This window comes from Devosia sp. J2-20, assembly GCF_055808475.1.
On the sequence record NZ_CM147870.1, the window covers coordinates 1,037,361 to 1,093,322 of the forward strand.

At 62.1% G+C, this 55,962-nt stretch carries 54 protein-coding genes, 1 other RNA gene, 3 pseudogenes and 1 other annotated feature (2 of these 59 running past the window's edge); of the genes and pseudogenes, 27 read left to right on the forward strand and 31 right to left on the reverse strand.

Annotated elements, in window-relative coordinates:
- Positions 1-370, forward strand: the 3' portion of a protein-coding gene (locus AC0L37_RS05035; protein WP_269369085.1) for a hypothetical protein. Its footprint begins 23 nt before the window's first position; the window shows 370 of its 393 coding nt (coding positions 24-393); the start codon falls outside the window, past its left edge; it ends in the stop codon at positions 368-370.
- A complete protein-coding gene (locus AC0L37_RS05040; protein ID WP_282221809.1) occupies positions 367-1,227 on the forward strand; it encodes a hypothetical protein in 861 nt (286 codons plus the stop codon). The genes AC0L37_RS05035 and AC0L37_RS05040 overlap by 4 nt, the downstream gene beginning before the upstream one ends.
- A gap of 24 nt (positions 1,228-1,251) precedes the next feature.
- Here AC0L37_RS05040 and AC0L37_RS05045 read toward each other — a convergent pair whose 3' ends face one another.
- The 4 genes and pseudogenes from AC0L37_RS05045 to AC0L37_RS05060 all read right to left on the reverse strand — a co-directional run bounded on the left by AC0L37_RS05045 (position 1,252) and on the right by AC0L37_RS05060 (position 5,884).
- Positions 1,252-2,868, reverse strand: coding sequence for a heavy metal translocating P-type ATPase (locus AC0L37_RS05045; RefSeq protein WP_473314505.1), 1,617 nt, complete (start codon positions 2,866-2,868; stop codon positions 1,252-1,254).
- Positions 2,869-3,233: 365 nt separating this feature from the next.
- Positions 3,234-3,607: pseudogene (locus AC0L37_RS05050) on the reverse strand (hypothetical protein).
- Between the two features lie 102 nt (positions 3,608-3,709).
- Positions 3,710-4,735 carry an FUSC family protein gene (locus AC0L37_RS05055; RefSeq protein ID WP_269369087.1) on the reverse strand — a complete coding sequence of 342 codons (1,026 nt, stop codon included), beginning with the start codon at positions 4,733-4,735 and terminating at the stop codon, positions 3,710-3,712.
- 69 nt (positions 4,736-4,804) lie between these two features.
- Complete coding sequence (locus tag AC0L37_RS05060; RefSeq protein WP_282221807.1) at positions 4,805-5,884, reverse strand: HlyD family secretion protein; 1,080 nt, start codon at positions 5,882-5,884, stop codon at positions 4,805-4,807.
- A gap of 111 nt (positions 5,885-5,995) precedes the next feature.
- On the opposite strand from AC0L37_RS05060, the gene AC0L37_RS05065 reads away from it, so the two are divergent.
- Both AC0L37_RS05065 and AC0L37_RS05070 read left to right on the forward strand, forming a co-directional pair.
- Positions 5,996-6,481: a MarR family winged helix-turn-helix transcriptional regulator gene (locus AC0L37_RS05065; RefSeq protein ID WP_282221806.1), complete on the forward strand. Its 486-nt coding sequence runs from the start codon at positions 5,996-5,998 to the stop codon at positions 6,479-6,481.
- Between the two features lie 188 nt (positions 6,482-6,669).
- The gene (locus AC0L37_RS05070; RefSeq protein ID WP_137152574.1) at positions 6,670-6,882 is read left to right on the forward strand and encodes a cold-shock protein; all 213 of its coding nucleotides are present in this window, start codon (positions 6,670-6,672) and stop codon (positions 6,880-6,882) included.
- 185 nt (positions 6,883-7,067) lie between these two features.
- Here the strand turns inward: AC0L37_RS05070 and AC0L37_RS05075 are convergent, their stop codons facing one another.
- The 3 genes from AC0L37_RS05075 to AC0L37_RS05085 form a co-directional block, all read right to left on the reverse strand.
- Entirely contained in the window at positions 7,068-7,730 is a 663-nt protein-coding gene (locus AC0L37_RS05075) for an SH3 domain-containing protein (RefSeq protein ID WP_473314508.1), read from the reverse strand.
- A 241-nt stretch (positions 7,731-7,971) separates the two neighbouring features.
- On the reverse strand, positions 7,972-8,304 hold the full coding sequence (locus AC0L37_RS05080) for an acyl-CoA thioesterase (protein WP_269369451.1): 333 nt from the start codon (positions 8,302-8,304) through the stop codon (positions 7,972-7,974).
- A gap of 59 nt (positions 8,305-8,363) precedes the next feature.
- Positions 8,364-8,963, reverse strand: a complete 600-nt coding sequence (locus AC0L37_RS05085) for a thymidine kinase (protein WP_212657342.1) — start codon at positions 8,961-8,963, stop codon at positions 8,364-8,366.
- A gap of 110 nt (positions 8,964-9,073) precedes the next feature.
- Between AC0L37_RS05085 and AC0L37_RS05090 the strand changes: the two genes are divergently transcribed.
- The 3 genes from AC0L37_RS05090 (at position 9,074) to AC0L37_RS05100 (ending at position 10,577) form a co-directional block, all read left to right on the forward strand.
- Positions 9,074-9,523 (forward strand): GNAT family N-acetyltransferase, encoded by a 450-nt coding sequence (locus AC0L37_RS05090; RefSeq protein ID WP_282221804.1) that lies wholly within the window; start codon positions 9,074-9,076, stop codon positions 9,521-9,523.
- Between the two features lie 260 nt (positions 9,524-9,783).
- Positions 9,784-10,176, forward strand: coding sequence for a DUF2147 domain-containing protein (locus AC0L37_RS05095; RefSeq protein ID WP_282221803.1), 393 nt, complete (start codon positions 9,784-9,786; stop codon positions 10,174-10,176).
- A complete protein-coding gene (locus tag AC0L37_RS05100; protein WP_269369092.1) occupies positions 10,173-10,577 on the forward strand; it encodes a DUF2147 domain-containing protein in 405 nt (134 codons plus the stop codon). Before AC0L37_RS05095 ends, AC0L37_RS05100 begins: the two co-directional genes overlap by 4 nt.
- A 6-nt stretch (positions 10,578-10,583) precedes the next feature.
- On the opposite strand, the gene AC0L37_RS05105 is transcribed toward AC0L37_RS05100, so the two are convergent.
- The 5 genes from AC0L37_RS05105 to AC0L37_RS05125 form a co-directional block, all read right to left on the reverse strand.
- Positions 10,584-11,498: a DMT family transporter gene (locus AC0L37_RS05105; RefSeq protein ID WP_212657346.1), complete on the reverse strand. Its 915-nt coding sequence runs from the start codon at positions 11,496-11,498 to the stop codon at positions 10,584-10,586.
- A 199-nt stretch (positions 11,499-11,697) separates the two neighbouring features.
- Positions 11,698-12,930 carry an aminotransferase class V-fold PLP-dependent enzyme gene (locus AC0L37_RS05110; protein WP_282221802.1) on the reverse strand — a complete coding sequence of 411 codons (1,233 nt, stop codon included), beginning with the start codon at positions 12,928-12,930 and terminating at the stop codon, positions 11,698-11,700.
- Positions 12,931-13,121: 191 nt separating this feature from the next.
- On the reverse strand, positions 13,122-13,766 hold the full coding sequence (locus AC0L37_RS05115) for a Spy/CpxP family protein refolding chaperone (RefSeq protein WP_282221801.1): 645 nt from the start codon (positions 13,764-13,766) through the stop codon (positions 13,122-13,124).
- A gap of 127 nt (positions 13,767-13,893) precedes the next feature.
- Entirely contained in the window at positions 13,894-16,041 is a 2,148-nt protein-coding gene (locus AC0L37_RS05120; protein WP_282221800.1) for a heavy metal translocating P-type ATPase, read from the reverse strand.
- A gap of 156 nt (positions 16,042-16,197) precedes the next feature.
- The gene (locus AC0L37_RS05125) at positions 16,198-16,677 is read right to left on the reverse strand and encodes a DUF992 domain-containing protein (RefSeq protein WP_212657350.1); all 480 of its coding nucleotides are present in this window, start codon (positions 16,675-16,677) and stop codon (positions 16,198-16,200) included.
- A 76-nt stretch (positions 16,678-16,753) separates the two neighbouring features.
- Here AC0L37_RS05125 and AC0L37_RS05130 point away from each other — a divergent pair, with 76 nt between their 5' ends.
- Positions 16,754-17,170: a MerR family transcriptional regulator gene (locus tag AC0L37_RS05130; RefSeq protein WP_282221799.1), complete on the forward strand. Its 417-nt coding sequence runs from the start codon at positions 16,754-16,756 to the stop codon at positions 17,168-17,170.
- A 3-nt stretch (positions 17,171-17,173) separates the two neighbouring features.
- On the opposite strand, the gene AC0L37_RS05135 is transcribed toward AC0L37_RS05130, so the two are convergent.
- The 4 genes from AC0L37_RS05135 to AC0L37_RS05150 form a co-directional block, all read right to left on the reverse strand.
- Complete coding sequence (locus tag AC0L37_RS05135) at positions 17,174-17,860, reverse strand: class I SAM-dependent methyltransferase (protein ID WP_282221798.1); 687 nt, start codon at positions 17,858-17,860, stop codon at positions 17,174-17,176.
- 120 nt (positions 17,861-17,980) lie between these two features.
- Complete coding sequence (locus tag AC0L37_RS05140) at positions 17,981-19,045, reverse strand: quaternary amine ABC transporter ATP-binding protein (protein WP_212657353.1); 1,065 nt, start codon at positions 19,043-19,045, stop codon at positions 17,981-17,983.
- Complete coding sequence (locus AC0L37_RS05145) at positions 19,046-19,915, reverse strand: ABC transporter permease (RefSeq protein ID WP_212657354.1); 870 nt, start codon at positions 19,913-19,915, stop codon at positions 19,046-19,048.
- Positions 19,916-20,043: 128 nt separating this feature from the next.
- Positions 20,044-21,063 (reverse strand): ABC transporter substrate-binding protein, encoded by a 1,020-nt coding sequence (locus AC0L37_RS05150; protein WP_212657355.1) that lies wholly within the window; start codon positions 21,061-21,063, stop codon positions 20,044-20,046.
- Between the two features lie 453 nt (positions 21,064-21,516).
- Positions 21,517-21,572 (forward strand) — a sequence feature (sul1 is cis-regulatory element that is thought to sense ions involved in sulfur or methionine metabolism; They are found in Alphaproteobacteria).
- 72 nt (positions 21,573-21,644) lie between these two features.
- On the opposite strand from AC0L37_RS05150, the gene AC0L37_RS05155 reads away from it, so the two are divergent.
- Complete coding sequence (locus AC0L37_RS05155) at positions 21,645-23,129, forward strand: SulP family inorganic anion transporter (RefSeq protein WP_269369105.1); 1,485 nt, start codon at positions 21,645-21,647, stop codon at positions 23,127-23,129.
- Between the two features lie 54 nt (positions 23,130-23,183).
- On the opposite strand, the gene AC0L37_RS05160 is transcribed toward AC0L37_RS05155, so the two are convergent.
- The 3 genes from AC0L37_RS05160 to AC0L37_RS05170 form a co-directional block, all read right to left on the reverse strand.
- Entirely contained in the window at positions 23,184-24,419 is a 1,236-nt protein-coding gene (locus AC0L37_RS05160; RefSeq protein WP_282221797.1) for a glycosyltransferase, read from the reverse strand.
- Between the two features lie 80 nt (positions 24,420-24,499).
- Positions 24,500-24,928 carry a CBS domain-containing protein gene (locus AC0L37_RS05165; protein ID WP_212657358.1) on the reverse strand — a complete coding sequence of 143 codons (429 nt, stop codon included), beginning with the start codon at positions 24,926-24,928 and terminating at the stop codon, positions 24,500-24,502.
- 134 nt (positions 24,929-25,062) lie between these two features.
- The gene (locus tag AC0L37_RS05170; RefSeq protein WP_212657359.1) at positions 25,063-25,362 is read right to left on the reverse strand and encodes a hypothetical protein; all 300 of its coding nucleotides are present in this window, start codon (positions 25,360-25,362) and stop codon (positions 25,063-25,065) included.
- Positions 25,363-25,510: 148 nt separating this feature from the next.
- Here AC0L37_RS05170 and AC0L37_RS05175 point away from each other — a divergent pair, with 148 nt between their 5' ends.
- Both AC0L37_RS05175 and AC0L37_RS05180 read left to right on the forward strand, forming a co-directional pair.
- Positions 25,511-25,927, forward strand: a complete 417-nt coding sequence (locus AC0L37_RS05175; protein WP_269369109.1) for a DUF4864 domain-containing protein — start codon at positions 25,511-25,513, stop codon at positions 25,925-25,927.
- Between the two features lie 68 nt (positions 25,928-25,995).
- Positions 25,996-27,198, forward strand: coding sequence for a pyridoxal phosphate-dependent aminotransferase (locus AC0L37_RS05180; protein WP_282221796.1), 1,203 nt, complete (start codon positions 25,996-25,998; stop codon positions 27,196-27,198).
- A gap of 15 nt (positions 27,199-27,213) precedes the next feature.
- On the opposite strand, the gene AC0L37_RS05185 is transcribed toward AC0L37_RS05180, so the two are convergent.
- The gene (locus tag AC0L37_RS05185) at positions 27,214-28,014 is read right to left on the reverse strand and encodes a hypothetical protein (RefSeq protein WP_282221795.1); all 801 of its coding nucleotides are present in this window, start codon (positions 28,012-28,014) and stop codon (positions 27,214-27,216) included.
- A 20-nt stretch (positions 28,015-28,034) separates the two neighbouring features.
- Entirely contained in the window at positions 28,035-28,331 is a 297-nt protein-coding gene (locus AC0L37_RS05190) for a hypothetical protein (protein WP_282221794.1), read from the reverse strand.
- Between AC0L37_RS05190 and AC0L37_RS05195 the strand changes: the two genes are divergently transcribed.
- On the forward strand, positions 28,321-28,587 hold the full coding sequence (locus AC0L37_RS05195) for a hypothetical protein (RefSeq protein ID WP_212657363.1): 267 nt from the start codon (positions 28,321-28,323) through the stop codon (positions 28,585-28,587). The two genes, AC0L37_RS05190 and AC0L37_RS05195, sit on opposite strands and share 11 nt — an antisense overlap.
- Before the next feature lie 366 nt (positions 28,588-28,953).
- Here AC0L37_RS05195 and AC0L37_RS05200 read toward each other — a convergent pair whose 3' ends face one another.
- The 5 genes and pseudogenes from AC0L37_RS05200 to greA form a co-directional block, all read right to left on the reverse strand.
- The gene (locus AC0L37_RS05200; RefSeq protein ID WP_212657364.1) at positions 28,954-29,121 is read right to left on the reverse strand and encodes a Thivi_2564 family membrane protein; all 168 of its coding nucleotides are present in this window, start codon (positions 29,119-29,121) and stop codon (positions 28,954-28,956) included.
- Between the two features lie 657 nt (positions 29,122-29,778).
- Entirely contained in the window at positions 29,779-30,483 is a 705-nt protein-coding gene (locus tag AC0L37_RS05205) for an HAD family hydrolase (RefSeq protein WP_282221793.1), read from the reverse strand.
- Between the two features lie 10 nt (positions 30,484-30,493).
- Positions 30,494-31,387 carry a LysR family transcriptional regulator gene (locus AC0L37_RS05210; protein WP_212657366.1) on the reverse strand — a complete coding sequence of 298 codons (894 nt, stop codon included), beginning with the start codon at positions 31,385-31,387 and terminating at the stop codon, positions 30,494-30,496.
- 36 nt (positions 31,388-31,423) lie between these two features.
- Positions 31,424-32,374, reverse strand: coding sequence for a thioredoxin-disulfide reductase (gene trxB / locus AC0L37_RS05215; RefSeq protein WP_212657367.1), 951 nt, complete (start codon positions 32,372-32,374; stop codon positions 31,424-31,426).
- 156 nt (positions 32,375-32,530) lie between these two features.
- Positions 32,531-33,005: pseudogene (gene greA / locus AC0L37_RS05220) on the reverse strand (transcription elongation factor GreA).
- Positions 33,006-33,156: 151 nt separating this feature from the next.
- On the opposite strand from greA, the gene AC0L37_RS05225 reads away from it, so the two are divergent.
- The 3 genes from AC0L37_RS05225 to AC0L37_RS05235 all read left to right on the forward strand — a co-directional run bounded on the left by AC0L37_RS05225 (position 33,157) and on the right by AC0L37_RS05235 (position 37,304).
- Complete coding sequence (locus AC0L37_RS05225) at positions 33,157-34,338, forward strand: PQQ-dependent sugar dehydrogenase (RefSeq protein ID WP_282221792.1); 1,182 nt, start codon at positions 33,157-33,159, stop codon at positions 34,336-34,338.
- A 96-nt stretch (positions 34,339-34,434) separates the two neighbouring features.
- Complete coding sequence (locus AC0L37_RS05230) at positions 34,435-36,618, forward strand: FdhF/YdeP family oxidoreductase (RefSeq protein ID WP_473314520.1); 2,184 nt, start codon at positions 34,435-34,437, stop codon at positions 36,616-36,618.
- Entirely contained in the window at positions 36,615-37,304 is a 690-nt protein-coding gene (locus tag AC0L37_RS05235) for a DUF2461 domain-containing protein (protein WP_212657369.1), read from the forward strand. Before AC0L37_RS05230 ends, AC0L37_RS05235 begins: the two co-directional genes overlap by 4 nt.
- 3 nt (positions 37,305-37,307) lie before the next feature.
- Here the strand turns inward: AC0L37_RS05235 and AC0L37_RS05240 are convergent, their stop codons facing one another.
- From AC0L37_RS05240 to AC0L37_RS05250, 3 genes are all read right to left on the reverse strand, one after another.
- Positions 37,308-38,201 carry a TolB family protein gene (locus AC0L37_RS05240; RefSeq protein WP_282221790.1) on the reverse strand — a complete coding sequence of 298 codons (894 nt, stop codon included), beginning with the start codon at positions 38,199-38,201 and terminating at the stop codon, positions 37,308-37,310.
- 109 nt (positions 38,202-38,310) lie between these two features.
- Positions 38,311-39,639, reverse strand: a complete 1,329-nt coding sequence (locus AC0L37_RS05245; protein WP_282221789.1) for a M16 family metallopeptidase — start codon at positions 39,637-39,639, stop codon at positions 38,311-38,313.
- Between the two features lie 4 nt (positions 39,640-39,643).
- The gene (locus AC0L37_RS05250; protein ID WP_282221788.1) at positions 39,644-41,011 is read right to left on the reverse strand and encodes a M16 family metallopeptidase; all 1,368 of its coding nucleotides are present in this window, start codon (positions 41,009-41,011) and stop codon (positions 39,644-39,646) included.
- Between the two features lie 180 nt (positions 41,012-41,191).
- On the opposite strand from AC0L37_RS05250, the gene ettA reads away from it, so the two are divergent.
- The 3 genes from ettA to AC0L37_RS05265 all read left to right on the forward strand — a co-directional run bounded on the left by ettA (position 41,192) and on the right by AC0L37_RS05265 (position 44,096).
- Positions 41,192-42,847 (forward strand): energy-dependent translational throttle protein EttA, encoded by a 1,656-nt coding sequence (gene ettA, locus AC0L37_RS05255; RefSeq protein WP_212657373.1) that lies wholly within the window; start codon positions 41,192-41,194, stop codon positions 42,845-42,847.
- Positions 42,848-42,909: 62 nt separating this feature from the next.
- A complete protein-coding gene (locus tag AC0L37_RS05260) occupies positions 42,910-43,227 on the forward strand; it encodes a hypothetical protein (protein ID WP_269369121.1) in 318 nt (105 codons plus the stop codon).
- Positions 43,227-44,096 (forward strand): alpha/beta fold hydrolase, encoded by an 870-nt coding sequence (locus AC0L37_RS05265; RefSeq protein WP_282221787.1) that lies wholly within the window; start codon positions 43,227-43,229, stop codon positions 44,094-44,096. Before AC0L37_RS05260 ends, AC0L37_RS05265 begins: the two co-directional genes overlap by 1 nt.
- 123 nt (positions 44,097-44,219) lie before the next feature.
- Here AC0L37_RS05265 and AC0L37_RS05270 read toward each other — a convergent pair whose 3' ends face one another.
- Both AC0L37_RS05270 and AC0L37_RS05275 read right to left on the reverse strand, forming a co-directional pair.
- Positions 44,220-44,669, reverse strand: a complete 450-nt coding sequence (locus AC0L37_RS05270) for a host attachment protein (RefSeq protein WP_212657376.1) — start codon at positions 44,667-44,669, stop codon at positions 44,220-44,222.
- 171 nt (positions 44,670-44,840) lie between these two features.
- Positions 44,841-45,743, reverse strand: a complete 903-nt coding sequence (locus AC0L37_RS05275; RefSeq protein WP_269369127.1) for a hydrogen peroxide-inducible genes activator — start codon at positions 45,741-45,743, stop codon at positions 44,841-44,843.
- A 104-nt stretch (positions 45,744-45,847) separates the two neighbouring features.
- Here AC0L37_RS05275 and katG point away from each other — a divergent pair, with 104 nt between their 5' ends.
- From katG to AC0L37_RS05320, 9 genes and pseudogenes are all read left to right on the forward strand, one after another.
- Positions 45,848-48,055, forward strand: a complete 2,208-nt coding sequence (katG, locus tag AC0L37_RS05280) for a catalase/peroxidase HPI (protein ID WP_212657378.1) — start codon at positions 45,848-45,850, stop codon at positions 48,053-48,055.
- 198 nt (positions 48,056-48,253) lie between these two features.
- A complete protein-coding gene (locus tag AC0L37_RS05285; RefSeq protein ID WP_212657379.1) occupies positions 48,254-49,384 on the forward strand; it encodes a DUF2336 domain-containing protein in 1,131 nt (376 codons plus the stop codon).
- A 150-nt stretch (positions 49,385-49,534) separates the two neighbouring features.
- Positions 49,535-50,485, forward strand: coding sequence for an ArsR/SmtB family transcription factor (locus AC0L37_RS05290; RefSeq protein ID WP_212657380.1), 951 nt, complete (start codon positions 49,535-49,537; stop codon positions 50,483-50,485).
- A 14-nt stretch (positions 50,486-50,499) separates the two neighbouring features.
- Positions 50,500-51,399 carry a methylenetetrahydrofolate reductase [NAD(P)H] gene (metF, locus tag AC0L37_RS05295; protein ID WP_212657381.1) on the forward strand — a complete coding sequence of 300 codons (900 nt, stop codon included), beginning with the start codon at positions 50,500-50,502 and terminating at the stop codon, positions 51,397-51,399.
- Between the two features lie 188 nt (positions 51,400-51,587).
- Positions 51,588-52,352, forward strand: coding sequence for a hypothetical protein (locus tag AC0L37_RS05300; protein ID WP_282221786.1), 765 nt, complete (start codon positions 51,588-51,590; stop codon positions 52,350-52,352).
- An 89-nt stretch (positions 52,353-52,441) separates the two neighbouring features.
- Entirely contained in the window at positions 52,442-53,221 is a 780-nt protein-coding gene (locus tag AC0L37_RS05305) for a TerB family tellurite resistance protein (protein ID WP_282221785.1), read from the forward strand.
- A gap of 46 nt (positions 53,222-53,267) precedes the next feature.
- Positions 53,268-53,659: RNase P RNA component class A (gene rnpB, locus AC0L37_RS05310), an RNA gene on the forward strand.
- A 146-nt stretch (positions 53,660-53,805) separates the two neighbouring features.
- Positions 53,806-54,905, forward strand: a pseudogene (gene nspC / locus AC0L37_RS05315) (carboxynorspermidine decarboxylase).
- 44 nt (positions 54,906-54,949) lie between these two features.
- Positions 54,950-55,962 carry the 5' portion of a saccharopine dehydrogenase family protein gene (locus AC0L37_RS05320; protein ID WP_282221784.1) on the forward strand. 268 nt of this gene lie beyond the right edge of the window, so the window shows 1,013 of its 1,281 coding nt (coding positions 1-1,013); the start codon lies at positions 54,950-54,952; its stop codon lies off the right edge, out of view.

Consider the following 55,962-nt stretch of genomic DNA (forward strand, 5'->3'; position numbering starts at 1 on the left):
GAAATCTGACAATTACGCGGATCGAATTGGCAAGATATTGCCTGCAGAGCTGACGGCAACCTATCTGCCGCTGCGCGTGCTGGCGGAGACGATGAGTGTCTCTGCATATTACCTGTTTTCTCTGGCGCTGATCCTCGCGGCTTTCTTCTTTTTCCTGGCGCCGCACCTCATCAAACTCGCCACGCTTAGAAACCGGACACTTTATTGTCTGACGTTTCTCGTCTGGGTCGTCGCCATCGATACCGAAAGGCTGGTTCTGGAGGTGTTTCAGGCACCTGTCGGCAACGTCAGTAACCTGATGTTCCTGGTATCTGGTCTGGGAGCCGTGTGGAGTTTTGCGGTGCCATACATGATGGAGGAGCGGTCATGAAACCGTCGATGATGTTGGTGGCAATACTAATCGCTTTACTGGCTAGCCTGCAGCCTAGTTTTGCGCGGTGCACAGGTCCCGAAGACTACAGGCAAGCCGAAGTTCTAAGGGAAACTGCGTTCCTGCGAACAGGGTTTGGTACGCTTGCGCTCCGGTACTACTCGGATCGTGTGTTGTCATTGCAAGGTGGCGGGTGTTTCGACGTCTCCAAGTTCAGATTCAGCGGCTTGCGGTTTGAGTTAAATTCAACTGCTCATGACGGGCCAGCCTATTTTGCTGCCGCCGTGACGCGCACATTTCCAAGCAAGAGCACAGATGATGGTGGACACGAGCTGAAGGTTCGGCGCAACGCCAGCAGCGCCGACCGTTCAGATAAGTGGCTTCGGGTCACCGATGGGGAAGAGCAGACAGAGGCAGGCATCCAGCTGAACGGGAGTGAGTTCAGCGTCTTGCGGTCATCCTGGGATGCAGTGGTGCTCGACGAGGTTTCCGACTTGCGCGAAGCGGATCTGACGGACCTTCCCGGGGTCGGTTCGTGGCATGCGGTGTTGGGTGTGCTTGATGGGCGACGCTCTGCCCAAGTGAACATCCCCGTGGTGGCAAACACCCGGATCGGCATAAACGAGCTGATCAGGGATATTGATAGTCTGGTGGGTGAGCAGGGAGGACCGACATACACCAAGGTCTATCTGCACAAATTTCTGACATCGCCGCATCCCAGCCTGAATACGCCAATCCTGCAGCCGGGCATCGCCGAGTGCATGTATATTACGTTCGGCATTGGCGGGCTGCCTGACATGAGCCTATCTGACAGTCTGACGACCATAGTATTGAAGCTGGACGACGTGGATTGCTAGCTGGCGGATCCGCTGGGCGCTCATCTAACGCAGTGCCCTGAGCGCATTGAGGATGACGGCGACGTCGATGACCTCCTGCAGCAGCGCGCCTTGCACGGGTGGCAGATAGCCCAGGGCGGCGGCAATCATGGCTGCAAGGGACAGGCCCAGGCCGACAACAACGCTTTCAAGCGCGATGCGGCGGGTGCGTTTGGCGATGGTGACGGCCTTGGCCAGCGGGGCCAGGGCGTCGACCAGCAGGACGATGCCAGCGGCTTCAGAAGAGGCGGCGGCGCCGCGGGCACCCATGGCGACGCCCACATCGGCAAGGGCCAGAGCGGGCGCGTCATTGATGCCGTCGCCGACCATCATAACCTTGGCATTATTGGCTTTTTCGCGCCGCAGAATGGCGACCTTGTCTTCGGGGTGCAGACCGCCGACGGAAAGATCAACGCCAAGATCGGTGCCGACGGCCTGGGCGATGTCGTCGCGATCGCCCGAAGCCAGAATGATGCGGGTGAGACCGGCAGCGCGCAGGGCGTCAAGGGATTGGCGCGCGTCGGGGCGAATGCGGTCCTGCAGGACAATCAGGCCAAAGGGTCGGCCATCCACAGCAATGGCAACGGTCATGGCATCAATGGGCAGATCGGTGGTCAGCGGGTCAAAGCTACCGCCGGTCAACTGGGCGATGACATAGCTGCGGCTGCCCACGGCTGTGGTGCGATCGTCGATCTGACCGTGCAGACCTTCGCCGGCGGTTTCAACGGCATTGGTGGGCGGCGAAAGGGTGAGTTTGCGGGCGGCGGCAGCCTGTAGCAGAGCGGCGGCGACGACGTGGCCGGAGGCCTGATCGAGGCTGGCGGCGCGGCGCAGCACATCGTCCTGGGTGATGCCGGGCATGGGGCGGATTTCGGTGACTTCGGCCTGCCCGCCGGTGAGGGTGCCGGTCTTGTCGAGCACGGCGGTACGCACATCGGCCAGCGCTTCGAGCATGCCGCCATTCTTGACCAGGACGCCGATGCGGGCGGTGCGCGACATGCCGGAAATGATGGCGACGGGTACGGCCAGGATGAGCGGGCAGGGCGTGGCAACAACCAGCACGGCAAGGGCACGGAGATGGTCGCCGCTAAAGGCCCAGGCCGCGCCGGCCAGGGTAACGGTGAGCAGCAAGAAGCCCATGGCATATCGGTCGGCCATGCGGGCCATGGGCGCCTTGCTGGACTGGGCTGCCTCAACCAAGCGGACAATACCGGCATAGGTGCTTTCGGCCGCGGGGCGGCTGGCAACCAGATCAAAGGGCGCGCCGATCAGGGTCGAGCCGCTGAGGGCTTCCGCGCCATCGGCCAGGTGGACGGGAATGGATTCGCCGGTGAGCGCGGACATGTCGAGTTCGGCCTGTTCGGCGGCGACATGACCATCCACCGGCAGGACTTCGCCGTGGCGGATCAGCAGCCGATCGCCGGGACTGATGGCGGTGATGTCGACTTCATGCAGCCTGGTGCCGTCATAGCGCATGGCGGTGCGGGCAACGCGACCGAGCAGGGCGGTCATTTCCTGGCGGGCGCGGCCAGCAGCAAAGGTTTCGAGCAACTGGCCGCCCGAATACATCAGCGCAACCACATTGCCGGCCAGCGGCTCGCCAAAGACCAGGGCCGCAGACATGGACAGGGCCGCCACGACATCGAGGCCGACATCGCCGCGGCGTAGCGTGATGATGATCTGCCAGAGCAGACCTGCCAGAACAGGGGCTGTGCCCAGGGTCCATGCAAGGTCGGCAATGGTGCCAAAGCCGGTAAACCAGAGCGCGGTGCCGATGCTCAGTCCCGTCAGCGCGATGGCGAGCAGAACGGTGTCATAATGCTGGCGGAGCAGATGTGTCAGACGCGAAATGGGTCCATCTCCTGTGGCGCGGACGGGCGTTATCGGAGCAGACTAGCATGGTGGTGAAGCGCGTTATGTGACTTGAATCAAGCAAGGCGCACAGGGCGACAAGATGCGGGCAATGTGCCCGCATCGCAGTTGGGGCGTCAGTGACGCGCGGGCATCCAGACGATCCAGGCGAAGATCAGTACGCCCAGGAAGGTGACCATGGAACTGGCGGCAACGATGGGCTCAACCGCGGGATTGCCCGAGAGCAGCAGATAGAGCGAGATGCCCATGACGATGACGCCGGCAGTGTAGATGAAGAACTGGATTACAGGCAGGCGACCGACCGCCTTGGCCGGGTTCAGGGCAAAATAGCCGCCGAACAGGGCGCTGGTGACCCAGCCGAGCAGGTTGATATGGGCGTGGGCGCCGGCAACGGCATGATTGCCGCTGATCGACATGTGCAGGCCCAGTGCAATGCCGGCAATCAGAAACACGATCGCGGCGCGGAAAAATACTCGGATATGCGTGGCATTTGGTCCCCCCAAAGCTGCGGGTGCGCCCGTGTCCCTCACGGATGCTGGCCCGTTGCGTTGGCGAGATTATGCCTCAATTTCCCTTGTGACCAGCGGGTTGCTCATGCGGCTGGAACCGCCTTGCGGCGGGGTGCCAGGAACAGGGTTTCGAGCAGGGCCAGCAGGCAGATTGCGATCACTGCGGCGGTGGTGCTGAGCACGACGCGCTGAATAATTACCTCGAAGGCGTCGCGATTGGTGAAGCTGGACATCACGATGATGGCGGTGACCGAGCAGGCGAACTGATAGGTGACTGCCGAGCGCGCGCCATCGAACATCCTGGCGGTGAAGTAGAGCGTCATCAGGGTCATGGCGGCAACCAGCATGGGCCAGTGCGGCATGAAGCGATAGGCAAGCAGAATGACGATGGCCACGGCGGCGCCGATCAGCGTGGCCGAGATGCGGGCGACGGCTTCGCGACGGCGCATGGTGTGGTCGGTCTGGCCGAGCACATAGGCCACCATGACGGGCATGATGATCAGATTGGTGTCGGCGGTGGCATAGCAATAGAGCAGGACCGGGGCAAAGATGGCGGTGCGCAAGGCCAGATCCAGCAGGGGCCTGTCGGTCTGGTGCGGATCGGTCAGCGGCACATGGATATGGGTGGTGTGCGGCGGAAAGATCAGATTCAGCACGATGATGATGACTGCCAGCATGGCGCCGGACATGGCCATGCTGTCGCGCATGGCGATGAGCATCTGATCGCTGGTGACGGCGGCAATCGACAGCATGGCGGGGATCAGGATGACGATGACGCCGCCCAGACTGCCGCGAAACACCATCAGGGCCAGACCCAGCGCGCTGAAGGCGATGAACATGGCGGTGAACAGCAAGGGCTCGCCCACCGTTGCGGCGGCCAGCCAGCTGATGATCCAGGCCAGGACCGGAATGATCAATGGCAGGGCTGCGCGCTTGAGGTCAAAGGCGCCGCGCTGGCCCGAGAGCAGGGCCAGGGCAAAGGCGGCGGGCAGCATGGGCACGGACACACCCATGGGTTCGGCCAGCACCACGGCCAGGCCGACGCCGAGCGCGGTGCGCACGGCGAAATTGGGATCCTGACGGCGATCTACCTTGGTGAGCTGTTCCATTGGCGGTGCCTCAGTTCAGGCCAGCAAGCCAAGATTTGACCTGCATCAGGCCCTTGGCAATGGTGGCGGTCAGCCCCGTCGTGCCATCGGCATAGATGGTGATGCTGGCTTCCGAGCCGAGGCGCAGATTGGTGGGCAGTGTTTCGTCATCAAGGGTGATGCGCACGGGGATCTTGCGGGCAGGGGGAACCAGCGGGTATCGTTGCTGGACTGGGCCAGCCCGCCGACGCTGTTGCGACCGGCACTGATACCCCAGGCGATGGATTCGACCTTGCCGTCGAAGATCCGGCCGGGGGCCGCTTCGAAGATCACCTGGACGGGATCGCCGGGCTCGACATTGACCAGTTGGTTCTCGCGGAAATCGCCGATCAGCGCCTGGGTGCTGGGATCGATGAAGGTCATGGCTGCCTGACCGGCAGCAGCGAACTGGCCGGTGGCCAGCGAAAGATTGGTGATGTAGCCATCCACGGGGGCCAGCACGGTGGTGTTGTCGAGCGCGAAGCGGGCCTTTTCGACGGCGGCGGTGGCGCTGCGCAGTTGCGGGTTGGCTTCGCCGGATGGGCCAGCCTGCGCCTTGGCGCGGGCAAGATCGGCCTGGGCTGCATTGATGGCGGCCTGGGCGCTGTCGTAATCGGCATTGGCCTGATCGAACTTGGCGCTGGCAATGGTGCCCTTGGCGAACAGCTCGATGGCGCGGTCGCGGGCCTGGGTGGCGCTGGTGGCCTGCACCTTGATGCGCTCAAGCTGGGCCTCGGCAGCGGCCACCGCTGCATCGGTGGCGCCAAGGCTCTGCAGCACCTGGTCATGCTGAGCCTGGGCCTGGGCCAGATCCATCTGGAAGGTGGTGTCATCAATGGTGAAGAGGGGCTGGCCGGCGTCGACACGGGCATTGTCCTGCACCAGAACGGCGCTGACCGGGCCGGAAATGCGGGGCGAGATCTGGGTGACCAGCGCGGTGATGGAGGCGCCGCTGGCAAAAGGGGTGCTGCGGTCGGCCATGGGATACCAGATGGCCAGGCCTGCCAGAATCGCCACCACGACCAGACCGGCCCGGGCCGCAGGATTGCCGGTTCTGGCGGTCGGCTGGGCCGGGGTCGGGGCTTGCTCGGGCAGGGCGGGAACGGTTGGTTCGGCGGTCATATCGGTCATCGGGGCGCCTGTGCAGAATGAATTGGTTGGCCGCATATAGCGCTGTTGATATAACTCTACAATAGAGCTATATGGTTTTAGAGCGAAAAATTCGTGAGCTGGAGAGACAGCGTGACCGAGCAACGGGCGACCGAGACGAGCACCAGTGACCTGATGCAGAAGCTGCTGCTGGAAGTGCAGCGTTTCGACCGCATGACGGCGGACGAAATCGGCATCAATGCCACTGACCTGCTGTGTCTGGTGTGGGTGGAGCGGGCCGAGCAGCCGGTTTCGGCCAAGGCGCTGTCGGGTTTTTTGGGGATTTCCACCGGCTCGACCACGGCGCTGATCGATCGGCTAGAAAAGCGCAAGCTGCTCAAGCGGGCGCGACACCCCACCGATCGCCGCGGCATTACCCTGAAGCCCGGTCCGGCGGTGGCGCGGCCTGAGATCGTGGCGGTGCGTGCGCAATACCGCAATCTGATGACGCAGGCCTGGTCCGGGTTTAGCGAGGCCGAGTTGCTGGTGGTGCAGCGCTTCCTGCTGGCAACCATCGCGGCGATGGGCGAACAGATTGGCGCCGATACTGTGCCGTCTGCAAGGGCGCAAGATGAATGAGCCTTGCCAAGGCCACAGTTTCCTGTGATAAAGCCATACGTTTTCAGCCTAAGTCGGCTGCCCTGATACCGGTTCTGCCGGTCGTGGCTACCCTCTCTCTCGTGCGAACGTGCTATCCGGCCGGCATGCTGCCACCGGACAACTGCTCGTCCGCATGCGACACGAGCCTACTATCAGGATACAAATCTATGTCCACCATCACCGGTACCGTCAAGTTCTTCAACGCAACCAAGGGCTTCGGCTTTATTTCGCCTGAAGATGGCGGCAAGGACGCCTTCGTTCACGTTTCCGCTGTTCAGCGTTCGGGCCTGCAGGGCCTGTATGAAAACGACAAGGTGACCTACGAGCTCGAAACCGGCCGTGACGGCAAGGTCTCGGCTACGAACCTGACCCTGCTCTAGTTCTTACTAGACAGTCCCGAAGGCTACCGTGATGTTGAAAACACGGTAGCCTTTGGTTTGTCTGGAAGCAGAAACGCCGCCCTTGGGGGCGGCGTTTTGCGTTTGAAGGGGCTTTTCAGACTGCCGCCCAAACAAAAGGCGCCCACCGGAGTGGACGCCCTTGCTGCATGGGATGTTGGAGGCGCTTAGCGGATACGCACCGAGACGATGTAATCATCGAAGTCACCCAGCGAGGAGGCGCTGGTGGCATAGGTGCGGCAGTTGCGATAGCTGGTGTCAGAACATACCTGAACACTCAGACCATCGGGGTTCTCGATTGAGGAGATGCGGTCGGCCCAGCTGCCCAGATTGCGGCTGCCCTGGCCTTCTTCGAGGCAGAAGCTCTGACCGCGATAGCGGCTGTATTCAAAAAAGCAGACTTCGCCATAGGTTGGTTCGACCACTACGGGGGGACGTTCAGGGCGCTGTGGCGTCTGGCTGCCGCCAACACCGAAATTGACGGACGGGCCATCGGGGCCGATCTGGAAGCCGAACGAAATGCCGGGCTGGGTCGGATTGACCGTGCCGCCGCTGCCGGTGGTCAGGTAGTTAGCCGAAACCCAGCCATCGGGGCCGGATTTTTCAATGTAGCACCACGAGCCACGGCACTGCTGCACATCGACGCGTTCGCCGCGGCGTGCGGTATCGACAACGCTGTAATTTGTACCAGGACCGGAGCGGACGTTGACATTGGTGGTCACCGTACCGGGCGCGGCATTGGCGGCGGGCAGGAAGACCACAAGGGCTGTCGTCGCGACGGCGACACCAGTGGCAATATTGAGCAGCATCTTGCGTGTATGTCGGTTCATTTCGGTGCCTCCGCAGTGCGCCCCACCGGTTCCCGTCATCGGGTTAACGCAGGCGGGCGCCACATTAGTATTTGCTTAAGAAACGGTGGGGGGAAGATAAAAGTTCCCCGCCGGGTGAATTCGTCGAATCCGTGTCGGGACTTAGCGCTGTTGCCAAGGCACGACCCGACCCGGCCGATGGACCCTAATGACCACAGGCTAGCTGAACGCTGGCTGAACGGAATTTACGTCTTGGTAAGACTTAGCTGTCGATCGGGCGCTTGCTGCCGTCTTCGCCCAGCGAGACATAGACAAAGCGACCATCGGTGACCTTGACCCGCTCATCGAGGCGATTGCGGCGGGCCCAGGCTTCAATCCCCACTGTGATGGAAGTAGTGCCGACGCGCTCAATGGTGGTGTAGACGCACAGCACATCGCCGACCTTGACCGGGGCGATGAAGGTCATGCCTTCGACCGCAACTGTGACAACGCGGCCCTTGGAGCGTTCAACCGCTGCGATGGCGCCGGCAATATCCATCTGGCTCATCACCCAACCGCCGAAAATGTCACCGGCCGGATTGGTATCGCCGGGCATGGCCAGGGTGCGGATGGTCAGGGCGCCAAGGGGCTCCTCATTCGAAGCGGTCAGGCTGGTCACGTCGCAGGTCCTTTCGCTGGCCAACGGCCGATGGCCTCTTCCCAATGCTTGCGGCACAGCGAGATATAGACCGATTTTTCGATGGAGACCTGATCGCCCTGATCCAGAACGCGGCCGTCTGCGCTTTGACGCGCGACCATGGTGGCCTTGGCGCCGCATTCGCAGATGGTGCGAATTTCCCGCAAGACGTCGGCAATGGCAAGCAATTGCAGGGAGCCGGGGAACAGCTTGCCCTGAAAATCGGTGCGCAGGCCAAAGCACATGACGGGGATCTTCAGCCGGTCGCTGACGCGGGCGAGTTGCCAGACCTGATCGGCGGTGAGGAACTGGGCCTCATCGACAAAGACGCAATCGACCTTGCCCACCTCAAGCTGCTCGCGAATGTCCTGATAAAGGTCGTCTTCTGCCGAATAGAGTTCGGCTGGCTCGGAAATGCCGATGCGCGAAGAAATCAGACCAATGCCGTTCTCGACGTAGAGCGAGGAGGTATAGAGCAGCGGTCGCATGCCGCGCTCGCGGTAGTTGTACGCCGCCTGCAGCAGCAAGGTGGACTTGCCGGCATTCATTGCGGCATAGGAGAAATACAGCTTGGCCATTGCGGGCAGGGTTCTCGCAGGTTGCGGCGTTGTCTGCCTAGGCAATAGACTGTGGCCGCGTGCGCTAGAAGCGCCGAGGCCAAACATCAACAGTTCATTGCGAGGCGAGAATGCCCGAAATCTCTATTCGCCCCGCGCAGGCGCGCGACGCCGAGGCGCTCAAAGATCTGCTGCACCGGTCCTGGCGTACGCATTGGGGCCCCCATGTCAGCGCCCCATCAAGAGAGCGGTTCGAACGCGAACTGCCAGCGAATGACTATGTGGATGAGTTCGTGTCGCACATGCAGGTGGCGGTGCGTGGTCATGACATCGTTGGCATGTACCATCTCGAAGGCGATTATCTGCACGCCATCCATGTCGCTGCCGATCAGATCGGCAGCGGGGTAGGCCGAGTGATGATGGCAGCAGCCGAGGAGGGCGGCGCCCGCCGGCTCGAGGTGCGGGCTTTCAACGCGCGCGCGCGTCAGTTTTATGCTGCGCGTGGCTGGCAGGAGGTCGATCGGGCGGACGCAACGGAGATGGGCACTCCCGTCGTTACCATCAACATGGCGCGGCCCTAGGCAAAAAAAGGCCGCCACAGGGGCGGCCCAAACCGATCTGATCGGCACAGAGAGCTGGGGTTGGCGGCCGCGCTCTCCAAAAGGCCGGGCGCGACGTTGGGGAACGTGGGGCGCGGCACGTCCGGGCCTATGGGGATAGAGCCGGGACACTTGTCAGGCTATTGGGCACGCATGACGGGCGTATGACGGCCATGTTCAGCTGGGGTTCAGCCGGGCAAAACCATTATGGGGACAGACCCATGGAATTGAGGAGATCAATTATGGTGCGAAACATGCTCGGCATTGCGGCCAGCCTGATGATGTTGGCCAGTAGCGCGGGGGCGGCCCATGCATCGCCCAATGGCGTGTGGGAGCTGGAGTCGCGCGATACCCGTATCCAGCTGGCGCTGTGTGGAGACGGCACGCAGCTCTGTGGCACCTTGGTCTGGTTGTCTGATGTCGACTATAACGAGCAGTACAAACCGTTTCTCAATGCCCCGGTGGCCAATGGGATCAAGCAGACAAGCCCCAATCGCTGGAAGGGCGCCATGCAGTTGTTCGGTTACAAGATGACGGGCACGATCACCCAGCGCAGCGAAACGCAGATGACCTTGCAGGGCTGTGCATTCCTGGTGGTCTGCAAGAGCTACGAAATGTTCAAGTACAGCGAATGATGACAGCTCGGGGGTTTCGTCGCCTTGCGGCAATCGGTGTTGCCAGTCTGCTCAGTGTCCCGGCGGCGCTGGCGGCCTCGCCAGTGGGCATCTGGGAAATCGAGATGCGGGATTCCCGCTATAGCGTGGAATTGTGCGGGGCAGCGGGCACTGCGTTGTGCGGCACGCTGATCTGGCTGGGGAATGGGGCCGACAGTCCGGACAATCTGCCCTATCTCAATACGTTGATGATCGACCACGCGCCGCAGACGGGCCCCAACACATGGAAGGGCGACCTGCATATTTACGGGCAGTCGGCAGCCGGGACGATCACCCAGGTCAGCGAAGATCAGATCACGCTGCGTGGCTGCGTGTTCGGCATTATCTGCAAGACCTACCAGATGTACCGGATGGCCGATTAGCGCCGGTTAGTTGGTATTGCGCGGGATGTGCATGCGGCGGCGCTCCCAGAGCGGGGGCAGGGCCTCCACTGCCAGAATGGCGGCAAAGATCAGCGCGGCACCGGCATAACCGATGACCGGCAGGCGCTCGCCCAGGATCAGCGCACCGCCCAGTGCGGCAAACAGGCTCTCGGCAGACAGGATGATGGCGGCATTGGCGGGTGGCACATATTGCTGGCCGATTGCCTGGAAGGTGAAGGCCACAGCCGTTGAGAGAATGCCGGTATAGACCAGTTCCATCCACCCGGCCTGGATGTCGGCGAGATTGGGCTGCTCGAATACAAAGGCCAATGCCACCCCAATGCATCCGGCGATCAGGAAACTGATGGCGGACACGAAAATGGGCAGGCCGGTCGCACGGGCGGTCAGCCCGAGCAGGATCACGTGAAGGGCCCAGAATACTGCACCAATCACCATCAGGCCATCGCCGCCATTGAAGCTGTCCAGGCCACCGCCATTGAGGAAATAGATGCCCAGCAATGCCATGGGCACGCAGACATAGATGATGGCGTGGGGGCGGGTGCGGAACAGCACAAAGCCCAGAAAGGGCACGAAGAAAACATAGAGCCCGGTGAGGAAGCCCGCATTGGTGACGGTGGTGTAGATCAGCCCGACCTGCTGGAGCGCCGAGCCCAGGAAGAACACCAGGCTGACGCCGATGATCAGCCACCAGTGTTGTGCATTGAGCGGTTCAACGCGCTTGCTGCGACCGCGTTCAAACAGCAGCGCCACGGGCAGCACAGCCAGGCCGCCAATGATGTAGCGCAGACCCGAAAAGGTCAGCGGCCCCATGGAATCCATGGCTGATTTCTGGGCGATGAATGCCAGACCCCACAAAATGGTGCAGGTGAGCAGGAACAGGGTGGCGACGGGGCGGGACATGGGTTGGCTTTGTGTCTGGAGTTCTTGAAGGTCAGGTGGCCCCTCGCTTGTAGCGAGTGGCGGCAGTGAACGGATCGGTTTGGGCCTGGGGTTCACCGCCTCCGGCCTTCCCCGTCAAGGGGAAGGTTCTGTCTGGCGGGAGCAGGCGATCAAGCCCGTTTCGGCCCGTTTGGAGGCCGGTGATGGCAGATGGGTTTTGCTATTTCAGCTCAGCGTCAAGGGCGGTGATGAGCTGATTGATTTCGGCGGGGGTGGTGTAGTGCGTGAAGGAGAGACGCAGCACGCCGTGATTGGGTTCGATGCCAAGGGCCTGCATCAGACGCCAGGCATAGAAGTGACCACCACCGGCCATGACGCCGTGATTGGCCAGGCGGGCCGCGACGGCGGCGCCGGGTTCATCAAGCAGCAGGGCGATGGTGGGAGCGCGCAGTTCCGGATCGGCGGGGCCGATGATGCGCACCGTGTTTTTCTGGCGCAGGTAATCGAGCAGCGGGGCAGACAGGGCGACTTCCTGGGCGCGCATGGCGGCATGGGCGCGGCGGAAGGCGTTGTCGCCGGGCACGCTGTTGCCGGCAATCTCGGCGACGGTTTCGAGGTAATCGGCAATGCCCGAAGATGCGGCGATCTGGGCATGGTCAGGACCCGCCGGAGTCAGGCGATAGCGTGGCTTGGCGTCATTGAAGAAGTGGCCCTGATTGGGCAGCGCCATGGCCAGTTCGGGCCGAACGGCCATGATGCCCTGATGGGGGCCGAAAACCTTGTAGGCGGAGAAGAAATAGATATCGACGCCGAGCGCGGCCAGATCGGGCAGACCGTGGGGGGCATAGCTAACGCCATCAATGATGGTGCGCGCGCCAACGGCCTTGGCGCGGGCGGCGATCTCGGCCACCGGGTTGATTTCGCCGACGACATTGGAGCAGTGCGGCGCGGCGACGAAGCGGACTTTGGCGTCGAGCAGGGCATCAAGTGCGTCCAGCGAGAGGCGACCGGTCTGGCTGTCGACGGCCCATTCGCGCACTTCAATGCCCAGGCTGGCCAGTTTGCGCCAGGCGCCGGTATTGGCCTCGTGATCCTGATTGGTGACGATGATGGCGTCGCCGGACTGGAGATGCTCGCCGAAGGCCTTGCCCAGCACATAGGTGTTGATCGAGGAAGATGGGCCGAAATGGATCCAGTCGCTCGAGACATTGAGCGCCTGGGCGATGCGCTCGAAGCTGAGATCCATGGCTGCGCCAGCGGCCTGGGAGGCCGGGTAAAAGCCATAGGGCTGCAGCTTGGTGGCGCGATAATAGTGATCGAGCTTGGTCAGCACAGCCTGGGCGGTATAGGAGCCGCCGGCGTTCTCGAAAAAGGCCTGCCCCTGCAGGGACGGTTCGGAAAAAGCGGGGAACTGCGCGCGAATGCGGGCCGGGTCGAGAGGCAGGGAGGTCATGAGGCTGATCCAGTCGGAGTGTCCCCGATTGGTAGAGCAAGGTTTGACAAAAGCAAACCCCGGCTGTTGAGAGCCGGGGTTCGTCCACCGCTCGGGGCGCGAGGGTGGAAAGGTGCGGTGTCCGATTGCATGGCAGCTGGACATCGCGAGGCCGGCTGCACCCGCCCGAAGTGGGGCGCAGCCGATTTGGCTTAGCCGCCGTTGCGCTGGCCGCGATCACCGCCGCCGTGGCGCTGACCCTGTTCGTGCTGGCCGCCCTTGCCCATCTGGCCTTTACCCATGCCACCACGCTCGCCGCGCTGTGGGGCCAGTTCGGCCTTCTGCTCATCGGTGAGGCTGTCGAAGAAGGCGGTCATGGAAGGCTGGACAGATTCAAGCGCTGCCAGCTGAGCCGACTGGGCGGCTATGCGGTTCTGCATCATTTCGGACATGTCGGGACGCTCGGCAGTTTCGCCAGTGGCAGGGGCTGCGGGGCGCAGGCCCTCGACGGCTGTCGAGAAGCTGGCAGCTGCAGCGAGCGCTTCGGTCTTGAAGGTATCAAACAGCGCCTGCTGCTCGGGGGTCATGTCGATTGCGTGGCTGAGACGGACCAGGGCGATCTCGACGCCTTCGGCACCGTGCTCAAAGCCAATCATGCCGCCGGGACCGCGCTGGCCACCCTGGCGCTGACCATCACGCTGGCGCAACTGGGCCATGTCGCCCTTGCCCTGAGCCTGCTCGGTCGCAGCAGGGGCTGCTGGTGCAGCAGCAGTCTGGGCGAAGGATGGTGCGATGGCCGAGAGGCCAACAGCGGCAGTCATCAGGGCAACGATGGCAGTGGTCTGGAGATTCTTCATAATGAGGTTTTCCTTTGCATGGGACCCGGAACGTTGTCCGGTGTGAAAGGAACCTAGCTTCTGTCACCTCTTCGGTAGATTGCGGCCATATGAACAGTTGGTCACCTTGGTAAGGTGGCCGCATTGATCAGCGGGGGCGCCAGCCGAGCAGGCGCATGGCGTTGAGGGTCACAAGGACAGTGGCGCCGGTATCGGCCAGGATGGCGGGCCACAGACCGGTAATGCCGGCAATTGTGGTGATGAGGAAGACCACCTTGAGCCCCAGCGCCACCGAAATGTTCTGCCAGATATTGGTCATGGTGGCGCGCGACAGGCCGATCATGTCGGCAATGTCGGTGACCCGGCCATGCAGGATGGCGGCGTCAGCGGTTTCCAGCGCAACGTCGGTGCCGCCGCCCATGGCAATGCCGATATCGGCAGCCGCCAGAGCCGGAGCATCGTTGATGCCATCGCCAATCTTGGCGACGATCTGACCGCTGGCCTGAAGGTCACGGACGATGGTCTGCTTGTCCTGCGGCATCAGATCGGCGCGTACAGTGATGCCCAGATCAGCACCGATGGCCGCGGCAGTACGGGCGTTGTCGCCGGTCAACATGATGACGTCAACATTGATCTGTTTGAGGGCGTCCAAGCCCGTCCTGGCATCTGCGCGTGGCTCGTCGCGCATGGCGATGACGCCAGCGATTTCATTACCGGCCAGCAGGACGGAGACGGTTTTCCCGGCGTCGGTATAGCGGTTGATCAGCGTGTCCAGTTCGGGCGTGAAAGCGACGCGCTGGGCCGCCGCGACGGCTGAACCGAGGAAAATTTCCTCGCCGCCAACACGGGCGGATAGCCCCTTGCCGGGAATGGCGTGGGCAGCAGCACTGGGGGGCACGGGAACGCCGTCAGCCTTGGCGCGCGCAAGGATGGCCAGCGCCAACGGATGGTTGGAGCCGGTTTCGAGCGCCGCGGCGAGCGAGAGGATTTTGGGCAGTGGGCGGGCGACGGGGTGGATATCGGTGACCTGGGGTTTGCCCTGGGTCAGGGTGCCCGTCTTGTCGAGGGCAACGGTGGTGATGGTGTGCAGGCGTTCGAGCACGGCGCCGCCCTTGAGCAGCAGGCCACGGCGGGCACCGGCCGACAGCGCGGCGGCGATGGCTGCCGGGGTCGAGATTACCAGCGCGCAGGGGCAGCCGATAAGCAGGATGGCCAGACCCTTATAGACCCATTCGCTCCAGGACTGTCCCAGCACCAATGGCGGGAGGGTGGCGACCAGTGCGCCAACGACCAGTACGCCGGGGGTGTAATAGCGCGAGAAGTCGTCGATGAAGCGGGCGGTGGGGGCTTTGGACTCCTGGGCCTCCTCGACCAGCTGGACAACGCGGGCAATGGTATTGTCGCTGGCCGTGGCGGTGACGCGGATGTGCAGAACGGCATCGGTATTGATGGTGCCGGCAAATACCGCGTCGCCGGGCTGCTTGGTTTTGGGGACGCTCTCGCCCGTGACGGGGGCCTCATCGATGGCGCTCTGGCCCTGGGTGATGGTGCCGTCGGCGGGGATGCGATCGCCGGGGCGGACCATGATGATGGCGTTGAGCGCCAGACTGGCGGCGGCCACTTCGGTGGTGCTGTCGCCATCCACCAGCAGGGCCGTCTTGGGGACCAGATCAGCCAGTCCCTTGATCGAGGCGCGGGCGCGGCTGGCGGCGACGCCTTCGAGCACTTCGCCAATCAGGAAGAGCAGTACCACCATGGCGGCTTCTTCGGTGGCGCCGATAATCACCGCCCCGATGGCGGCGATGGTCATCAGTGTTTCGATGGAGAAGGGACTGCCGGTCATGGCGCCGGCAATGGCGCGGCGACCGACCGGGATCAGGCCGACCAGCAGTGCGAGCAGAAATGCCTCGTGCCCAATATCGGGAACGACCATGCCCACCAGCCAGGCGGCGAGCATGGCAATGCCGCAGGTCAGGGCCAGAATGGCCTTGGGGGTCTTCCACCATGGGCCGTCGCCGAGCTCGAAATGGTCATGGCCGCGGGGGTGGTCGTGACCAGATGCATCGCTGGCGGCGGTCGCGCCATCGGGCGCCAGGGAATAGCCAAGCGGCTTGATGGCCCGCTGGATGGCGGCAAAGGGAACGTCGTCATGGGTGACGTTGAGCGTGCCAGCGGTATAGCTGGCGCCGACTTCGGAAACGCCGGGGACGCGACTGACGGCGTTTTCGATCTTGGTGGCACAGGCGCCGCAATCCATACCGCCCACGCGGTATCTGGTTCTGGTTGCCTGTGTCATGTCGTGTCCTTTCAGTCTGTTGATAGGGACAAGCTAGCTTCTATAGCCACTAGAGGAGCAAGGCCAAAAGAACAGGTATTTGGCGTCTGAATGCAAGAGCGCGCCGCCCCTTGAGGAGCGGCGCGCTGGGATTGGTTGCAGCGGCAATGCGGGAGGCTATTCGGTCGGCGTGCGCAGCTGGAAACCGGTAATGCCTACAGCAACATTGATGCCGGTCTGGCCCTGTACGCTGAGGGGCTGCAGCATGAAGCCATCGTTGGAGCCGCCAACCAGCACATTGGCACCGGCGCCCAGCCCGAGCGACACCTCGGCGCTGGCGCCGACATACTGGCCCGCCAGCGAGCCGGATGAATAGGCGTCGGTGCTCGGCGCCAGTACCAGCCACTGGATGACCGATTCCTCGGTAAAGCCGACGTCGAGGCCGACCTTGTTGACCTTGCCGTAATAAACATCGACCGGTTCGGCGGCTTCGGAATCATAGAAGCTGCAGACGGCATCCTTTGAGGAGCCGATGATCAGGCCAATGCCACCTTCGACGGTGCATTCAAGACGGCCGATCTCGACCTTTTCCTGAGCGTGGGCGGCTGTCGAGAACAGGGCCGTGGCGGCGAGTGCTGTTGCAGTAATCAGTTTCATGTGGGTACTCCTTGGTGAACCCAACTCGGTGGGCGGCGCACAGGTTCCCCATTGGCCGCATGACAGGAGTAGCGACATGGCATTTCCCATTGGCGAGCTTTCGCGACAGACCGCTGTGAAGGTGCCCACAATTCGCTATTACGAGCAGATCGGACTGCTGCCCGAAGCACCGCGCAGCGAAGGCAATCGGCGGCTCTATGGGCAGGCAGAGGTGGAGCGGCTGCGGTTTATCCGACATTCGCGTGAACTGGGTTTTGAGATCGAGGACATACGCGAACTGCTCAGCATGGCCGCGCAACCGCAATCGTCGTGCCATCAGGTCGACAGCATCGCCAATAACCATCTGGCAGAAATCGATCGCCGCATTGTCAGCCTGACCAAGCTCAAGACCGAGCTGAGCCGGATGATCGATGAGTGCGGGCATGGCCGGGTATGCGATTGCCGGATCATCGAAGCGCTGGCCGATCACAGCCAGTGTCTGACCGACCATTAAGGCTCAGGCGTAGGCGACCCAGCCGCGAAAGCTCAGCCCGACATAGAACAGGGTGACATCGGAAAAGCCGGCCTGACGCAGCATGGCCTCATCGTCCTCAGGCGAGAGGATGGAAAGCTTGGTGGCGAAGGTCTGTTTGGCGTCTTCCAGATTGGCCGGCGCCTTGCCGCCAAAGGCCAGGTGTCGGGCGATCCATTGCGAGCGCGCCGGCTCGGTCTGGGCAAAGCTGATATGGGCGACAATCAGGGGCGCGCCCGGCACCAACCGGCTGCGCATCGCCTGCAGTGTGGCGAGGCGCTGATCGCGCGGCACAAAGTGCAGGGTGAGCAGGCATACCGCGCCGTCGAAGGGGCCGGGCGGCGCTGTGTCGATATAGCCCTTGTGCAGCTGGATGCGGGCGGCATGCGGTTGGGTGATCTGCTCCGCCAGCCGCACCATATCGGCCGAAGGATCAACGCCGTCAAAAGTCCAGCCGGCGTGATCATTGCCCAGGGCCTTGAGCTCCAGGCCGCCGCCGGCGCCCAGGACGAGCACACGCCCCTTGGCAGGAACGCGCTCGGCCAGCAGCATGGACGTCATGCGGTGCAGCCCGTCAAAGCCCGGCACCTGTCGCGGCGGGCCTTCGACATAGGTTCGCGCGTGTGTTGCACCAAAGGCTGTGGTGGCGTTATGGAGGATTTCGGGTTTCATGTAACTTTATTTGTTACATATTGTGTGTGCCTGTCAAGGCCAGCGTGGCGATGCGGCCACGCACGAAAAAAGGCAGCGCTCGAAAGCGCCGCCTGAAAAACTTCTGGATGTCGAAAGGCGCTACTGGGCCGCGACTTCGCCGACCGGGGCAGGGGTGTGACGCGCCAGGGCGCGGATAACCTGCTTGGCGGTGATTGAGCCGATCTGCACGCCGTTCTCGTCCTGAACGCCGACCCATTCATGTTCGGCGAACAGCGGGAGCACGTCCTCGCAACGGGCGTCGCGGGGAACCAGCACGTCGCAAGGCTCGCCGGGGCCCTTGGTCATGATCGAGCGCACATGGATGGCGCGCGCCTTGTTCACTTCGCGCACGAACTCTTCGATGTGCTCATTGGCGGGACGCAGCACGATGTCTTCGGGCTTGCCTTCCTGCTGCAGGGCGCCGTCCTTGAGAACGGCGATACGATCACCGATCTTGAGGGCCTCGTCGAAATCGTGGGTGATGAACAGGATGGTCTTGCCCAGTGATTTCTGCAGTTCGATGAGCTGATCCTGCATGCCCGAACGAATGAGCGGATCAAGCGCCGAGAAAGCCTCGTCCATCAGGATGATGTCGGTATCCATGGCGAGCGCACGGGCCAGGCCGACACGCTGCTGCTGGCCACCCGAGAGCTGGCGCGGCTGGCTCTGCTCATAGCCGGCCAGACCAACGGTTTCGATCCACTTGGAAGCCGTGGCGAGACGTTCTTCCTTGCCGACGCCGCGGACCTCAAGGCCATAGGCGACATTGTCGATGACCGAGCGGTGCGGCAGCAGGCCGAACTTCTGGAACACCATGGCAATCTGGGTGCGGCGGAAAGTGCGCAGCTCGTCCAGATTCATCTTCATCACGTCGACGCCATTGACGATGATCTCGCCCGCCGTGGGGTCGATCAGCCGGTTGACGTGGCGGATAAGGGTCGACTTGCCGGAACCCGACAGGCCCATGACCACGAAGATCTGGCCCTTGGCGACGTCGAGCGAGACATTGTCGAGACCGACAACGTGGTTGGTCTCGGCCTGCACTTCGGACTTGGATTTGCCGGACTGCAGCAGGGCGAGCGCCGTTTGGGGATCGTCACCAAAGATCTTGGTGACGCCGCGCATGGCGATAGCGAGTTCGGGTGTGTTGGTTGCTTCAGACATCTAGCGCGCCTCCGCCAGGCCGATACGGGCCTGCAATTGTTTGCCGAATGCCTGAGTGACACGGTCAAAGATGATGGCCAGAGCCACAATGCCCAGACCAGCGAACAGGCCGCGGCTGACTTCAAGACGACCAATGCCCTGTAGCACCTGATAGCCAAGGCCACCGGCACCAATCATGGAGGCGATCACCACCATGGACAGTGCCATCATCGTGGTCTGGTTCACGCCGGCCAGAATGGTGGGCAAGGCGAGCGGGATCTGCACGCCGAACAGACGCTGGCTTGGATTGGTACCAAAGGCGCGGCTGGCTTCCATGACGGCCGGATCAACCGAGCGCAGGCCCAGATCGGTCAGGCGCACCAGAGGCGGGGAGGCATAGACGATGGTGGCGATCAGCGCCGGGATCTTGCCGGGGCCAAAGATCATCACCGTCGGGATGAGATAGACGAAGCTGGGCAGCGTCTGCATCAGATCGAGCAGCGGCGTGATGGATTTGCGCACGTTGAGCGAGCGGGACATCCAGACACCCACGGGGATGGCGATGACGATGGCGGTCAGCGTGGCCGCGATCATCAGGGCCATGGTGGCCATGGCATCTTCCCAAAGCTCCATGACGCCCAGGAACATCAGGGCGAAGAAGACCACGGTTGGCAGCTGCCAGCGGCGCGTGGCGAGCCAGGCGATACCCACCAGAATCACCGTGATCAGCCACCATGGAGTGGCCAGCAGCAGGTTTTCAATGGACTTGAGCAACATCAGCAGCGGGTAGGCCGCGGCCTCGAATTCATCGCCCCAATTGCGCACGACCCAGTTCAGGGCGTCGTCAATCGAGCGGCGGAGCGGCTTGGTATTTACGATTTCTGGGAACACGGCTTTTCTCTCTCGTGTGGAGGAACGGCGCGGGATGCCGGAAGGCGTAATGGACGCGTTCGGGCATCACGCGGAAAACGGCCGGGTCGTAACCCAGCCGTCAAATTACGTGATCTTAGCGAAACCTACTAGAGGCTTGCGTTGACCTTCTCGGCGACTTCAGCCGGAACCCACTTGGTCCACACGTCCTGCTTGGTACGCAGGAAGTTTTCGGCAGTTGCCTCGGCGTCAGCCTGGTTCTCATCACCATACACCAGCAGCTCGCTGATTTCGGCGTTGGTCAGGCCGGTCTTGGAGAAGTACTCGGCAATGGCCGGTGCTTCTTCAGGCAGCCAGGCGGCAGCGCCGATGACGGCAGGCGACGATGGATAAGCGGTCTTGCCAGCTGGCTTGTCGCAATCCGCGTCGGTGTTGCAGGCATAGATGTCCTTGTCGGCAGGACCCATGTCGAGCATCACAGCGTCATACTTGCCCAGGATCGATGTTGGACCCCAGTAGTAGAACAGGATGGGTTCTTCGCGCGTGAAAGCACGGGCGATCGAGGCATCCAGTGCGCCGCCCGAACCGGGCGAGAACAGGTTCCAGGTGTCTTCCATCTCGTAGGCTTCAAACAGGGCCGAGGTCGAGATCTCGCAAGCCCAGCCTGGAGGGCAGGAATAGAGGCGGCCCTTGCTGGGCTCTTCTGGATCCTGGAAAATCTCCGGGTGATCAACCACGTCCTGCACGGTCACGAGCTCGGGGTGAGCTTCCTGCGTGTAGCCGGGGATGAACCAGCCTTCGACAGTGCCGTCGGTGATGGCCAGGGACAGTTCAACGACGACGCCGTCTTCCTTGCCCTTGTTCCAAGGCTCTTCCATGGCGCTGGTCCACAGCTCCGGCGCAACAGCCGGGGTGCCGCGAGTCATCATGGAAGAAGAGGTTGGGACGGTATCGCCAGTGACGATCTCGACGTTACAGCCGAAGCCTTCTTCGAGAATGGTGGCGTGAATGTGGGCCAAGGCAGCCGCGGACGGCCAGGTCATCTCGGCGATATCGATCGTGCGATCCGTGTCGCAAGCGACAGCATCCTGAGCAAAAGCAGGCGAAGAAGCGGCAGCCATGAGGGCAACAGCAATCGCGGCGGCAGCGCCACCGGTTTTCAGCATCATGTGGATATTCTCCATGTTATAGGCGTTGCCCAACGATAACGACCCAGTAGATGGGTGTCAAATTCGCAGTTACTTTGTATGCTGCTGTAATATCCAAGAAAATTTGGCAATCAGTCTGTTGATTTGCACTGTCTTACGTCTGTGTTGGTGTGATTTTGTCGTGCTTGCTGATGTATTTGGTCTGAACGGGGATTGCGCGGAAGAAAAAGAATTCTCAAAACTGCCGCAAGGTGTGAAATTCGCCGGAATCCCGGATGATTGCGGCAGGTTTGTGCTGCGCGATCTGCGACGGGCTAGACTTGGCAGGTGACTTGGCAGGTGACTGGCGGGCCTCTTGGCGCTCCAAGAGGCGGTGAAGCGTGTTGCCGATGCATCACATGCCCGCAAAGGCTGCCACATTGTTGCCACGGACTTGCGAGTCGGCGCGAGACTGTGCAAAAAGCCCGCAGTCAATTTGGACCCGGTGCAACTCCGGGTGGCTCTTCCGGCCGCCAATCCGCCGGACATACCAGTAACTACGCTCACCCCGACAGCGAGCCCGCAACAGGGCTTTGCCGTATAGAGACGTCTGGACCGTATATATGACATTTATCGAATCGTTTCGCCGTGACTGGCTCTCCAACATCCGCGGTGATGTGCTGGCCGGCATCGTCGTTGCCCTGGCACTGATCCCCGAAGCCATCGGCTTTTCTCTTATTGCCGGCGTCGACCCCAAGGTGGGGCTGTATGCCTCGTTCTCGATTGCCATGATCATTTCGATCACCGGTGGTCGTCCTGCCATGATCTCGGCGGCTACTGCCGCCACTGCCGTGCTGATGGTCAGCCTGGTGCGTGACCACGGTCTGCAATACCTGCTGGCCGCCACCATTCTGGCTGGCGTCATCCAGGTGCTGGCCGGCTATGCGCGGGTTGGCTACATCATGCGCTTCGTATCGCGCTCGGTGCTGACCGGCTTCGTGAACGCGCTGGCGATCCTGATTTTCATGGCGCAATTGCCCGAGATCGTGGGGATGCCATGGGAGACCTATGCGATGATCGCGCTGGGTCTGGCGATCATCTATCTGTTCCCGCGCATCAACAAGACCATCCCCTCGCCACTGGTGTGCATCATCGTGCTGACCATTCTGGCAGTGCTGCTCAAGATCGATGTGCGCTCGGTGGGTGATCTGGGTGAACTACCCTCGACGCTGCCGACCTTCCTGATCCCCGATGTGCCGTATAATCTCGACACGCTGATGATCATCCTGCCCTATTCGATCGGCGTCGCCGCCGTGGGTCTGCTGGAAAGCCTGCTGACCGCTTCGATCGTTGATCAGATGACCGACACCAAGAGCGACAAGAACCGCGAGTCGGTTGGTCAGGGCATTGCCAACTTCTTCACCGGCTTCCTTGGCGGCATGGCCGGTTGCGCCATGATCGGCCAGTCGGTGATCAATGTGCGTTCAGGCGGCCGCGGTCGGTTGTCGACCTTCACGGCCGGTGCGTTCCTGCTGTTCCTGCTCATGGTGCTGGGCGACTGGGTCGGGATCATTCCGATGCCGGCGCTGGTGGCAATCATGATCATGGTGTCGATCGGTACGTTCAGCTGGACCTCGCTGAACGATATGCGCAAGCATCCCCGGCGTTCGAGCCTGGTGATGGTGGCCACGGTGGTGACCGTCGTGGGCACCCATAATCTGGCGCTGGGCGTTGGCGTAGGCGTGCTGCTCTCGGGCATCTTCTTTGCCTGGAAGGTCTCGCAGATCTTCCGCGTGTCGTCGGAGCTGACCGCTGATGGTCGCGAGCGTGACTATGTGATCGAAGGCCAGGTGTTCTTCGCCTCGGCCGAGGATTTCCTCGACGCGATGGACTTCAAGGAAGATCTGGACCGCGTGCGGATCGACGTCACCAAGGCCCATATCTGGGATCTGACAGGCGTCAATGCCGTCGATACCGCCGTGCTCAAGTTCCGCCGCGAAGGCGTGGAAGTGGAACTGGTCGGCATGAACGATGCCAGCGCCACGATCATGGACAATCTGGCCCAGCATGATGAGCCAAACGCCATGGAAAAGGTGCTGGGCCACTAGGCCCGCATCTCACCTGTCGCGCCGTTTTCGGGTCCCGCTCTGGCGGGGCCCGTTTTATTTGGCGGATGCCAGCGTTTCGAGCCGCGCGATAGCGTTGGCCATGCCGGTTTCGGCGCGGATGCGGGCGCCGAGGGCTGCCGCATTGTGGCGCATGGCTGGTGCGTCCATGGCCTGAAGAGCCGATGCGACATGTTCGGCGGTCAGGCGTTTGCGGTCGAGGGGTGGCGGGCTGACGCCGAGATTGTGGAGGCGGCGGGCCCAGAAGGGTTGATCGCCGAAAAAGGGGCAGATGGTGGTGGGCTTTCCGGCGCGCAGGGCCGCTGCCGTGGTGCCTGCGCCGCCGTGGTGCATGGTGGCGCTGACATGGGCAAAGAGCCGGTCATGCGGGGCGGCATCGAGAATGTGGATGTGGTCGGGTGCCATTGAGGCGCTGAGCGCGCCGCCACCGGTGGCGAGCAGACCTCGCTTGCCGGCGCGGGCCAGACCGTCGATTATCGCCTTGGTAAAGCGTTCGGGATCGATGCCGGGCATGCTGCCAAAGCCGACATAGACGGGCGCGTCGCCAGCAGCGAGGAAACGCTGCAGGGCATCGGGCATAACCCAGTCGGGCGTATCGAGAAACCAGTAGCCCGAAACCAGCACGTCATCGCCCCAATCGGCAGGCTTGGGCACCACGCTGGGGCTATAGGCATAAAGGGTGGCATCGGGCCCTTTGTGCTCGGTCTTGGCGGGCAGGCCCAGAACGTCCTGTCGCCATTGGCGCTGCAGCTTGCCGAACAGCACATTGGCACTTTTGGTGGCCAGCAGGTGGCTGGCCCAGTTGAGCGGCCCCAGATTGGCCACCGGAATGAGCGGGCTGGGCCAGGCGGCTGTGGGCGTGAAACCGGGCAGGGGGCAGGCCAGTACGCAGGGCACGCCGAGCTTTTCGGCCATGTGCGGCGAGGCCATGGATTTGGGATGGTGGATAATCAGATCGGGGCCAAAATCGGCAATCGCCTGACCTTCAACTTCGAGCACCTGCCTGACCAATGGCCCAACTTGGCGCAGCAGATTGATGCTGCCCGAAATGGCCTTGCCACCCAAGGCATGCTTGCCGGCCCTGGAATCAATCAGGGCGAGGAATTCGGCGGGCAACGAAACAAAGGGAATGCCCAGTTCGGCCGCCATGGCGGAAAACTGGTCGGGCGCAACCAGTTGAACAAGGTGGCCACGCCCCTGCAGCGCCAGCGCCAGGGCGCAATAGGGCTGGACATCACCGCGGCTGCCCAAGGTCTGGATGGTGATACGCATATTGGCTCCGTCACATCCGCCGGCCTGTCTGTCGGTGGGTGACATATAAGCCCTTGTCGCGCGCTGCCAATGGCCCTGGGCTAGCTGGCGATGTACTCGCGCAACTCGGCCGCCTCGCGCTCGGCCTCTTCGATCTTGTGTTTGACAACGTCGCCAATCGAGATGATGCCGATCAACTGGTCGTTTTCAATCACCGGCATATGACGGATGCGGCGCTGGGTCATGCGCTCCATGACCTCGGCGATCGGCGTGGCGGCCGTGCAGGTCACCACACCGCGCGTCATGCAGTCCATGATCGGCAGCGCCATGGCGTGGGCCGGATTGCCACCCAGACGGCGCACGATATCGCGTTCGGAGAGAATGCCGGCAATGGCGCCTGCGGTGCCGGTGATGACCACTGCGCCGATATTGTTGGCGTTGAGCAGAGCCACGGCATCGGCCAGGGTGCCGGTTTCAGAAAGGGTATGCACCTGCGCACCCTTGGTTTGAAGGATAGTGTCGACAAGCATCGTTCGGTCCTCCTGTAATCAAAGTCTGGACCTGTGCGGGGCGCGGGGCAATAGGCGCTTGGTCTAAACACCTGACAAAAGAAAAGGGCCAGCGCGAGGCTGGCCCAGTCGTCAAGGTCGGGAGAAATTGGAGGTCAGCCCTCGTTGTGGCCGGGGGACCAGTAGCGCCGCACGGGCTTGCGCGCCGGGGCGTGGGCCGGGAGGGTGCCGCGCAAGGCAAATCGCGCGACTTCAAACAGCATGGCAAGGACAAGCAAGGTCAGCGGGATCATGAAAACCATGACCTGGGTATCGGGCTGGGTGGCCAGTGAGGCGGCATTTGCCGGTGAAACGCCAGCCAGAACCGCAGCAAGTGTACCGCCGGCAATCATGGCCGCCGAGACGATGGCGTAGAGGCTGAAACTTTTTAGCTTGGGAGACGTAGCTTTTTGCATGGGATCAACGTCGTTCCTTGTCTTCGCAGTGGGCCTAATAGGCCATGTGAATGCGGTTCGAGTTTGTGTCGAATGGGGTCAGGCGCGTACCATTTGAAGGCAGAAGTGTGGCAATGCAGGCTGTCGACCCCCACAAGAGGAGGCTTTAATGCGTATCTCAGTGGCTTTGGTTTTAGTGCTGGCATCGCTGATGCCCAGCGTGGCGCAAGATGACCGGGTGCCCTGGCAAAGCACGGTAACCGGGCAGATCGAGGCGTTTCGCGCCGAAGACGGTGCGGCCGCATTGGCGCTGGCGGGTGAAGGTTTTCGGGAGCAGTTTGAAGGCCAACCAGAGGCGTTCTATGCCGCCATTGTGCTCAGCGGGTATCAGCCTGTGGTGCAGTCGCGCTCGCACAGCTTTGGCAAATTTACCCGGGTCAGCGAGACAGTGGTGGCGCAGGTGGTGCTGCTGGTCGGGCCCGATCAGGGGCTTTATGAGGCGCTCTATCAGCTGAGCAATGAGCCCGGTGAGGGCTGGCGCGTGCTTGGTGTCGCGCTGCGCAAACAGCCGGGCATCGGAATCTAGCGCATCGGCTTGCCGCCGCGGCGGACAGCCCCTATCACTGCGTCCGGGTTTTCCGGGAGGCGATAGAAATGGGTTTCTTGTCCGACGCACTGGCACGTGTGGCACCATCGGCAACGGTGGCGATCAGCCAGAAGGCGCGTACCATGGCCCAGGAAGGGCGCGACATCATCGCGCTCTCGGCCGGGGAGCCGGATTTCGACACGCCCCAGCATGTGCGCGATGCCGCAACGGCCGCGATGAACGCAGGCAAGACGCGCTACACCAATGTCGATGGCATCCCTGAACTCAAGGAAGCGGTTGCGGCCAAGTTCCGGCGTGATAACGGGCTTGATGTGACCGCAGCGGATTGCTTCGTGTCCTCGGGTGGCAAGCAGATCATCTTCAATGCGATGCTGGCCACGCTCAATCCGGGCGATGAGGTCGTGGTGCCGGTGCCCTATTGGGTGAGCTATCCCGAAATCGTTCGGCTATGCGGCGCCGAACCAGTGTTTGCAGTGGCGGATGCCTCGACTGGGTTCAAGCTGTCGCCTGAGGCGCTGGAGGCGGCGATCACGCCCCAGACGAAATGGCTGATCCTGAACACGCCGTCCAATCCCACCGGGGCCGCCTATAGCGCGGCGGAACTCAAGGCTTTGGCTGCGGTGCTGTTGCGGCACCCGCATGTGCATATTCTGACTGACGATATCTATGAAGTGCTGGTCTATGATGGCGGCAGTTTCGCCACCATTGCGCAGGTGGAGCCCAAGCTGCAGCCGCGCACACTGACCATGAACGGGGTCTCGAAATCACACGCCATGACCGGCTGGCGTATCGGCTATTGCACGGGGCCCAAGCCATTGCTGGCGGCCATGACCAAGCTGCAGAGCCAGTCGACCACCAATCCGAGTTCGATCTCGCAATGGGCGGCAGTGGAGGCCCTGAACGGACCCCAGGGTTTTCTGGCCGAATGGCGCGACGTGTTTCAGGCACGGCGCGATCTGGTGGTGGCCGGGCTTAACGCCAATACCGGGCTCAACTGCCTGACGCCGGCGGGCGCTTTCTATGTCTTCCCCTCGTGTCAGCGCCTTTTGGGCAAGACCAGTGCGGGTGGGGCGGTGCTGGGCACGGACGAGGATTTCGTCATGGCCCTGCTCGAAGAGACTGGCGTAGCGCTGGTGCATGGCACCGCCTTTGGCTTGCCGGGGCATTTCCGGCTGAGTTATGCCGCGAGTAATGCCGAACTGGAAGAGGCGGTCAAACGCATCCAGCAGTTCTGCGCGGGGATCCACTGACCAACCGGCTAGCCCCTATTTGGAGCCCATGAAACTGAGGAAGCCGGTGGCTGAGCCACCCGCTTCGGCGAACATCTGGGTCAGCTTGGAGGTGGATTCGTAGCTGGCGACAGCGGCCTGATAGAAATCATCGCTCCAGCCGGCGGCCTGGCGCTCCTCGACACTCATTGAGGAGAACATCGAGATGATGTTCTGGCTGAAGGCGGTTGGGTCGCTGGAATTGGCGGCATTCTGGAACCCGGCCAACAGCGCCGCGCCGCTCTTGTCGCGCAGAATGGAGGCAGCCTCGTCGGTTTCGGCTGTGGTGAACTTGCTGTCGGTGTTCAGGGCGATGGCGGACAGTGTGCGGCTGGGAAAGCCGGACATGTCGATATAGCTGCCCATTGTGGTTTTGCTGTTGAAGGTGGGCGCCTTGCCCGCCGCGATGGCATCGGCATAGAGCGCGTCGAGTGACTGCCGCGCGCTGCTGGCGACATCGGCGATGTCCTGCTGCTGCATGGCCTGGCCCGTATTGACCAGCGCCAGATAGAGCTGCACCGGATCCTGATCGTCGGTATCGGGCAGGGATTTGGGATCGCTCTGGAGCTGCTTGAGCCCCTCGGTAATGGCGGCGCGACCGGCCAACCAGTCTGCGCCAGCTTTCTCTTCGGACCCAAGGCTATCGAGATATTGCGCAGCCGCTTTGTACAGCGCGGTGAAATTGCCGGTGACCTGTGCCACGCCGGCCGGGCCAGACATGGCGTTTTCGAAGCGGCGCTGCATTTCAAGCCCGGCGGCGGCCTGGGCATCTGCATCGAAGCTGTCATCGCTGGCCATGGCGAACAGCTCGCGCTGGTTCAGGCCCGACAGGTCGATGGCCAGCTTGCCCTCTTCGAGGGGGAGGTGCGTTCGGCCTCTTCAAGCAGACTGGCCAGCCTGGCGTGGGTGTCGGCCAGCACGGTGGCGAAGTCCTTGGTCGCCAGGGCGGCCTGGGCGGCGCTAGAGAGGGTTATGGCGGTGGCGGCCTGCTCGGTAACGTTGGGCACTACAGACGCGCTGGTGGCTGCCGCGTAGGCGCTGCTGGCCGCATTGGACTGGCTGGTGGCCAGGTTGAGATAGCTGGTGCTGGGATAGGGGGCGCTGATGGCAACCATTCTGGGCTCCTGCAATCGGTATGCGGAACACCATGCAATCCACGTGCCGAAGAAAAGGCAATTGAATCAATTGCCTTTTGACAGCCATCGGCGCCAGGGCGGCAGAAACTGCCGGTTGGCGGGCAATAATGTCTGGAATGAAAAGGCCCCGCCCGAGGGGAGGGCAGGGCCCGACGGTCATCAGCCGAAGCGTCTGACCTTGGAGGTGCGGCACCACCACGATTGCCGCAATTCTTGTGGGCTCAATATCGGCTAGCGGGCCTTGCCGCACAAACGCGCAATGGGAAGTGCTGCCATGCAGATTGACGGACGGACCAAGGGGGTGCACGGGACAAAAAAGGGCCCCAACCGAAGTTGGGGCCAATGATAGGGCCGAAGCCAAATCTGAAGTAGGGCCCTGCGCAAGGGAGGAGGATATGCGCCGGACCAGTGAACTAAGCTGCGGGAGGAGGATGCAGCTTTCGTTCGTGTCGCCTAAACGCGGGTCCGAGGGAGGAGGATACGGAGCGGCGTCGCCAGCGACAGGTACACATATAGATTTTGACCGACTGGTCAGCAATGCATAGGTCAGCATGTCTGCCATGCATTCTGCACAGCGACATGTTGTCAATCGCCGGGCGGCCTAGAACACGGCCAGATATTTGAGCAGCGAGATAATGCCGATCACGATCACCACGATCTGCAGGATCTGCCGCAGGCGAGCCTCGATAGGCAGGCGCTGGACGAGCCAGAGAATAAGAACGATCACCAGGAAGGTGATCAGAATGCCGACAAGAACAGATGTGCCCACGATAATCTCCAAAGCAGCGCTTGGTGCGCGAGCAGTAACGTGGCTGTGAACGCTTCGGTTGCATGGCGAGGCCGTGCCGGGCGCTGGATGCATTGGGCAATGCCGGGCGCACGGCAAAAAAAGCCCCGTCCGAAGACGGGGCCGATGATAGGGCCGAAGCCAAATCGAAAGTGGGGCAGAGGCAAGGGAGGAGGATATGCGCTCTGCCAGTGAACCTTGATCGAGGGAGGAGGATACGATCTCGGTCCGGTGTCGCGATACTTGTTCCGAGGGAGGAGGATACGGAACGCGCCTCAGCGACGCCCTCCTTATGAACTCTACTGGATTGGTCGGCAATCCAGTCTGCGTCATGTCTGCCATGCAGTTTTGCACAGGCTGGGCAAAAAATGTGGCCCCGCTCGAGGGGAGAGCGGAGCCACATGTTTGCGGAAACGAATTCCCGCAAGGAGGGAACGCACGGGGCGCAAGGGAGGAGGAGAAGCGCCCGCGGTGCTGGGATCGATATAGGGGGATGGCGGCTGCTCAACAATCAGGCAGAGCGTATATTAGCTATGCATTGGCTGCATATTGATATGGAAAAATCCAACCGAATCAATGCGAAAGCCCGCTTCCCTGTGGCGGATCTGAGGGCGCGCTTTGTAAGCAGTGGCGCGCTTTTTAAGGCGTTTGCAGGTTCTCAATGGTTTCGGCAAGCGTGCCGAGATGCTCGATCCGGGCGTAGCGCGGCTGGTCGCGCGGCTCTTCCGCGCGCTCGTAGGACCAGATCAGATCATGGGGCACATAGATGGCAAAGGCACCCGCAGCGAGAGCGGGCAGGATGTCGGAGCGCAGCGAATTGCCGACCATGACCGTGTGCTCGGGCCCCTCGGTGTGTTGGGCAAAAATTCGCGCATAGGTCTTGGGGCTCTTGTCCGAGACGATTTCGATGGCAGCGAAATAGTCGGCCAGACCGGAAGCTGCCAGCTTGCGCTCCTGATCGAACAGATCGCCCTTGGTCACCAGGATCAGCCGGTGGGTGCGGTGGACCTGTTCAAGTGCGGCATCGACATAGGGCAGGGTTTGAACGGGATAGCTGAGCAGTTCGCGACCCGCGGCCAGAATTTCGGCGATGACCGAACCAGGCACACGATGATCGGTCACCTGCAGCGCCGTCTCGATCATGGACAGCGTATAGCCCTTGGCGCCAAAGCCGTAGTGCTGCAGATCGCGGCTGACCGAGGCGATCAGGCGGTCGTTGAGGTCAGGCGCATCGGTGTAGTCGCGCAGCAGATCGGCAAAGCGCTGTTCGGTCAGCCGAAAATACTGCTCGTTCTGCCAGAGCGTATCGTCGGCATCGAGCGCGATGGTGGTAATGCGCGCCATGGCAGGCTGGCTAGAAGCTCCACTCGCGGGCCTTGGCGACAAGGAAGTCGCGGAAGACGCCGACGCGCTTGGAGTTCTTCAGGGCCGGGGGATAGACGAAGAACGCCTCATAGGCTGGCAGTTCGGTCTCGGCCAGCACCTGCACCAGTCCGTCTTCCTCTTCGGTGACGTAGTCGGGCAGCATGGCGATACCGATGCCGGCGCGGCAGGCCTGCATCATGCCGTAGATGGCGTTCACCTTGAGCGAGGCGCGGCGCGGGCTGGAATCAGTGCGCCCCATGCGCTCGAGGAAGTTGATGTCGCCCAGATAGGAGGGCACAGGCTCGCCAAAGCTGACAATGCGGTGTTCATCGAGCTGCTCGGCGCTGGTGGGCATGCCGAACTCTTCGATATAGCCCTTGGAGGCGTAGAAGTGGTTGTGCACGGTGAACAGCTTGCGCTGGATCATCTCGGACTGGTTGGGGCGATGCAGGCGGATGGCCACATCGGCCTCGCGCATGGCCAGATCGAGCTCGGAATCGTTGAGGCGGATTTCGAGCTGGATCAGCGGATAGAGCTTGAGGAATTCATCGAGCCGGGAGCTGAGCCAGGTCGAGCCAATACCCACCGTTGTGGTGACCACCAGCGGGCCGGTGGGCGTGTCCTGACTTTCGGACATCTGGGTTTCGACCTGCTGCAGTTCCCAGTGCATGCGATGGGCGGTGCGGAACAGCTGCTCGCCCACTTCGGTCAGCACCAGCCCGCGCGCATGGCGGATGAAGAGCTTGAGGCCCAGATCGTCTTCAAGGGCGGAGATCTGTCGGCTGACGGCCGACTGGCTCATGCCCAGCTTTTCAGCGGCGTGCGTGAAACTGCCCGACTCGGCGGCGGTGTGGAAAATCCGGAGTTTGTCCCAGTCGAGCATATCTGTTGACGCTTTCTATTTGGGTCGTCGGTCGCGCTACTCCGCCGCTTCGGCGAGTTCGTGTTCGGCCAGAAAACGTTCCGCTTCCAGAGCGGCCATACAGCCCATGCCTGCGGCGGTGACGGCCTGACGATAGACATCGTCGGTCACATCGCCAGCGGCAAAGACGCCGGGGATATTGGTTTCGGTGGTGCCAGGTTTAACCTGGAGATAGCCACCGGGCTTCATGTCCAGCTTGCCGGCAAAGATCGAGGTCGCCGGGGCATGGCCGATGGCAATGAAAATGCCATCGATGGGCTGTTCATAAGTGGTGTTGTTGGTGCGATCGCGCAGGGTGACCGTGTTGACCGATGGCGGCATGGCCGAACCGCCGATTTCGGCGATCTCGGTATTCCAGCGCACTTCGATCTTGGGGTTCTTGAACAGGCGGTCCTGCAGGATGCGCTCGGCACGGAACTCGTCGCGGCGATGCACGACGATAACCTTGGAGGCAAAATTGGTCAGAAACAGCGCTTCTTCGACCGCGGTATTGCCGCCGCCGACCACAAGCACTTCCTTGTTGCGATAAAAGAAGCCATCGCAGGTGGCGCAGGCGGATACGCCAAAGCCCTGGAATTTCTCTTCGCTGGGCAGGCCCAGCCATTTGGCCTGGGCGCCGGTAGCGATGATGACGCTGTCGGCGGTGTAAATCTCGCCATCGTGGCCGGTCAGCACGAAGGGGCGCTTGTCGAAATCAACATGGGTGATGATGTCGCTGACAAAGCGCGTGCCGACATGCTCGGCCTGGGCCTTCATCTGGTCCATCAACCAGGGGCCCTGAATGACGTCGGCAAAGCCGGGATAGTTTTCCACATCGGTGGTGATGGTCAGTTGGCCACCGGGCTGCAGGCCCTGGATCATGACGGGCTCAAGCATGGCGCGCGCAGCATAGATTGCTGCGGTGTATCCAGCCGGGCCAGACCCGATGATGACGACTTTGGCGTGCATCGTGACGCTCTCCGACAATTGGGAGTTCTCCCTCGGCCGTTACGTTAAAGGCCGAAGTCGTACTCTTTCAAGGCAAACCGTTCTCCCAACAGGCTCATGCCTGTGGAACCGACCGAAATGTCACACCCAAATGGGCAAATGCCCAGTCATGGGGCGTCAGACATACTTGATCTTGAGGATTTCAAAGCTGCGTGCCCCACCGGGAGCGGCGACTTCAAACAGAATCGCCTTCCGACTTGCCGATCATGGCGCGGGCGATGGGCGAGGAAATCGAGATGCGGCCCGCCGAAGCGTCGGCTTCGGGGTCGCCGACGACCTGATAGGTTTTCTCTTCCTCGGTGTCCTCATCAATATAGGTCACGGTGGCGCCGAACTTGACGCTGGTGCCTGAAACCTTGGACACATCGATGATATCGGCGAGCGCCAGAATGGTCTCGAGTTCCTTGATGCGGCCCTCGTTGAGGCTCTGCTGTTCCTTGGCCGCATGGTATTCGGCGTTTTCGGACAGATCGCCATGAGCGCGCGCTTCCGAGATCGCCTCGACAATGCGACGGCGCTCAGTGGCGGTGCGGTGCTCATATTCGGCGGCAAGGGCTTTCTGGCCACCAACCGTCATCGGGATCTTTTCCATTCTCGTCGCCTCCATCGGCACGGCAGTAAATAGCTTCCACCCCAGCCAAAATCCGTTCGGCCTGCGCTTCACGATAAGTTTTAGGGGAGAGAGACCTCAAATTGCCCGGCTGCCGCGTTGCGGTCAAGCCGGTGTGCGTATGAACGTGGTTATGTCCACACGCGCTTTCAAGCACCATCTCTTCTCGCAGAAAGGCCAGATCATGCAAGCCCTCGTTCCAGCCCTCGCCATTTCGCTGCTTATTGTGCCGGTTGGCGCAGCTCAGGAGGTGCAATCAAGCGCCGGAGTGCTGAGCGCCACCGTGCTCAGCGAAGGGTTGGATCACCCGTGGGCGCTGGCGTTCCTGCCCGATGGGCGCTTGTTGGTGACCGAGCGCAGCGGGCAATTGCTCGTGATCGACGATGGGGTGATCAGTGGCCCGATTGCCGGCACGCCCGATGTTTATAATCAGGGGCAGGGTGGCCTGCTCGATGTGGCGCTGGCGCCAGACTTCGCCGAGAGTGGCAAGATCTATCTCACATTTGCCGAAAAAGCCGCCGATGCGGGGCTGCAGCGCGGGCAGGGCACCGCCGTGATGGTGGCCCGGCTGGTGCTGGAGGGGGATGCCGGCCGGCTGGAGGACCAGCAGGTGATTTTCCGCATGAACAAATTCACCACCACCAACAGGCATTTCGGTTCGCGCGTTGTGGTCGGCAACGACGGCAATCTGTTCGTGACGCTGGGCGAACGCGGTGAGCAGGACCGGGCGCAGGACTTTGGCGATCTGGCCGGCGGCGTAGCGCGCATTGGCCCTGATGGTTCAGTGCCGACGGACAATCCCCAACTGGACGGCTGGGCGCCGGAGCTGTGGAGCAAGGGACACCGCAATCCGCAGGGCGCGACGCTACGCGCGGATGGTCAATTGTTCACGGTCGAGCACGGGGCACGCGGCGGTGATGAGGTCAACAACCCGCAGCCCGGCGCCAATTATGGTTGGCCGGTGATCACCTATGGCGAGGATTATTCCGGCCTGCCCATCGGGGTGGGGACCGAAAAGGAAGGGCTGGAGCAGCCATTGTTCTATTGGGACCCGTCTATTTCCCCCTCGGGGCTGGATTTCTATGACGGCGACCTGCTGGCGGGCTGGCAGGGCGACCTGCTCACTGGCGGGCTGAGCGGGCAGGTGCTGGTGCGGCTTGATGTCGAGGATGACACCATTGTGGGCGAGGAACGCCTGTTTGCCGGGCAGCTGGGCCGGGTGCGCGATGTGAAGGTGGGTCCCGATGGCGCGATCTATCTGATCACTGATGAAGATAATGGCCGGTTGATCCGGGTGGCACCAAGCGGGCAATGAAACGCGCGTTGGTCGATTTGTAAGATTGACGACGGCAAGGCTTGCGCCGGCGCGGGCGCGACCTGACAATGGCAGTTCAGCAAGCGGAGCCGCATCGTGAGTGAAACCAGCCCTATCGTTGGTGGTGGACCCAAAAAGGTCCTCTATACTCTGGCCACCATTGGCCGCATGGGGGTGGGCAAGGCTGCCAAGGCGCTGACCGCCAAGAATGCATGCAAAGCCTGTGCCTATGGCATGGGCGGACAGCGTGGCGGCATGACCAATGAACTCGATGAGTTTCCTTCGGTTTGCAACAAGTCCGTCCAGGCCCAATCGACAGATATCCAGCCTGCCATTCCCGACGCGATCTTTGCGCATAGCCTGGCCGATCTGCAGGAGCTGACGGGCAAGGAAATGGAGCATCTGGGCCGGTTGGGTACGCCGCTGTTCAAGGCCGAGGGTGCGGATCGGTTTATGCCGGTGGATTGGGATTTCGCCATGGCCCATGCGGCGCGGAAGCTGGGGGCGGCAGACCCGCAGCGCAGCTTTTTCTACTCGTCCGGGCGTTCGTCCAATGAGGCGGGTTTTCTGTTTCAGCTGCTGGCGCGGGCCTATGGCACCAATAACGTCAACAACTGCTCATATTATTGCCACCAGGCGACCAGCGAGGGGCTGGCCACAACCATTGGCAAGGGCACATCCAGCGTCGAGCTGGAGGATCTGACCGGCGCCGATCTGATCTTTGTGATCGGGGCCAATCCGTCATCGAACCATCCGCGCTTCATCCACATGCTCAAGAACTGCCGCGAGCGGGGCGGGCAGGTGATCGTGATCAACCCGGCCAAGGAGCCGGGGCTGGTCAAGTTCGCGGTGCCCAAATCGCCCAGTTCGATGCTCAAGGGCGGCAGCGAGATCGCATCGGACTATGTGCAGCCGCGGATCGGCTCGGACATCGCGCTGATGAAGGGCATTGCCAAGGCGGTGCTGGAGCTGGGGCTGGAGGACCGCGACTTTATCGCCAGCCATGCCAGCGGGTTTGAGGCGTTTGCAGCGGATCTCGATGGTCTGAATTGGGACGCGATCAGCGCAGCGTGCGGGATCAGTGCCAAGGAGATCGGGCATATCGCGCGGCAATATGGGCGCTCCAAGCACGCGGTGTTTGCCTGGGGCATGGGGATGACCCACCACATTCATGGCGTGGCCAATGTGGAAGCCATCGCCAATCTGGCGATGCTGCGCGGCATGGTGGGCAAACGCTTTGCCGGGCTGTTGCCGCTGCGCGGGCACTCCAATGTGCAGGGGATTGGCACGATCGGCGTCAAGCCGGTGCTCGCCAAGGATGTGCTGGCCAAGATGGAGGCAGAATTCGGCGTCAGCTTTCCCGAGGAGCGCGGCATGGACACCATGGCGTGCCTCAAGGCGGCTGAGGCGGGTAGCATCGACAATGCGGTGATCATGGGTGGCAATCTGTGGGCAGCGACGCCCGATACGGCCTTTGCCAGCAGAGCCATGGAAGCCATCGGCTTCAAGCTGTTTTTGACCACCACGCTCAATAGGGGGCATGTGCACGGGCTGGGCGATGGTGAGGTGCTGGTGCTGCCGGTGACCGCGCGTGACGAGGAGTGGGAGCCGACCACGCAGGAGTCGATGTTCAACTATGTGCGGCTGAGCGATGGCGGCATTCGGCGGCTGGAGAATGTGCGCCCCGAGAGCTGGATATTGGGAGCGCTGGGGGCGCAACTGCTGCCCAATTCGCCGATCGATTTCAAGGCGTTCAGCGGCCACTCCAAAGTCCGCGATGCAATCGCGACCATTGTGCCGGGCATGGAAGAGCTGGCCGATATCGACGTGGCCAAGCGCGAATTCCATATCAAGAGCCGGGTGATGCACACGCCAGAATTTGGCACGGTGGACGGCAAGGCGCATTTCGTTGTGACGCCGCTGCCAGCAGCTACCGCAGCGCAACTGAGCCTGGCGACAGTGCGCAGCGAGGGGCAGTTCAACACCATTATTTATGAAGAAAAAGACAGCTATCGCGGCGGCGCGGGCCGCGATGCGGTGTTTCTGAATGCCGATGACATGGCCGGGTTCGGCGTGCGCGAGGGGCAGGTGGTGACGATTGCCTCAGATGCCGGCCGGATGCGGGCGGTGGCACGGGCGTTCGATCTGCCGCGCGGCAGCGCCATGGCCTATTATCCTGAAGCCAATGTACTGGTGGGGACCGAAGTCGACCCGCGCAGCAAGACACCGGCGTTCAAATCGGTGAGCGTGCGGCTGGAACTGGACGGGGTGAGCGCATGAGCGCGACGGGTTTTCCGCAGGCGACACTGGATTTTCTGAGCGGCATTGCCGCCCATAACGAGAAGGCCTGGTTTGACGAGAATCGCGCGCTGTATGAAGCCGGGTATGTCGCGGCAGGGCGCGCTTTTGTCGAAGAAATGGGGCCACGGCTCAAGGCGTTGTCGCCGAGCGTACAGTTCGCGGCCAAGGTCAATGGCTCGCAGTCGCGGATCAATCGCGATGTGCGCTTTTCAAAGGACAAGCGGCCTTACAAGACACATCTGGATCTGTGGTTCTGGCATGGCGAAAAGCGCAGCTGGGACTGTCCGGGCTTCTGGTTTCGCCTGACGCCGGATGGGGTGCATCTGGGATGCGGCCTGCATGGCATGGGCAAGGAAACGCTGGAATCATTCCGCCATTCGATCGTGCTGCCGCGCTCCGGCAAGGCGCTGGTGGCGGCGGTCGAGGCGGTACGGGCCAATGGTGATTACGAGATTGGCGAAAAGACGCGCAAGCGGCTGCCACGCGGTTTCGAGGCGCCCGAGGAGCGTGCGGAGTTCCTGCTCTATGAAGGGCTGACGGCGGGCACATCATTGCCCGCCAGCGCGGCGCTTGAAGCCGATTTCGCCGATATCTGCATGAGCCATTTTACCGCCACCTGGCCGGTGGGCAAATGGCTGCTCGACGAGGTTGCGACGGGCGCCTGAGCCTTAGTCCTGCAGCGGATAGGCGACATAGGCGAAGCGCTGACTGTCAGGCGCCCATGAGTTTACGTTGATCGTGCCCTGACCGCCGAAAAAAGCGATGATGTCGCGCTTTTCGGCGCCATCGGGGCGCATGAAGCGCAGGATGACATCCTTGTCGGCAGGGTGGCCCTGGGTGTCGGGTGGGTAGCTGATATAGACGACCGAAGCGCCATCGGGCGACAGGTGCGGGAACCAGTTGACCCGTTCGTCATCGGTCAATTGCTCGACATTGCTGCCATCGGCCGCCATGCGGAAGCACTGGGCGTGGCCGGGCGAAGTTCGTTCGGAGTTGAAGTAGATCCACTGACCGTCCGGAGAATATTCGGGGCCATCATGGGGCGCGTCGAGATCGGTGAGGCGTGTGTCGGGGCCGCCAGCTGTGGGAATGGTGAAGATGTTGATCCGGCGCGTGCCGTTGGGCGCTTCGACGGCGACATAGGCCAGTGTGTCGCCATCGGGGCTGATGCCGTGCAGATAATAATGGTGCGGGGTGGTGTGCGTGTTGGAGACGCGGCGCGGCGTGCCGCCGGTGATCGGCACGGCGTAGAGATGACCATCATCAGAGCTTACATAGACGGTCTGGCCATCGGGGGAGAGCACGTGATCATTGTTGAGATCGCGCAGATCGCCGGTTTCGATCCGTTCCGGGGTGCCGCCGGTCGCGGCGATGCGCCAGAGTTCGCCGCCGGCGTTGAACACCAGCGTGTTGCCATCGGGCGTCCAGTTGGGCGCCTCGATCACTTCATCGGCGGTGAAAATCACCGTGCGGTCGGTGCCGTCCGCCTTGATGATAGTCAGTTCGGCGCGCTGGCCGGGCTGCAGGGCACGCCCGCGACGGGTGAATTTCGGATTGGTCAAGGTGATCTCCCAGGCAGCCAGAAGGCGCAAAGCCGATTTGTATTAGCGATAATCCACTGGCGTTGTTAGAGCGGCGGTGCCGGCTTGGCAAGGCCCGTGCAGCCCGCGCTCAGGAAGCGGGCTGCGGTCCCATCTGCAGGATGGCGGGCTGAGCTGTCAGCAATTTCTGCGCAACGGCCTTGATGTCCGCCACACTGACCGCGTTGATCAGTTCGGCGCGGCGGGCGATGTAGTCGATGCCCAGATCGCGCAATTGCAGACCGACCAGCGTGTTGGCGATGGCCGAGGACGAGCTGAGCTCATTGATGGCGTAGGAGCCGATCAGGTATTTCTTGGCAGCGGCGAGTTCGTCTTCGGTGGGGCCGCTGGCGGCCATGTCGGCCACGACCTGCTTGATGACGTCGAGTGTTTCTCCGGCGCGATCAGCCCGGGTGGCGGTGGAGATCACCAGCGCCTGACTGTGCGCCATATTGTTGAGTGCGGCAGTAATGCCATAGGTCAGGCCACGCGTTTCGCGCACTTCGGTGGTCAGGCGCGAGCCGAAGGTATCGCCGCCCAAAATCTGGGTCATCAGATAGGCTGCTAGATAGTCCGGATCGTCGCGCTCAAGGCTGGGATAGGCCATGAAGATCGAGGTCTGCGGCAGATCGTAGTCGACGCGCAGGTCCTGGCCCAGCCTGGGCGCAATGTCGGCGATAGCGGTCAGATCCGGTTGCTCGGGCAGGGTGCCGAACAGGGTGTCGAGCATGGCCGTGGCAGCCTCGGCGTCGATGGCGCCGACAATACCGACATGCAGGTTCTGTCGGGCGAACAGCCTGGTGTGCATGGCGCGCAGATCCTGGGCGGTCAGGCCTGCCAGCGTTTCAAGCGTGCCTTCGCTGCGGCGGGCATAGGGATGGTCGCCATAAAGCGCGGTGGCCCATTGGCGCTGCGCGGCGGTGCCGGGGTTCTGCGCTGCGGCGTTGATGCCGGTGACCAGTTGGGCGCGCATGCGATCGATCGGGTTCTGGTCAAAGCGTGGTTCTTCGATCGCCAGCTTGAGCAGGGCCACGGCTTCGTCGCGCTGGTCGGCCAGCATGCGCATGGAGCCATAGAATGCGTCAGTGTCGGCGGCAAAGCCCATCTCGGCCCCTGCGTCATCAAGCGCGATCTGGAAGGCCTCGCTGTCGAGATCACCAGCGCCTTCGTCGAACAGGGTGGTGAGCAGGGTCGTCAGCCCTTCCTTGCCGATAGGGTCCTGGGTGGTGCCGCCCTCAAAGGCAAAGCGGATGGTGACAATGGGCACGGCATAGTCTTCGACCAGCCAGGCCTTGATGCCCTTGGGAGAGGTGATGTCCTGAAAGACCACTTCGGCCTGGGCGGGCAGGGTGGCAAGCAGCAGGGCGCAACTGGTGGCGATGGCCGCAAGGGTGCGGCGGAGCGGGGGCAGAATGGTCATGGTGTTATTGCGCTCCGGTTGCGGGCAGCAGATAGCTGGTCACGGCTTTTGAGGGATCGAGATATTTGCTGGCGACCGCCTGAACCTGTTCGGGTGTGACGGCGCGAATGCGCTCGGGCCATTGCTCGATGTCTTCCACGCTGCCGCCGCTGGCCAGGGCATTGCCATACATCTGCGCCATGTTCTGCTGGGCATCGCGGGCAAAGATCAGGCCGCGCCGATAGCGCGCCTTGGCCCGGTCGAGCTCCTGATCGCTGATGCCCTCGGTGATCAGTCGGGTCAGTTGCGTATCCATGGCGGCCTCGACCTCGGCCAGGGTATGCTGGCCCTGCGGGGCGCCATAAATGGAGAAACCGCTGGGGTCATAGGCACCGCCATCATAACCCGCACCCGCCTGCGCGGCGATGCCGGATTTGACCACGACCTCCTGATAGAACCGGCTGCGGCTGCTGCCACCGAGAATTTCCGAGAGCAGGTCGAGCGCTTCAGCTTCGCCGGGCTCGGCGGTGCGATAGGTGGGAACCACCCAGGCGCGCAGGAAGCTGGGGATGCCGACGCGCGGATCGTGCAGTGTGACGCTGGCGCTGGTGTTGCGCTCGGGCTCGGACGGGCGGACGCGGGGTGGCAGGTCGGGACCGCGTTCAACCTTGCCATAGGTCTGTTCGGCCAGGGTGCGTACGGTTTCGGGCTCCACATCACCGGCCACAACGAGCACGGCATTGTTGGGGGCATAATACTGATCGTAAAAGCGGGCGGCGTCAGCCCGGTTGAGCTGTTCCATCTCGTGCATCCAGCCAATGGTGGGGATGCCATAGGGGTGGTTCTGGTACAGCGTCGCGGTGAACTCTTCGCTCAGCAGCGACTGAGCGCTGCTCTCGACACGCTGGCGACGTTCTTCAAGTACAACGTCGCGTTCGGACCCAATCACCTCTTCACTAAGCACCAGGCCGCGCATGCGGTCGGCTTCGAAATCCATCATGTCCGCCAGTGCCTCGGGGGGCACGGTTTCAAAATAGGCGGTGACGTCGGCCGTGGTGAAGGCGTTCAGATTGCCGCCGAGTTCGGTGACGGCGGCATCCAGTTCGCCAGCGGGGTGGCGTTCGGTGCCCTTGAACATCAGATGCTCAAAGAAATGGGCGATGCCGGACTTGCCTGCTGGCTCGTCGGCGCTACCCACCTTGTACCAGACCATATGGGTGACCACCGGTGCCCGATGATCGGGGATCACCACGACCTCCAGCCCGTTGTCGAGGCTGAAATGGGCGACGGCGTTCTGGGGCGATGTCGCCGGCTGTGCGGGCGTTTGCTGCGCGAAGGCTGAGGGAATCAGCAGCGCAGCGCCACAAAAGGCCAGGGCGAGTTTGATGGTCATCGGCACATCCGGTGTTGTAGGCGCGTGGGGGCGGTCGGGAAACCGCCGGGCGGGGCGCAATATTGGTTGGCGCGGTGAGGTAATGGGATGGATGCGGCGAGAGTGCGGCGGCATGTTGCTCTCGGCCGCGCCATCCCCTACATACGGCACAAAATCTCCCATTGCCGAGGACAGCGCCACATGGCACGCCAATTCATCTATCACATGGACGGAATGTCCAAAGCCTATGCCGGCGGCAAGAAGGTTTTGGACAATATCCGCCTCTCCTTCTACCCCGATGCCAAGATCGGTGTGCTGGGCCCCAACGGGTCGGGCAAGTCGACCCTGCTCAAGATCATGGCCGGTATCGACAAGGAATTCCAGGGCGAAGCCTGGGTCGCTGACGGCGCCAAGATCGGCTATCTGAGCCAGGAACCCGAGCTTGATCCGGCGCTGAACGTGCTGGGCAATGTGATGACGGGCGTCAAAGAGAAGAAGGCTATCGTCGATCGTTACAACGAACTGATGATGGACTATTCCGACGAGACCGCCGATGAGGCCAGCAAGCTGCAGGACCAGATCGACGCGGAAAACCTGTGGGATCTGGAAAGCCAGGTCGAAGTGGCCATGGAAGCGCTGGGCTGCCCTCCCGGCGATGCCGATGTGACCAAGCTGTCAGGTGGCGAACGCCGCCGCGTGGCGCTGTGCGCGCTGCTGCTGAGCAAGCCCGACCTGTTGCTGCTCGATGAGCCAACCAACCATCTGGACGCCGAGACCACGGCCTGGCTGGAACGCCACCTGCGTGAATTCGCGGGTGCCGTGCTGATCATCACCCATGACCGCTACTTCCTCGACAATGTGACGGGCTGGATCCTGGAGCTCGATCGCGGTCGTGGCGTGCCGTATGAAGGCAATTACTCGGCCTATCTGACAGCCAAGGCAAAGCGCTTTGCGCAGGAAAAGAGCGAAGACGCAGCGCGCGCCAAGGTGCTGGAACGCGAACGCGAATGGATGGGCCAGAGCCCACAGGCGCGGCAGTCCAAGTCCAAGGCGCGTCTGAAATCCTACGAAGAACTGGTCAAGGTTAACGAGGCCCGTACGCAGTCCTCGACGGCGCAGATCGTTATTCCGGCCGGCGAGCGGCTGGGCAATAACGTGATCGATATCGAAGGGCTGTCCAAGTCCTATGGCGACCGCCTGCTGATCGACAATCTCAGCTTCAAAGTGCCACCGGGCGGCATTGTGGGGATCATCGGTCCCAATGGCGCGGGCAAGACCACGCTGTTCCGCATGATGACCGGGCAGGAGACGCCAGACACCGGCACGGTGACCGTCGCCGAGACCGTCAAGATGGGCTATGTCGACCAGAGCCGCGACAGCCTTGATCCCAACAAGACCGTCTGGGAAGAAATCTCGGAAGGCGACGAAATCCTGTTGCTGGGCAAGCGCGAAGTGAATTCGCGTGCCTATACGTCCTCGTTCAACTTCAAGGGTGGCGATCAGCAGCAGAAGGTCGGCAATCTCTCGGGTGGTCAGCGCAATCGCGTGCATCTGGCCAAGATGCTCAAGAGCGGCTCGAACGTGCTGCTGCTCGATGAGCCCACCAACGATCTGGACACCGAGACCCTGGCCGCGCTGGAAGAGGCGCTCGAGGAATTCGCCGGCTGCGCCATCATCATCAGCCATGATCGCATGTTCCTTGACCGTCTGGCCACGCACATGCTGGCGTTTGAGGGCAACAGCCACGTGGAGTGGTTCGAAGGCAACTTCGCCGACTATGAAGCTGACAAGATCCGTCGCCTGGGCGCGGATGCGGTCAACCCAAAGCGCGCGACATACAAGCCGCTGACGCGTTAAGACGATGACTTTGAGCGGGCACAGCGCCCGCTCTTTGCTGTGGGGGCAATATGAGACTTGTAGTGGCCGGCCTGGTTTGGGCCGTTTTGGCTGGTGTTGCGGTGGCCGAACCGGCGCAATGCACGGTGACCGGGTTCGGGACGTTTGATTGCGAACTGTCGCGCGACGGCGGCGGGCTAACCTTCGGCTTGCCCGATGGTCAGGTGTTTGCCTTTGCCCTGGTGGGTGAAGGCGAAGGGCTGGGCTATCTGACGCCGGTAGATGCCGGGGCGGGCACCTATCCGGTCGAACTCGGTCTGATGACGGCTGCGGTGGATGCGCCGGGTTGCTGGGTAGGCGGCAAGGACGATTTCTCGTTCTGTGCGCTGGTCGCCCAATAATGAGCGCCGATCTGCCGGAGGCCTTCGAGCCGTTCGCGCTTGAAGTGGGCGGCGCCACTCTGGCGGGGGTGGAAACCGGCGAAGGCTTGCCGGTGGTGTTTGTGCATGCCGGGGTATGCGACAAGCGGATGTGGGCCCGGCAGATGGTGGCGGTTGCCGATATTGGCTGGCACGCGATTGCCTATGACCGGCGCGGCTATGGTGAGACCACCAGCCCCGACGAAGCCTTCAATCATGTTGATGATCTTGAAGCGCTGCTCGAAGCGCTCGATATCCATGCCGCGGTGTTTGTCGGCTGTTCGCTGGGCGGTGGTCTGGCGCTGGATTTCGCGCTGCGCCATCCCGGTCGGGTGATTGGTCTGGTGCTGATCGGCACGTCGGTCACCGGCGCGCCGTGGAATTCGACTGAAGCCGAAGCCATGATCGAGGCGGCCGAAGAGGACGCGTTCGAGCGCGGCGATCTGGAGATGCTCAACAAGGTTCAGGCCCATGAATGGCTCGACGGGCCGCGTGGGCAGAGCGGCCGGGTCGGGGGAGAAGCGCGCAAGCTGTTCCTCGAGATGAACGCGCTGGCGCTGAGCAAACCGGACCTGTCGCAGGACGAACAGCGACCCAGCGCCTGGCACCGAATGGGTGAAGTCGCCGCGCCCAGCCTGCTGCTGGTGGGGGATCAGGATTTCACCACGCTGATCGACCGGCACGAATATCTGTCCGAAGAAATGCCGAACGCCTTTGCCGCCGTGCTCGAGGATGTGGCGCATATTCCGAGCCTGGAGCGGCCCGATCTGGTCAATTCCATGATCCTGCAGTTTCTTGACGCGATCGAAGGCAGCGGCAGCGCAGAAGATGACGACGAGTCAGACATTTAGCCTGCGGTATGGGTTCCCGTTTGGGGCTTGCTCGCACGCTGATTCAACATACTGAGAAGCCGATTCAACTGCGTGGCGCGTTGAATCGGCTTTTTTGTTTAGTGCGTTGATTTATCGAGGCAATCAGAGGGCGATGACGCCGTTGAGGTGCTGGGTCAGTTGCGCGGTGGGCAGATTGGTCAGATCCTTGTCCAGTTCGGCCATCACGGTCTTTTTGACATTGGGCGAGATGGCCTTGCGGATGTCGCCCAGGGCGATCGGAGCGGCAACGATGATCAGCCGGTCAAAGGCACCGTCCTGCAATTTGCGGTCGAGATTGGTGGCCAGTGATTTGACGAATTCGGTCTCACGATGTTCCACCGGATCGGTGCGGGGCTCCATGGCGCTGCGGCCTGAACCGCTCGAGGAGAAGCTGCGGCCGGGCTTGTCGGCCTGAATGTCCTGCGCCTGCATGTTGGGCATGGCCCAATCCTGTCCCTGAACCTGCTGAAGTCCCTTGCCCGGCCCGGTGTTCTCGAGAACTCGGGCCTGCGCGCCGTCTGCAATCAATACCCAGGTGACAGTTTTCTTCATGATGAACTCCTGCTGGTGGATCGTCGGATTGGCATGTGCCTGCAGGCATCAAGATGCCTGCACACCAAAGGTCGGCCCCTGCACCTGGCTTTGCAAGATGGCAGGGAGCACAAACTTGGATCGGGTGATGCTGCGGCTCAATTCGGGCGAGGGTTTGAACGGCAGTGCTTTTTATGCCGCGCTGGCGCTGCGGGTGTCGCGGATCACGCTGGCGATGCGCTCAAAGGTCGGCCCAAACGGGGTGGCTTCGCGCCAGACCAGACGGAGCAGGCGCTCGGCGCCGGGGGTGCCCAATTGGTGGATGGCGATGCGCGCATCGGTGGCTTCCTTGCGCACAGCGATCTGGGGCAGCAGCGTAACGCCCTGACCATTGGCGACGAATTCGACGATGGTGGAGAGCGAGGTGGCCGCAAAGGTGCGCGGGCCCGTATCGCTCTCCAGCCGACAGGCGGCAATGGTCTGGTCGCGAAAGCAATGGCCTTCATCGAGCAGCAGGATGCGCTCGGGTGACAGGCCATTGAGCGAGGCAGGTTCGGCGGTGACCTCGCTGCGGCTGGTGGCCAGCACGAAGCGATCTTCGAACAAGGGGGCACTGATCAGGCGGGGCCCCCTGTCGGGCGGGTCGGTGGCGATCAGAGCAATGTCGATGCTGCCATCAACCAGACCGGCGAGCAGGGCATCGGTGCGGTTCTCGCTGACGGTGAAATCGAGCTTGGGCAGGCTGGCCTGCAGCGCCGGGAAGATTTCGGGCAGCAGATAGGGCGCCACGGTGGGGATCAGGCCGAAGCGGATGGCGCGTTCGGGCCGCCCGGCATGGCCCATGGCAAAGCCGGCAAGTGCGTCGGCGCCTTCGAGCAGGGTGCGGGCGCGCGCGACAAATTCACTGCCGAACGGGGTAAGTCGCGCGCCGCCCTTGAGCCGATCAAACAAGGGGGTGCCGCAGAGCGTCTCGACGGCGGCGATTTGCTGGCTCAAGGCGGGCTGGCTGATATTGCAGGCGGCGGCCGCCCGGCCAAAATGGCCGGTATCGGCGACGGCAGCGACATAGCGCATCTGTTTGAGAGTGAAGTTCATGATAGGTGCAGCTTATCATAGTTAGTGGATCAATCAATTTGCCTAATGGACATGGCTGCGTCACAAAGCTGATCAAAGTTTAGAACGGTTACAGGGAGCGCCACATGACCGAAACAACTTCTTCCAGCGCGGGCGAATGCCCAGTTGCACACGGCCAGTCAGGGGACGGCGGTCGCAAGGGCGGCGGCGCCCGCCGCAATCGTGACTGGTGGCCCAAGCAGCTTGACGTCCAGGTCCTGCACAATAACTCTGCGTTGTCGGACCCGCTTGGCCCCGAGTTCAGTTATGCCGAAGCGTTCAAGACGCTTGATCTCGAAGCGGTCAAGAAAGACTTGCATGCGCTGATGACCGACTCGCAGGATTGGTGGCCAGCCGACTTTGGCCATTATGGCGGCCTGTTCATCCGCATGGCCTGGCACAGCGCGGGCACCTATCGCATCACTGATGGTCGTGGCGGCGCCGGGGCTGGGCAGCAGCGCTTTGCGCCGCTCAATAGCTGGCCTGACAATGCCAATCTGGACAAGGCGCGTCGGCTGATCTGGCCGATCAAGCAGAAGTACGGCAACAAGCTGTCCTGGGCCGATCTGATGGTGCTCACGGGCAATGTCGCGCTGGAGTCGATGGGCTTCAAGACCTTCGGCTTTGCCGGCGGTCGCGCCGATGTGTGGGAGCCAGAGGAGCTGTACTGGGGCCCTGAAGGCACCTGGCTGGGTGACGAGCGCTATAGCGGCGAGCGCCAGCTGTCCGAGCCACTGGGCGCGGTGCAGATGGGTCTGATCTACGTCAATCCCGAAGGCCCGAACGGCAATCCGGATGCGCTGGCATCGGCTCGCGACATTCGCGAGACCTTTGCCCGCATGGCAATGAATGACGAAGAGACCGTGGCGCTGATCGCTGGCGGTCACACCTTCGGCAAGACCCATGGCGCGGGCGATCCGTCGCTGATCGGTCCCGAGCCCGAGGGCGAAGATCTGTCCAAGCAGGGTTTTGGCTGGACCAGTACGCATGGCAGCGGCATGGGTGCCGACGCCATTACAGGTGGTCCCGAAGTGACCTGGTCGCAGACGCCGACGCAGTGGAGCAACCACTTCTTTGACAATCTGTTCGGCTATGAGTGGGAGCTGACCGAGAGCCCCGCTGGCGCCAAGCAGTGGGTGGCCAAGAACGCCGAGCCATCCGTGCCCGACGCGTTTGATCCGAACAAGAAGAAGCTGCCGACCATGCTGACCTCGGATCTGGCCCTGCGCGTTGATCCTGCCTACGAAAAGATCTCGCGTCGCTTCTACGAGAATCCGGACGAGTTCGCCGATGCGTTCGCGCGTGCCTGGTTCAAGCTGACCCACCGCGATATGGGCCCGAAGGTGCGCTATCTGGGCCCTGAGGTGCCATCCGAAGAGCTGATCTGGCAGGACCCGATCCCCGCCGTTGATCACGAGCTGATCAATGACAGCGATATTGCCGCGCTCAAATCCAAGGTGCTGGCCAGCGGTCTGTCGATTGCCGAGCTGGTCTCGACCGCCTGGGCATCGGCCTCGACTTTCCGGGGTTCGGACAAACGCGGTGGTGCCAATGGTGCCCGCGTTCGGCTGGCGCCGCAGAAGGATTGGGAGGTCAACCAGCCTGCCCAGCTGGGTAAGGTGCTGGCCGCGCTCGAGGCGATCCAGCAGGACTTCAATGGTGCGCAGACTGGCAACAAGAAGGTTTCGCTGGCCGATCTGATCGTGCTGGCCGGTAGTGCCGCTGTCGAACAGGCAGCCAAGGCGGCCGGGATTGCAGCGGATGTGCCGGTCACGGTTGGCCGCATGGATGCCTCGCAGGAGCAGACCGATGCGCATTCGTTCGAGGCGCTCAAGCCACGGGCGGACGGTTTCCGCAATTATCTGAGCGGTCGCCAGTTCATGGAGCCCGAAGAATCGCTGGTCGACAAGGCGCAGTTGCTGCGTTTGACAGCACCCGAGATGACGGTGCTGGTGGGTGGTCTGCGTGTGCTGGGTGCCAATTACGACAATGCCCAGCATGGCGTGTTCACCAATAATCCGGGCACGTTGACCAATGACTTCTTCCTCAACCTGCTCGATATGGGCACGCGGTGGGAGCCAAAGGCCGATGAAGACGGGATCTATGAAGGGTTCGACCGCAAGTCGGGCGAAGCCAAGTGGACCGGTACGCGTGTCGATCTGATCTTTGGGTCGCACTCGCAACTGCGTGCCGTTGCTGAAGTCTACGCCCAGTTCGATGCGCGCGAAAAATTCGCCAAGGATTTCGTCGCCGCCTGGACCAAGGTGATGAACGCCGATCTGTTCGTGAACTAGGCGTTCGAGGGCAGCGCAGGCTGTCTGGACACTGCCCAAACCAAATCAGCCCCGGCCGGGAAACCTGCCGGGGCTTTTTGCGCGCCCCGTGCAGACCGTTACAATTTGAATCAATATCGGGGCTCGGACTTCAGTGCCTGCAAAAGATGAGAGTCCATCGTCGCAGTGTTATTGACGGCAGAAGCCGGGAGACTGACGATGAGCGAGCTTGATCAAGGGCAGCGGGCGTTTTCGAGCTTTCGGGTTCTGAATGGCGAAGGCAACCACTCCGAGCGCGAAGACCTGTTCCGCAATATGGCTGAGCTGTTCAGTTATGTTTCGGACCGGTGCGATGATGAGCAGGTCGCCCAGTATGACGAAGTGCTGTGTCAGCTCGCCGAATTTGTCGAGATTGAAGCGCGGGCCCATGTCGCCAGCCTTCTGGCGCCGCTTGACCGGGCGCCGGGTACGGTGGTGGTCAAGCTGGCCAATGACGACATTGAAGTCGCCAGGCCGCTGCTGCAGTTCTCCAAGGTACTTTCCGATGATGATCTTATCGACATCATCACCCATCAATCCGACCAGCATCGCGAAGCCATTGCCAGCCGCCACAAGGTAGCTGAGCGGGTTGGTGATGCCATTGTCGACCATGGCCAGACCGGCTCGGTGGTGCGTCTGGTGCGCAATACCAATGCCGAGTTGCACAAGGCGACGCTGGAAAAGCTGGTTGAGCGCGCGGCCAAGGATGTCGAGATCGCTGCCGATCTGCGTGGTCGCACCGATATCGACTGGGCTTCGCTGCGTGGTGAAATTGACGATGTCGCCTCCAAGGTGCTCGAAACGCTGGGCGAGATGAACCGTGGCGTCGATCCGGTCACGGTCGGCAAGGTCAATGCGGTCGTCTATAACCGCATGCGCAACCGCGCCGGCTTCTCGTCGACTGAGTGGAAGGTGGCCTATAATCAGGTCAAGGCGCTGAGCGATCGCAAGCAACTCAATGAGCGTGCCCTGGCGCGGTTTGCCCGGTTTGGCTACGGCCATCACTCGGCCGCAGCGCTGACCGTGATCCTGCAGGTGAAGCCCGAAGTGTTCGTCAAATGGCTCGCCAGCCAGGACTATGTGGCCATGACCATCGCCCTGCGGGCAGCGGGTCTGGCGCCCGACCTGTTCGAGGCGATCTTTGCGACCATGCCGTGGCGCGATTTGCCCACGACGCAGGACACCAAGATGGTGGTGAGCCGGTTCGAGGCCATTGAGCGCGAAGAAGCGGCCAATATCTTTGAGCTGTGGCGCGCGCATTCGTTCCGCAAGCGGGCCGCCACCGAAGAGCGTATGGCCGCCAGCGCCTAGTTTCACTGTCCCCATGCACGGACATAACTTCACCCCCGGGCTTGCCTGGGGGTGATTTGTTTTCAATACGATAGCGGTTGATCGCAATTCCCTCTGGACCTGCTCTGCGAACCGGATATAAAGACATCTTTATATCTTTGCGAGGGTGCGTTGGCTGAGTTGTCGGAACTGGTTGGGGTGTTGAAGGCGGCGGGTGAGGGGACCCGGGTGCGCCTGTTGGCATTGCTGGCTGATGGCGACCATTCGGTCAAGGACCTTACCGAAATCCTCAAGCAGAGCCAGCCGCGCGTGTCGCGCCACCTCAAGCTGTTGGCGGATGCCGGACTGGTGCGGCGCAATGCTGAAGGCGCCTGGGCCTATTACGGGCTGGCTCAGGATGGCGATGGTGCCGATCTGGCCCGCTGGCTGATTGCCCGGCTCGATGATGCCGATGGCGATCGTCGCCGCGATATCGAACGGCAGGCAGCCGTGCGTGCCAGTCAGCAGGCGCAGGCCAACGAATATTTCGACACTGTGGCCAGCAGCTGGGACCTGCTCAAGACGCTGCAGGTGCCTGAGGAGGCGGTGGAGTCGGCGGTGGTCGCGGCGCTCGATGGCCGACAGGTCGATACCCTGATTGATCTGGGTACCGGCACGGGGCGCATGCTTGAAGTGCTCGCCGATCGCTACAAGCGCGGCGTGGGGCTCGATTCCAGCCGCGAGATGCTGGCCGTTGCCCGTGCCCGGCTGGGCAGTGCGGGCATTGGCCATGCGCAGGTGCGGCTTGGCGATATTGGCGATCTGGATGTGTCGGTGGGACTGGCCGATGTGGTGGTGATCCACCAGGTGCTGCACTATTTCGACGATCCGGGCCGCATGCTGGCGCAGGCGCGACGCCTGCTCAAGCCGGGCGGCGACATGCTCATCGTGGACTTCGCCCCGCATGATCTGGAGTTTTTGCGCAGCGAGCATGCGCATCGGCGGCTGGGGCTGTCGGACGAACAAATGCGCGGCTGGGCGATGGCGGCCGGACTGAGCGTGCAGAGCGCGCAGGAATTCCCCAGCGAGAACACTGAACGTGGCTTGACGGTCTGCCTCTGGCGCCTCAGCGACAAGACCTGAACGGAGCAAGTTTGATGATCGACGATAATGTGCGGGCCAGTCGGCAGACCGCGGATCAGCGCCCGGAACTGCAGATCTCGTTTGAGTTCTTTCCGCCCAAGAATGACGCAATGGAAGAGCGCTTCTGGGACAGCGTGCACAAGCTGGCGCCACTCAAGCCGCGCTTTGTCTCGGTGACCTATGGCGCTGGCGGTACCACCCGCGAGCGGACACTGCGCATGGTCAGCTCAATCAAGAAAGATACCGGTGTGGATGCGGCGGCGCACCTGACCTGTGTCGGCGCCTCGCGCGACGAAGTGGACGCGGTGGTGCGCGGCTATCAGGCCGCGGGCATCAACCGCATTGTCGCGCTGCGTGGCGATCCACCAGAGGGTGTTGGCCAGCCGTTCACGCCTCACCCGGAAGGCTATCAGAATGCCGCCGATCTGGTGGCAGGCATTCGGCGCATTGGAGATTTCGATATTTCGGTCGCCGCCTATCCCGAAAAGCACCCGCAAAGCGAAAGCTGGGACGTCGAGATCGACAATCTCAAGCGCAAGCTGGATGGTGGTGCCGACCGCGCCATCACGCAGATGTTCTTCTCCAATGGCGACTACCTGCGCTATCTCGAGCGGGCGCGGGCTGCGGGTATTACCGCGCCGATCGTGCCAGGCATCCAGCCGATCCACAGCTTCAAGCAGATTTCCAGTTTTGCCGGTCGCTGCGGGACCTCAATTCCAGCCTGGCTGGCTGAGCGGTTTGACGGGCTTGATGATGAGCCCGAGACCCATGCGCTGGTGGCATCGGCCGTTGCGGCCGAGCAGGTTACCGAGCTGCTGGATGAGGGCGTGACCGAGTTCCACATCTATACTCATAACCGCTCGCCACTGGCTCTGGCGCTGGCGCGTATTCTGGGACGTCGTCCTGTGGCCTGAGTGCCCTTGCTTTGGCGGCAAGGCGGTGGCATGAAGCCGCCGCCCGCCGGTTTTACGGTCTGAAAAGCGTCATTCAGACCCGGTTCAGATGACGGGCTGCATTGAGACAGTGTGGCGCCTTCATAAAATGGCCACGAAACCGCGCTCCTTCACCGCTAGGGGCGAACCGCATTACGGGACGTAACAGCATGCAGATCGATCGTCGCATTACCAATGGCCTGGCCTGGGCCGGGGTGGTTCTGGTTATCGGTATTCCGGTGGCTGACGTGGTCAGCGCCCAGTTTATGGCGGAGCGCACGCCAGGCGCGCAGGTCGCGGCATTGGCGCCCGAGCCCGCAGCGCCGGCGCCTGTGGCACCGCAACCTGCTACACGGCCGGTGGCCGAAATTGCGGCAAAGCCGACCCCTGTGGCCCCGGTTACGCCAGCCAAGCCTGCTACGCCTGCCGTGGTGGCCACGACAGCCAAGAGCGGCGATGTGGTCGATGGTTATCTGAGCACCGGCAAGCCGCTGCCCAGCTATATTACCGGTGGGGACAGCGCGGCGCCGCGCGCGCAGGAGAAAGCACCTGCAGAGGCACCGCTGGTGATTGACGCCGAGATCGATCCGATTGACGTGGCGGCGCTGCCGCCAGCGCGGGTTGCCCCGATGCCAATGCCGCTCTCGATGCGGCCAGAGCCGCGCAGCACAGCCACGGTGACCTATACCAATAACGCGCCGCAGGTGGTCATTCCAGCCAGCGTGACGCCGCCTGCAGCGGTCACGGCACGCGATCTGGAAGACTGGGAAAGCGGGCCGCTATCGGAATTTCTGGCCAAGCGTCAGGCAGCCGGTCAGGTGGACCCCGGCTATGATCCCGATGGGTTCTTTCTTGATGAGGGCCCGAACCGGGCCCGGCAAAGAGATCGCCTGATTGGACCGGCAGACGAATTCTATTTCCCGTTTGCCAACTAGCGTAGATCGGCCATGCGTGTGTGGCGGTGGACCCGGCGGTCGGGACCGGTTATTGTTAGTAACCTAGTCGCGCCGGACCCTGTCCGTCCGTGACATTCACGAAAGGCGATGCCCCCGTGTTGCAGTGCCTGCGCAAAACCGAAGTAAAATCCCAGATGTGGCAGCGGCTGTCGGACTTTGTCGGTTCGTTCAGTCAGCGCACCGGTCTGGCCGGATCGCTGATCAATGCGCTTGACCCCGATACCTGGTTGCCCGGTGGGCGCGATGCGGCGTTTACGCTGGCCCTGATCGCGCTGGCGGCCAAGATGGCGGTCTCGGATGGCATTGTCACGGCTTCCGAAGAGCGCGCCTTCCGCGCCACCGCAGAAATCGCCGAGGGCAATGAAGAGGCCGTGCAGCGGTTGTTCAACCTGGCCAAGCAGGATGTGGCGGGGTTTGATACCTATGCGCGCAAGGTCCGGCGCTTTTTTGCCGATAGTCCTGAAACGCTGGAGCATGTGCTCGACAGCCTGTTCTTCATCGCCACTGCCGATGGCGTGGTGCATCCGGCCGAGCTGGACTATCTGAAGTCGGTCAGCGACATTTTCGGGTTTGACGAGGTGCGCTTCGAGCAGATGGCCAGCCAGCATGTCCGGCTTGAAGCCGGGGTGGACCCCTATGCCGTGCTGGGGCTGTCGCCCAATGCGCCCGATCACGAGGTCAAGCGGGTCTATCGCCTGCTGGTATCCGAGCATCATCCAGACCGGCTGATTGCCCGCGGTGTGCCCGAAGAACTGATCGATGTGGCCACGGCCCGGATGAAGTCGATCAACCTGGCCTATCAGGCGCTGACCAAGCCGGTGGCGCAGCCGCTGCTGACCTCGGCCTAGACCGCTGACTTGACGGGGTGGCCCATACCTCTCTACACCACGCCAGCCAGTTGACCGGGTGGCCGCTGGCAGTGGGGTAACCTGCTGCTGGAGGAAAGTCCGGGCTCCATCGAAACACGGTGCCGGTTAATGGCCGGCGAGGGCGACCTCAGGGAAAGTGCCACAGAAAGTATACCGCCGTGCCTCGGCACGGTAAGGGTGAAAGGGTGCGGTAAGAGCGCACCGGGTGTCCAGCAATGGAGACCGCACGGTAAACCCCACCGGGAGCAAGACCAAATAGGGATGACGCGGGGTTTCGACCCCAGCCGGTTTTGAGGCCAGATCATCCGGGTTGGTTGCACGAGGCGTCTGGTAACAGGCGTCGCAGATGAATGGTCACCACGTACGCGCCTTCGGGCACGTGCCCTACAGAACCCGGCTTATAGGTCAACTGGCGTTTACCTTCTGATCGGAATACGCGGCCTGCGCATGTCAGGGTTCCCGCCGCGCCTCTTGCGTGTTGGCGGCAGGCTGGCTACATGAGCGCCTTCGCATTCCGCCGTACTTCCTGGCGGGCACACGCTTCAAAGAGTTCGGTACGCGCGATGCCCCTGGCTACCCCCTATTATCTGATCGACGAAACCGCACTGGCGCGCAATCTGGCGCGGATCGACCAGCTGCGCGCTGCCTCGGGCGCCAAATGCCTGCTGGCGCTGAAGTGCTTTGCCACCTGGTCGACCTTTGCGCAGATCTCCCCGCACATGGATGGCACGACCTCGTCCTCGCTGAACGAAGTGCGGCTGGGCCGCGAAAAGTTCGGCGGCGAAACCCATGCCTATTCGGTGGCCTATTCGGATGGCGAGATCGACGATGTGATCAGCCATGCCGACAAGATCATCTTCAATTCGGCCAATCAGCTTGAGCGGTTCGCAGCCAAGGCAAGCCATCTGCCGATCGGGCTGCGGGTCAATCCGGGCGTCAGCCATTCCCATTTCGATCTGGCCGATCCGGCGCGCCCCTATAGCCGCTTGGGCGAAACCGAGCTGGCGCGCATTGAAAGCGTGATGGATCGCGTCAGCGGCTTCATGCTGCACTGCAATTGCGAGAATGACTCGGTCAGTGCGTTTTCGGCGCTGCTTGACCAGATCGAAGAGCGGCTTGGCGCTCTGCTGACGCGGCTGGACTGGGTCAGCCTGGGGGGCGGTATTCACTTCACCAAGGAGGGCTACCCGATCGATCAGCTGGCGGCGCGGCTCAAGGCGTTTGCCGAAAAGTTTGGCGTACAGGTGTATCTTGAGCCCGGCGATACCGTGGTGACCGATACCACCACGCTTGAAGTCAGCGTGCTCGACATCATTGAGAACGGCAAGCCCGTTGCTATCGTCGACAGCGCCGTGGAGGCGCACATGCTCGACCTGCTGGTCTATCGCGAGAGCGCCAATGTGGCACCCAATGCGGGGCCGCACAGCTATTTCGTGGCCGGTAAATCCTGTCTGGCCGGTGATGTGTTCGGGGAGTTCAGCTTCCCCGCGCCGCTGGCCATTGGTGACCGCATCTCCCTGCTCAATGCGGGGGGTATACAATGGTCAAGAAGAACTGGTTCAATGGGGTGGGCATGCCGGCCATCGCCATTCGCCGCCAGAATGGCCATATCGAGACCATACGGGCCTTCGATTATGCCGACTACGTCGCCAGCCTTTCCTGAGAAAGCGCTGATCCTATTCCCCTTGAAAAGGTGTTTCGTGCCAATTGAAAAAGAACGTTTTGATCATCGGTGCCGGAGGTGTGGCGCAGGTCGCCGCCTTTAAAGCTGCAATGCACAACGACGTGCTGGGGGACATCCATATTGCCTCCCGCACCGTCTCGAAATGCGAGGCGATCATCGCCGGCATTCTGGACAAAAAGGCGCTCAAGCGCCCGGGCGTTTTGGCCGCCCACGCCCTGGACGCGCTCGATGTCGCGGCCACCAAGGTACTGATCGCCCAGACCAAGAGCCAGATTGTCATCAATGCCGGCTCGGCTTTCCTGAACATGAGCGTGTTACAGGCCTGCGTGGAAACCGGGGCTGCCTATATCGACACGGCCATTCACGAAGAGCCCGGCAAGATCTGCGAAACGCCACCCTGGTATGGCAATTACGAGTGGAAACACCGCGACAGCTGCGAGCGCAAGGGCGTCACCGCCATTCTGGGTGCCGGCTTTGATCCCGGTGTGGTCAATGCCTATGCGGCGATGGCGGCCCGGCACTATTTCGACTCCATCGCCAGCATCGATATCATCGACGTCAATGCGGGCAGCCATGGACGCTATTTCGCGACCAATTTCGATCCCGAGATCAATTTCCGCGAATTCACCGGCACGGTGTGGAGCTGGCAGAACAGCCAGTGGACCGCCAATGCGATGTTCGAGGTCAACCGAACCGACGATCTGCCGGTGGTGGGCAACCACACTACCTATCTGACCGGCCATGACGAAATCCACTCGCTCTCGGCCAATCTGGATGTGCCCGATATCCGGTTCTGGATGGGTTTTGGCGAGCACTACATCAATGTGTTCACGGTGCTCAAGAACCTTGGCCTGCTGTCCGAGCAGCCGGTGACCACTGCCGAGGGCGTCGAGATCGTGCCGCTCAAGGTGGTCAAGGCGGTGCTGCCCGATCCGGTGTCGCTGGCGCCCGATTATGCCGGCAAGACCTTTATCGGCGATCTGATCGCTGGCGAGCGCGACGGCGAAGCGGCGGAGCTGCTGGTCTACAACATCTG

Coding starts and splice junctions, on each gene's coding strand:
- AC0L37_RS05040 (WP_282221809.1), top strand. CDS start 367: ATGAAACCGTCGATGATGTTGGTGGCAATACTAATCGCTTTACTGGCT.
- AC0L37_RS05045 (WP_473314505.1), bottom strand. CDS start 2,868: ATGTCTGCGGCCCTGGTCTTTGGCGAGCCGCTGGCCGGCAATGTGGTT.
- AC0L37_RS05055 (WP_269369087.1), bottom strand. CDS start 4,735: ATGGAACAGCTCACCAAGGTAGATCGCCGTCAGGATCCCAATTTCGCC.
- AC0L37_RS05060 (WP_282221807.1), bottom strand. CDS start 5,884: ATGACCGATATGACCGCCGAACCAACCGTTCCCGCCCTGCCCGAGCAA.
- AC0L37_RS05070 (WP_137152574.1), top strand. CDS start 6,670: ATGTCCACCATCACCGGTACCGTCAAGTTCTTCAACGCAACCAAGGGC.
- AC0L37_RS05075 (WP_473314508.1), bottom strand. CDS start 7,730: ATGAACCGACATACACGCAAGATGCTGCTCAATATTGCCACTGGTGTC.
- AC0L37_RS05080 (WP_269369451.1), bottom strand. CDS start 8,304: ATGCCCGGCGATACCAATCCGGCCGGTGACATTTTCGGCGGTTGGGTG.
- AC0L37_RS05085 (WP_212657342.1), bottom strand. CDS start 8,963: ATGGCCAAGCTGTATTTCTCCTATGCCGCAATGAATGCCGGCAAGTCC.
- AC0L37_RS05090 (WP_282221804.1), top strand. CDS start 9,074: ATGCCCGAAATCTCTATTCGCCCCGCGCAGGCGCGCGACGCCGAGGCG.
- AC0L37_RS05095 (WP_282221803.1), top strand. CDS start 9,784: ATGGTGCGAAACATGCTCGGCATTGCGGCCAGCCTGATGATGTTGGCC.
- AC0L37_RS05100 (WP_269369092.1), top strand. CDS start 10,173: ATGATGACAGCTCGGGGGTTTCGTCGCCTTGCGGCAATCGGTGTTGCC.
- AC0L37_RS05105 (WP_212657346.1), bottom strand. CDS start 11,498: ATGTCCCGCCCCGTCGCCACCCTGTTCCTGCTCACCTGCACCATTTTG.
- AC0L37_RS05110 (WP_282221802.1), bottom strand. CDS start 12,930: ATGACCTCCCTGCCTCTCGACCCGGCCCGCATTCGCGCGCAGTTCCCC.
- AC0L37_RS05115 (WP_282221801.1), bottom strand. CDS start 13,766: ATGAAGAATCTCCAGACCACTGCCATCGTTGCCCTGATGACTGCCGCT.
- AC0L37_RS05120 (WP_282221800.1), bottom strand. CDS start 16,041: ATGACACAGGCAACCAGAACCAGATACCGCGTGGGCGGTATGGATTGC.
- AC0L37_RS05125 (WP_212657350.1), bottom strand. CDS start 16,677: ATGAAACTGATTACTGCAACAGCACTCGCCGCCACGGCCCTGTTCTCG.
- AC0L37_RS05130 (WP_282221799.1), top strand. CDS start 16,754: ATGGCATTTCCCATTGGCGAGCTTTCGCGACAGACCGCTGTGAAGGTG.
- AC0L37_RS05135 (WP_282221798.1), bottom strand. CDS start 17,860: ATGAAACCCGAAATCCTCCATAACGCCACCACAGCCTTTGGTGCAACA.
- AC0L37_RS05140 (WP_212657353.1), bottom strand. CDS start 19,045: ATGTCTGAAGCAACCAACACACCCGAACTCGCTATCGCCATGCGCGGC.
- AC0L37_RS05150 (WP_212657355.1), bottom strand. CDS start 21,063: ATGATGCTGAAAACCGGTGGCGCTGCCGCCGCGATTGCTGTTGCCCTC.
- AC0L37_RS05155 (WP_269369105.1), top strand. CDS start 21,645: ATGACATTTATCGAATCGTTTCGCCGTGACTGGCTCTCCAACATCCGC.
- AC0L37_RS05160 (WP_282221797.1), bottom strand. CDS start 24,419: ATGCGTATCACCATCCAGACCTTGGGCAGCCGCGGTGATGTCCAGCCC.
- AC0L37_RS05165 (WP_212657358.1), bottom strand. CDS start 24,928: ATGCTTGTCGACACTATCCTTCAAACCAAGGGTGCGCAGGTGCATACC.
- AC0L37_RS05170 (WP_212657359.1), bottom strand. CDS start 25,362: ATGCAAAAAGCTACGTCTCCCAAGCTAAAAAGTTTCAGCCTCTACGCC.
- AC0L37_RS05175 (WP_269369109.1), top strand. CDS start 25,511: ATGCGTATCTCAGTGGCTTTGGTTTTAGTGCTGGCATCGCTGATGCCC.
- AC0L37_RS05180 (WP_282221796.1), top strand. CDS start 25,996: ATGGGTTTCTTGTCCGACGCACTGGCACGTGTGGCACCATCGGCAACG.
- AC0L37_RS05185 (WP_282221795.1), bottom strand. CDS start 28,014: ATGGCCAGCGATGACAGCTTCGATGCAGATGCCCAGGCCGCCGCCGGG.
- AC0L37_RS05195 (WP_212657363.1), top strand. CDS start 28,321: ATGGCAACCATTCTGGGCTCCTGCAATCGGTATGCGGAACACCATGCA.
- AC0L37_RS05190 (WP_282221794.1), bottom strand. CDS start 28,331: ATGGTTGCCATCAGCGCCCCCTATCCCAGCACCAGCTATCTCAACCTG.
- AC0L37_RS05205 (WP_282221793.1), bottom strand. CDS start 30,483: ATGGCGCGCATTACCACCATCGCGCTCGATGCCGACGATACGCTCTGG.
- AC0L37_RS05210 (WP_212657366.1), bottom strand. CDS start 31,387: ATGCTCGACTGGGACAAACTCCGGATTTTCCACACCGCCGCCGAGTCG.
- trxB (WP_212657367.1), bottom strand. CDS start 32,374: ATGCACGCCAAAGTCGTCATCATCGGGTCTGGCCCGGCTGGATACACC.
- AC0L37_RS05225 (WP_282221792.1), top strand. CDS start 33,157: ATGTCCACACGCGCTTTCAAGCACCATCTCTTCTCGCAGAAAGGCCAG.
- AC0L37_RS05235 (WP_212657369.1), top strand. CDS start 36,615: ATGAGCGCGACGGGTTTTCCGCAGGCGACACTGGATTTTCTGAGCGGC.
- AC0L37_RS05245 (WP_282221789.1), bottom strand. CDS start 39,639: ATGACCATTCTGCCCCCGCTCCGCCGCACCCTTGCGGCCATCGCCACC.
- AC0L37_RS05250 (WP_282221788.1), bottom strand. CDS start 41,011: ATGACCATCAAACTCGCCCTGGCCTTTTGTGGCGCTGCGCTGCTGATT.
- ettA (WP_212657373.1), top strand. CDS start 41,192: ATGGCACGCCAATTCATCTATCACATGGACGGAATGTCCAAAGCCTAT.
- AC0L37_RS05265 (WP_282221787.1), top strand. CDS start 43,227: ATGAGCGCCGATCTGCCGGAGGCCTTCGAGCCGTTCGCGCTTGAAGTG.
- AC0L37_RS05270 (WP_212657376.1), bottom strand. CDS start 44,669: ATGAAGAAAACTGTCACCTGGGTATTGATTGCAGACGGCGCGCAGGCC.
- AC0L37_RS05275 (WP_269369127.1), bottom strand. CDS start 45,743: ATGAACTTCACTCTCAAACAGATGCGCTATGTCGCTGCCGTCGCCGAT.
- katG (WP_212657378.1), top strand. CDS start 45,848: ATGACCGAAACAACTTCTTCCAGCGCGGGCGAATGCCCAGTTGCACAC.
- AC0L37_RS05285 (WP_212657379.1), top strand. CDS start 48,254: ATGAGCGAGCTTGATCAAGGGCAGCGGGCGTTTTCGAGCTTTCGGGTT.
- metF (WP_212657381.1), top strand. CDS start 50,500: ATGATCGACGATAATGTGCGGGCCAGTCGGCAGACCGCGGATCAGCGC.
- AC0L37_RS05300 (WP_282221786.1), top strand. CDS start 51,588: ATGCAGATCGATCGTCGCATTACCAATGGCCTGGCCTGGGCCGGGGTG.